The sequence below is a fragment of the Bulleidia extructa W1219 genome (assembly GCF_000177375.1).
Taxonomy (GTDB): domain Bacteria; phylum Bacillota_I; class Bacilli_A; order Erysipelotrichales; family Erysipelotrichaceae; genus Bulleidia; species Bulleidia extructa.
The window spans coordinates 1-57,671 of the sequence record NZ_ADFR01000008.1; the positions used below are offsets into that span (position 1 = coordinate 1).

Annotated in this window: 52 protein-coding genes and 1 other annotated feature (1 of these 53 running past the window's edge); of the genes, 46 read left to right on the plus strand and 6 right to left on the minus strand. The window is 36.8% G+C overall.

Translation table 11 applies throughout. From position 1 onward, the window contains the following. From HMPREF9013_RS04225 to HMPREF9013_RS04280, 12 genes are all read left to right on the plus strand, one after another. Nucleotides 1–621, plus strand: a 621-nt coding sequence (locus tag HMPREF9013_RS04225; RefSeq protein ID WP_006627141.1) for a C39 family peptidase, incomplete at its 5' end; no start/stop codon positions are given. A gap of 141 nt (nucleotides 622–762) precedes the next feature. Continuing rightward, on the plus strand, nucleotides 763–1,995 hold the full coding sequence (locus HMPREF9013_RS04230; RefSeq protein WP_006627142.1) for a DegT/DnrJ/EryC1/StrS family aminotransferase: 1,233 nt from the start codon (nucleotides 763–765) through the stop codon (nucleotides 1,993–1,995). A gap of 8 nt (nucleotides 1,996–2,003) precedes the next feature. After that, on the plus strand, nucleotides 2,004–2,696 hold the full coding sequence (locus HMPREF9013_RS04235; RefSeq protein WP_006627143.1) for a sugar transferase: 693 nt from the start codon (nucleotides 2,004–2,006) through the stop codon (nucleotides 2,694–2,696). A 92-nt stretch (nucleotides 2,697–2,788) separates the two neighbouring features. Continuing rightward, entirely contained in the window at nucleotides 2,789–4,621 is a 1,833-nt protein-coding gene (locus HMPREF9013_RS04240; RefSeq protein ID WP_006627144.1) for a polysaccharide biosynthesis protein, read from the plus strand. 52 nt (nucleotides 4,622–4,673) lie between these two features. After that, on the plus strand, nucleotides 4,674–5,552 hold the full coding sequence (locus HMPREF9013_RS04245) for a LicD family protein (RefSeq protein WP_006627145.1): 879 nt from the start codon (nucleotides 4,674–4,676) through the stop codon (nucleotides 5,550–5,552). Between the two features lies 1 nt (nucleotide 5,553). Further along, entirely contained in the window at nucleotides 5,554–6,516 is a 963-nt protein-coding gene (locus tag HMPREF9013_RS04250) for a LicD family protein (RefSeq protein ID WP_006627146.1), read from the plus strand. Beyond that, nucleotides 6,516–7,511: a stealth family protein gene (locus tag HMPREF9013_RS04255; RefSeq protein WP_006627147.1), complete on the plus strand. Its 996-nt coding sequence runs from the start codon at nucleotides 6,516–6,518 to the stop codon at nucleotides 7,509–7,511. The genes HMPREF9013_RS04250 and HMPREF9013_RS04255 overlap by 1 nt, the downstream gene beginning before the upstream one ends. A 3-nt stretch (nucleotides 7,512–7,514) precedes the next feature. Continuing rightward, a complete protein-coding gene (locus HMPREF9013_RS04260; RefSeq protein ID WP_006627148.1) occupies nucleotides 7,515–9,047 on the plus strand; it encodes a lipopolysaccharide biosynthesis protein in 1,533 nt (510 codons plus the stop codon). A 22-nt stretch (nucleotides 9,048–9,069) separates the two neighbouring features. Then, the gene (locus HMPREF9013_RS04265) at nucleotides 9,070–10,500 is read left to right on the plus strand and encodes an O-antigen ligase family protein (RefSeq protein WP_006627149.1); all 1,431 of its coding nucleotides are present in this window, start codon (nucleotides 9,070–9,072) and stop codon (nucleotides 10,498–10,500) included. A 200-nt stretch (nucleotides 10,501–10,700) separates the two neighbouring features. After that, nucleotides 10,701–11,774 (plus strand): pyridoxal-phosphate-dependent aminotransferase family protein, encoded by a 1,074-nt coding sequence (locus HMPREF9013_RS04270; RefSeq protein ID WP_006627150.1) that lies wholly within the window; start codon nucleotides 10,701–10,703, stop codon nucleotides 11,772–11,774. Between the two features lie 12 nt (nucleotides 11,775–11,786). Continuing rightward, nucleotides 11,787–13,112: a Gfo/Idh/MocA family oxidoreductase gene (locus HMPREF9013_RS04275; protein ID WP_006627151.1), complete on the plus strand. Its 1,326-nt coding sequence runs from the start codon at nucleotides 11,787–11,789 to the stop codon at nucleotides 13,110–13,112. Nucleotides 13,113–13,729: 617 nt separating this feature from the next. After that, complete coding sequence (locus HMPREF9013_RS04280; protein ID WP_006627152.1) at nucleotides 13,730–14,086, plus strand: hypothetical protein; 357 nt, start codon at nucleotides 13,730–13,732, stop codon at nucleotides 14,084–14,086. A 186-nt stretch (nucleotides 14,087–14,272) separates the two neighbouring features. Here the strand turns inward: HMPREF9013_RS04280 and HMPREF9013_RS04285 are convergent, their stop codons facing one another. Continuing rightward, entirely contained in the window at nucleotides 14,273–15,796 is a 1,524-nt protein-coding gene (locus tag HMPREF9013_RS04285; protein ID WP_006627153.1) for an LCP family protein, read from the minus strand. 149 nt (nucleotides 15,797–15,945) lie between these two features. Next, nucleotides 15,946–16,326, minus strand: a complete 381-nt coding sequence (locus HMPREF9013_RS04290; RefSeq protein ID WP_006627154.1) for a class Ib ribonucleoside-diphosphate reductase assembly flavoprotein NrdI — start codon at nucleotides 16,324–16,326, stop codon at nucleotides 15,946–15,948. A 190-nt stretch (nucleotides 16,327–16,516) separates the two neighbouring features. Here HMPREF9013_RS04290 and HMPREF9013_RS04295 point away from each other — a divergent pair, with 190 nt between their 5' ends. The 5 genes from HMPREF9013_RS04295 to HMPREF9013_RS04315 all read left to right on the plus strand — a co-directional run bounded on the left by HMPREF9013_RS04295 (nucleotide 16,517) and on the right by HMPREF9013_RS04315 (nucleotide 21,168). Further along, complete coding sequence (locus HMPREF9013_RS04295) at nucleotides 16,517–16,774, plus strand: SemiSWEET family transporter (protein WP_006627155.1); 258 nt, start codon at nucleotides 16,517–16,519, stop codon at nucleotides 16,772–16,774. An 86-nt stretch (nucleotides 16,775–16,860) separates the two neighbouring features. Next, complete coding sequence (locus tag HMPREF9013_RS04300; protein ID WP_006627156.1) at nucleotides 16,861–17,805, plus strand: hypothetical protein; 945 nt, start codon at nucleotides 16,861–16,863, stop codon at nucleotides 17,803–17,805. A 187-nt stretch (nucleotides 17,806–17,992) separates the two neighbouring features. After that, the gene (locus HMPREF9013_RS04305; protein WP_006627157.1) at nucleotides 17,993–19,156 is read left to right on the plus strand and encodes an iron-containing alcohol dehydrogenase; all 1,164 of its coding nucleotides are present in this window, start codon (nucleotides 17,993–17,995) and stop codon (nucleotides 19,154–19,156) included. A gap of 87 nt (nucleotides 19,157–19,243) precedes the next feature. Beyond that, nucleotides 19,244–19,816: a thymidine kinase gene (locus HMPREF9013_RS04310; protein ID WP_006627158.1), complete on the plus strand. Its 573-nt coding sequence runs from the start codon at nucleotides 19,244–19,246 to the stop codon at nucleotides 19,814–19,816. Next, nucleotides 19,816–21,168: an MATE family efflux transporter gene (locus HMPREF9013_RS04315; RefSeq protein WP_198002128.1), complete on the plus strand. Its 1,353-nt coding sequence runs from the start codon at nucleotides 19,816–19,818 to the stop codon at nucleotides 21,166–21,168. Before HMPREF9013_RS04310 ends, HMPREF9013_RS04315 begins: the two co-directional genes overlap by 1 nt. 8 nt (nucleotides 21,169–21,176) lie before the next feature. Here the strand turns inward: HMPREF9013_RS04315 and HMPREF9013_RS04320 are convergent, their stop codons facing one another. Continuing rightward, on the minus strand, nucleotides 21,177–22,664 hold the full coding sequence (locus HMPREF9013_RS04320; RefSeq protein WP_006627160.1) for a DUF1846 domain-containing protein: 1,488 nt from the start codon (nucleotides 22,662–22,664) through the stop codon (nucleotides 21,177–21,179). A 92-nt stretch (nucleotides 22,665–22,756) separates the two neighbouring features. On the opposite strand from HMPREF9013_RS04320, the gene pepF reads away from it, so the two are divergent. The 7 genes from pepF (at nucleotide 22,757) to HMPREF9013_RS04355 (ending at nucleotide 29,498) form a co-directional block, all read left to right on the plus strand. Continuing rightward, nucleotides 22,757–24,538, plus strand: a complete 1,782-nt coding sequence (gene pepF / locus HMPREF9013_RS04325; RefSeq protein WP_006627161.1) for an oligoendopeptidase F — start codon at nucleotides 22,757–22,759, stop codon at nucleotides 24,536–24,538. A 39-nt stretch (nucleotides 24,539–24,577) separates the two neighbouring features. After that, the gene (locus HMPREF9013_RS04330; protein ID WP_006627162.1) at nucleotides 24,578–24,982 is read left to right on the plus strand and encodes a hypothetical protein; all 405 of its coding nucleotides are present in this window, start codon (nucleotides 24,578–24,580) and stop codon (nucleotides 24,980–24,982) included. Between the two features lie 173 nt (nucleotides 24,983–25,155). After that, a complete protein-coding gene (locus tag HMPREF9013_RS04335) occupies nucleotides 25,156–26,646 on the plus strand; it encodes an aldehyde dehydrogenase family protein (RefSeq protein ID WP_006627163.1) in 1,491 nt (496 codons plus the stop codon). A gap of 171 nt (nucleotides 26,647–26,817) precedes the next feature. Further along, nucleotides 26,818–27,915 carry an AI-2E family transporter gene (locus tag HMPREF9013_RS04340; RefSeq protein WP_006627164.1) on the plus strand — a complete coding sequence of 366 codons (1,098 nt, stop codon included), beginning with the start codon at nucleotides 26,818–26,820 and terminating at the stop codon, nucleotides 27,913–27,915. 4 nt (nucleotides 27,916–27,919) lie between these two features. After that, nucleotides 27,920–28,462 carry a glutathione peroxidase gene (locus tag HMPREF9013_RS04345; protein ID WP_006627165.1) on the plus strand — a complete coding sequence of 181 codons (543 nt, stop codon included), beginning with the start codon at nucleotides 27,920–27,922 and terminating at the stop codon, nucleotides 28,460–28,462. A gap of 36 nt (nucleotides 28,463–28,498) precedes the next feature. After that, on the plus strand, nucleotides 28,499–28,759 hold the full coding sequence (locus tag HMPREF9013_RS04350) for a ParB N-terminal domain-containing protein (RefSeq protein WP_006627166.1): 261 nt from the start codon (nucleotides 28,499–28,501) through the stop codon (nucleotides 28,757–28,759). 10 nt (nucleotides 28,760–28,769) lie between these two features. Continuing rightward, entirely contained in the window at nucleotides 28,770–29,498 is a 729-nt protein-coding gene (locus HMPREF9013_RS04355; RefSeq protein ID WP_006627167.1) for a pseudouridine synthase, read from the plus strand. Here the strand turns inward: HMPREF9013_RS04355 and HMPREF9013_RS07375 are convergent. Then, entirely contained in the window at nucleotides 29,473–29,859 is a 387-nt protein-coding gene (locus HMPREF9013_RS07375; RefSeq protein WP_083793765.1) for a DUF814 domain-containing protein, read from the minus strand. The two genes, HMPREF9013_RS04355 and HMPREF9013_RS07375, sit on opposite strands and share 26 nt — an antisense overlap. Next, nucleotides 29,756–31,111 carry an Rqc2 family fibronectin-binding protein gene (locus tag HMPREF9013_RS04360; protein ID WP_006627169.1) on the minus strand — a complete coding sequence of 452 codons (1,356 nt, stop codon included), beginning with the start codon at nucleotides 31,109–31,111 and terminating at the stop codon, nucleotides 29,756–29,758. The genes HMPREF9013_RS07375 and HMPREF9013_RS04360 overlap by 104 nt, the downstream gene beginning before the upstream one ends. A 116-nt stretch (nucleotides 31,112–31,227) precedes the next feature. Here HMPREF9013_RS04360 and HMPREF9013_RS04365 point away from each other — a divergent pair, with 116 nt between their 5' ends. From HMPREF9013_RS04365 to HMPREF9013_RS07665, 5 genes are all read left to right on the plus strand, one after another. After that, a complete protein-coding gene (locus tag HMPREF9013_RS04365; RefSeq protein ID WP_006627170.1) occupies nucleotides 31,228–34,614 on the plus strand; it encodes an ABC transporter ATP-binding protein/permease in 3,387 nt (1,128 codons plus the stop codon). Between the two features lie 80 nt (nucleotides 34,615–34,694). Then, nucleotides 34,695–35,255: a guanylate kinase gene (gmk, locus tag HMPREF9013_RS04370; protein ID WP_006627171.1), complete on the plus strand. Its 561-nt coding sequence runs from the start codon at nucleotides 34,695–34,697 to the stop codon at nucleotides 35,253–35,255. A 118-nt stretch (nucleotides 35,256–35,373) separates the two neighbouring features. Further along, nucleotides 35,374–36,624: an L-cysteine desulfidase family protein gene (locus HMPREF9013_RS04375; RefSeq protein WP_006627172.1), complete on the plus strand. Its 1,251-nt coding sequence runs from the start codon at nucleotides 35,374–35,376 to the stop codon at nucleotides 36,622–36,624. A gap of 107 nt (nucleotides 36,625–36,731) precedes the next feature. After that, nucleotides 36,732–36,926, plus strand: a complete 195-nt coding sequence (locus tag HMPREF9013_RS04380; RefSeq protein ID WP_006627173.1) for a helix-turn-helix domain-containing protein — start codon at nucleotides 36,732–36,734, stop codon at nucleotides 36,924–36,926. Between the two features lie 105 nt (nucleotides 36,927–37,031). After that, nucleotides 37,032–37,157, plus strand: coding sequence for a hypothetical protein (locus HMPREF9013_RS07665; protein ID WP_269479018.1), 126 nt, complete (start codon nucleotides 37,032–37,034; stop codon nucleotides 37,155–37,157). A gap of 5 nt (nucleotides 37,158–37,162) precedes the next feature. Here HMPREF9013_RS07665 and rpsD read toward each other — a convergent pair whose 3' ends face one another. Then, on the minus strand, nucleotides 37,163–37,765 hold the full coding sequence (gene rpsD, locus HMPREF9013_RS04385) for a 30S ribosomal protein S4 (RefSeq protein WP_006627174.1): 603 nt from the start codon (nucleotides 37,763–37,765) through the stop codon (nucleotides 37,163–37,165). 237 nt (nucleotides 37,766–38,002) lie between these two features. On the opposite strand from rpsD, the gene HMPREF9013_RS04390 reads away from it, so the two are divergent. The 17 genes from HMPREF9013_RS04390 to ppdK form a co-directional block, all read left to right on the plus strand. Beyond that, on the plus strand, nucleotides 38,003–39,733 hold the full coding sequence (locus tag HMPREF9013_RS04390; protein WP_006627175.1) for a septation ring formation regulator EzrA: 1,731 nt from the start codon (nucleotides 38,003–38,005) through the stop codon (nucleotides 39,731–39,733). Beyond that, the gene (locus HMPREF9013_RS04395; protein ID WP_006627176.1) at nucleotides 39,726–40,859 is read left to right on the plus strand and encodes a cysteine desulfurase family protein; all 1,134 of its coding nucleotides are present in this window, start codon (nucleotides 39,726–39,728) and stop codon (nucleotides 40,857–40,859) included. The genes HMPREF9013_RS04390 and HMPREF9013_RS04395 overlap by 8 nt, the downstream gene beginning before the upstream one ends. After that, nucleotides 40,846–42,264, plus strand: a complete 1,419-nt coding sequence (thiI, locus tag HMPREF9013_RS04400; protein WP_006627177.1) for a tRNA uracil 4-sulfurtransferase ThiI — start codon at nucleotides 40,846–40,848, stop codon at nucleotides 42,262–42,264. The genes HMPREF9013_RS04395 and thiI overlap by 14 nt, the downstream gene beginning before the upstream one ends. Before the next feature lie 77 nt (nucleotides 42,265–42,341). Continuing rightward, nucleotides 42,342–43,250: a thioredoxin-disulfide reductase gene (gene trxB / locus HMPREF9013_RS04405; RefSeq protein ID WP_006627178.1), complete on the plus strand. Its 909-nt coding sequence runs from the start codon at nucleotides 42,342–42,344 to the stop codon at nucleotides 43,248–43,250. 154 nt (nucleotides 43,251–43,404) lie between these two features. Next, nucleotides 43,405–44,193 (plus strand): hypothetical protein, encoded by a 789-nt coding sequence (locus HMPREF9013_RS04410; RefSeq protein ID WP_006627179.1) that lies wholly within the window; start codon nucleotides 43,405–43,407, stop codon nucleotides 44,191–44,193. A 275-nt stretch (nucleotides 44,194–44,468) separates the two neighbouring features. Then, nucleotides 44,469–45,089: a TetR/AcrR family transcriptional regulator gene (locus HMPREF9013_RS04415; protein WP_006627180.1), complete on the plus strand. Its 621-nt coding sequence runs from the start codon at nucleotides 44,469–44,471 to the stop codon at nucleotides 45,087–45,089. Between the two features lie 11 nt (nucleotides 45,090–45,100). After that, nucleotides 45,101–47,275: an ATP-binding cassette domain-containing protein gene (locus HMPREF9013_RS04420; protein ID WP_006627181.1), complete on the plus strand. Its 2,175-nt coding sequence runs from the start codon at nucleotides 45,101–45,103 to the stop codon at nucleotides 47,273–47,275. Between the two features lie 11 nt (nucleotides 47,276–47,286). After that, on the plus strand, nucleotides 47,287–47,880 hold the full coding sequence (locus HMPREF9013_RS04425; protein ID WP_006627182.1) for an MptD family putative ECF transporter S component: 594 nt from the start codon (nucleotides 47,287–47,289) through the stop codon (nucleotides 47,878–47,880). Nucleotides 47,881–48,171: 291 nt separating this feature from the next. Continuing rightward, nucleotides 48,172–48,483: a 50S ribosomal protein L21 gene (gene rplU, locus HMPREF9013_RS04430; protein WP_006627183.1), complete on the plus strand. Its 312-nt coding sequence runs from the start codon at nucleotides 48,172–48,174 to the stop codon at nucleotides 48,481–48,483. Further along, the gene (locus HMPREF9013_RS04435; protein ID WP_006627184.1) at nucleotides 48,483–48,797 is read left to right on the plus strand and encodes a ribosomal-processing cysteine protease Prp; all 315 of its coding nucleotides are present in this window, start codon (nucleotides 48,483–48,485) and stop codon (nucleotides 48,795–48,797) included. The genes rplU and HMPREF9013_RS04435 overlap by 1 nt, the downstream gene beginning before the upstream one ends. Beyond that, complete coding sequence (gene rpmA, locus HMPREF9013_RS04440; RefSeq protein ID WP_006627185.1) at nucleotides 48,794–49,087, plus strand: 50S ribosomal protein L27; 294 nt, start codon at nucleotides 48,794–48,796, stop codon at nucleotides 49,085–49,087. Before HMPREF9013_RS04435 ends, rpmA begins: the two co-directional genes overlap by 4 nt. 51 nt (nucleotides 49,088–49,138) lie before the next feature. Next, entirely contained in the window at nucleotides 49,139–50,413 is a 1,275-nt protein-coding gene (obgE, locus tag HMPREF9013_RS04445) for a GTPase ObgE (RefSeq protein ID WP_006627186.1), read from the plus strand. Nucleotides 50,414–50,471: 58 nt separating this feature from the next. Then, nucleotides 50,472–51,050 carry a Holliday junction branch migration protein RuvA gene (gene ruvA, locus HMPREF9013_RS04450; protein WP_006627187.1) on the plus strand — a complete coding sequence of 193 codons (579 nt, stop codon included), beginning with the start codon at nucleotides 50,472–50,474 and terminating at the stop codon, nucleotides 51,048–51,050. A gap of 13 nt (nucleotides 51,051–51,063) precedes the next feature. Next, nucleotides 51,064–52,077 (plus strand): Holliday junction branch migration DNA helicase RuvB, encoded by a 1,014-nt coding sequence (gene ruvB, locus HMPREF9013_RS04455; RefSeq protein ID WP_006627188.1) that lies wholly within the window; start codon nucleotides 51,064–51,066, stop codon nucleotides 52,075–52,077. Then, nucleotides 52,074–52,331, plus strand: a complete 258-nt coding sequence (locus HMPREF9013_RS04460) for a hypothetical protein (RefSeq protein ID WP_006627189.1) — start codon at nucleotides 52,074–52,076, stop codon at nucleotides 52,329–52,331. The genes ruvB and HMPREF9013_RS04460 overlap by 4 nt, the downstream gene beginning before the upstream one ends. A gap of 32 nt (nucleotides 52,332–52,363) precedes the next feature. Beyond that, nucleotides 52,364–52,555, plus strand: a binding site (T-box leader). A gap of 32 nt (nucleotides 52,556–52,587) precedes the next feature. Further along, the gene (locus HMPREF9013_RS04465) at nucleotides 52,588–55,203 is read left to right on the plus strand and encodes a valine--tRNA ligase (RefSeq protein ID WP_006627190.1); all 2,616 of its coding nucleotides are present in this window, start codon (nucleotides 52,588–52,590) and stop codon (nucleotides 55,201–55,203) included. 136 nt (nucleotides 55,204–55,339) lie between these two features. Further along, nucleotides 55,340–57,671, plus strand: the 5' portion of a protein-coding gene (gene ppdK / locus HMPREF9013_RS04470; RefSeq protein WP_006627191.1) for a pyruvate, phosphate dikinase. 311 nt of this gene lie beyond the right edge of the window; the window shows 2,332 of its 2,643 coding nt (coding positions 1–2,332); its start codon is at nucleotides 55,340–55,342; its stop codon lies beyond the right edge, outside the window.

Below are 57,671 nucleotides of genomic sequence, written 5' to 3' on the forward strand. Positions count from 1 at the left end.
CGGATTGGAGATATTATCTATCTCTTTTCGAAAGAGGGTGTTTTACAAAAAAATGTAACAGTTGGGGATTGGAGAGTGGACGAAGAAGGGTATCATTACAACTATCGTCCTGTTTATTACAATCAAACCGATAAGGCATGGTCTTATAAAGTGTTTGGTCAGTATGGAAGTTTTGGATTAACCGGTTGTTGTCCGACAACAATTGCTATGATCGTATCGGGAATTAAAAAGCGAACAATATCTCCGTTGGAAGTTGGAACTTGGGCGTATGAAAAGACCATCTATTTTAACCGAACAGAAGCTGGTGGCTTACCCGGTTTAATACCATTGGCAGCTCAAAAATATGGGGTTCATCACAAAGAAATTTTAACGTATCCAGATTTAGAAAAGGCTTTAAAAGAAGGGAAATTAGTGTATAGTTCACAAAACAGTAAAAGTCCTTTAAATTTGTCACATTCAGGGACACATGCGGTAGCGTTGTATGGATATCAAAATGGGAAAACGAATGCCTTTTCCAGTTCGTTTTATTCAACGAATGGCTCTTATTCATTGAAAAAATTATGGCATTATCAAGGTCATTTTGAGAAAGAAAGTGGGGTTTCTTTCTTTGCGTTTTGGTAATTGAACATCAGTTTAATTTGGAAGTGGGTTTACTTGATAAAAGGGTTTTGAAAATTTGGGGTGTTTGAAAAAGCGAGATAGATAGAAAAATATGAGAAAAAGTTTATAATGAAAAAGCAAAATTGAAAAACGGAGGTTCGTATGGAAAATAACCAAGTGATGAAACCAAGAAAGGTTCTCTTTAGTCCACCAGATATTACCGATCAAGAAATTAATGAAGTGATCGCTACTTTAAAATCCGGTTGGATTACAACCGGACCTCGGACAAAATTGTTAGAACAGAAAATTGCCGATTGGATTAAAGTGGAAAAAGCGGTTTGTTTAAACAGTCAAACGGCCTGTGCGGAAATGGCTTTGCGAGTCTTAGGTATTGGTGAAGGAGATGAAGTCATTACATGTGCTTATACGTATACCGCTTCTGCTTCCATCATTGATCACGTGGGAGCTAAGATTGTTTTGGTGGATTGCCAAAAAGATAGTAATTTAATAGATTATGATGCCTTAGAAGCAGCCATTACCGAGAAAACAAAGGCCATCATTCCGATTGATCTATGTGGAGTTCCTTGTGATTATGATCGCTTATTTGAAATTGTGGAAAAGAAGAAAGGCTTATTTCATGCGAATAATGACCTGCAAAAAGCCATTGGACGGGTGGCTATTTGTGCGGATGCAGCTCATGCTTTTGGATCCGTATATCATGGTAAGATGATCGGTTCAATAGCGGATTTTAGTTCTTTCTCATTTCATGCCGTTAAAAACTTTACTACTGCTGAAGGGGGCGCTTTAACTTGGAAGGATATTCCCGGTGTTTCAAATGAAGAAATTTATAAGAAGTTACAACTTCTTTCACTTCATGGACAAAATAAAGACGCTCTATCGAAGAGTAAACTGGGGGCTTGGGAATACGATATTATTGGGCCTTGGTATAAGTGTAATATGACCGATTTATTAGCGGCGGTCGGCTTGGCTCAGTTTGATCGTTATCCAGAGTTATTAAAGGAAAGAAGAGAAACCAATGAAAAATACGATGCGGCTTTTAAACCGCTAGGTATTCAAGTAGTGGAACATTATACAGAAAGCTATACATCCACCGGTCATTTGTATCTCATTCGTATACCTGGAATCAGTGATGAAATAAGAAGAGAAATCATTGAGCGTTTGGGTGAACAAGGAATTGCTTGCAATGTGCATTATAAGCCATTACCAATGATGACGGCCTATAAGAATATGGGCTTTAATATCCAAGATTATCCTAATGCTTATGATTACTACCACAACCTTATCACACTTCCAAATCACACCTTGATGAGAGAAGAAGATAAAGAGTATGTCATTTATTGGGTTAAGAAGATTGTGACTGATTATTTGAAGTAAGAGGAATTATGTTGGGACTTTTGAAAAAGTGGGATAACTTGCCGGTCGAATTTCAAAGAGCGGAAATAAAACCCTATTATGAACATTTACGTCATAAGCAATTTAGTTTGGTAGTAAAGCGATTGTTTGATATTCTTTTTTCACTTATGTTGTTAGTGTTGTTATCACCGCTTTTCTTGATTCTTTCTATTTGGATCAAATTGGATTCGAAAGGGCCGATCATGTTTCGACAAGAAAGAGTCACACAATATGGGCGCATCTTTCGTATTCATAAGTTTCGAACCATGGTCAGTGATGCGGATAAAGGCAACATTCAAGTGACTACTTTACACGATTCACGGATTACTAAAGTAGGCTTGAAATTAAGAGGGCTTCGCTTAGATGAAATGCCACAATTGATTGATATTTTCTTAGGGGATATGTCTTTTGTGGGTACTAGGCCGGAAGTCACTCGTTATGTTAAGCAGTATCAAACAGAAATGTTAGCTACTTTGTTATTACCGGCCGGGGTCACTAGTGAGGCCAGTATTACTTATAAAGATGAGGATACTTTATTAGCAAGTAGTACGGATGTTAATGAAACGTATGTCAACCGGATTTTACCGGAAAAAATGAAATACAATCTTCAGTATTTAAGAGAATTTAATGTGCTTAAAGATTTGAAATTAATGTTTAAAACAGTCTGGGCTGTGACAAAGTAAGGATGGTTTGCGACGGGTTTAGAAGTTGAATGGTTTGTCATAGTACTGATAAAATCTTATAATGATAAGAGCATATTAGAAGGAAGTGTTATATGAATAGAATCTCCAATTGGATTAAAAAATACAGAGAGGTGTCCTTAGTGACAATTGATACAGTTTTAGTCATTGTTGCGTATGGACTGGCTTATTTTATTCGTACGGATTTAGGCCGTTTAAGTTATTTTTCGGCTGTCGATTCTTTATTAGGATTGATGGTAATTCCGGTGGTTTTAAATCTTTTTTCCTTCTTTTTATTTCATTTAAATCGTTCTTTGTGGCAATATATTTCTTTGGATGAAGTCATTCATGTTGGTATGGCTTCTCTTTTAGGAAATATGACTTGGTTTTTGATTGTGATTACGGTCAATTTTAAGGATTATTTTCGTTCGCTTCCACTGATTGCCCTTGTTTTACAAATTCTTTTAATGGTAGGGGTTCGTATGGCGTATCGTTTATATCGCCGTACGGCTCGTCTTCAAAAAAGGAATCATCGTGCTTTGATTTTGGGAGCTGGTCAAGCGGGGGTGATGGCTTTGCGGGAAATCATGAGTTCAAATCGTTATGATTCTCGAATTGTTGGTTTTGTTGATCGCAATCCGCTTAAAAAGAAACAAATTTTAAATGGAATTTCAGTACTCGGAACGGATGATGATTTACCATCTATTGTTTCTAGCTACGAAGTTGATACGGCTTATATTGCAATTAAAAATATCACAAAATCCGATTTGAAAAATTTGATTGAAAAATGTCATCAATTGAAACTGAGAACTCGGATTGTTGGCTTTACTTTACAGGATGGAGCCAAAAAAGAAATGGCTTCAATCCGTAATATAAAGATGGATGATTTATTAGGTCGTGGAGAATTGGATTTAAATAGTGAAACGATTGGTACTTTTTTAACCGGAAAGACGGTTGTGGTGACAGGAGCCGGGGGATCCATTGGTTCGGAATTGGTTCGTCAGATCGTTACTTTTAATCCGAAACACATGGTTTTGATTGATATTTATGAGAACAATATGTATGATCTTCAGATGGAATTAAATATGAAGTATCATCCGGATAAATCAAAACTGACTTGTTTGATCGGATCAGTTCGTGATCGCAAGAGAATGGATGAAATTTTTCAAGAAGTTCATCCGGATGTTGTCTTCCACGCTGCTGCTCATAAGCATGTTCCGTTAGTGGAAGATTCTCCTTTAGAAGCGATTAAGAATAATGTTTTCGGCACAAAAAATGTTATTGAAGCTTCTATTCAATCCGGAGTCGATAAGTTTGTTCTGATATCAACGGATAAAGCAGTTCGTACAACCAATGTCATGGGAGCTACGAAGCGTATGTGTGAATTATTGGTGCAGGGTTATAAGGACAATGGAGTGACTAAATTGTGTGCTGTTCGGTTTGGAAATGTATTAGGATCAAATGGTTCTGTGATTCCTTTATTTGAGAAACAAATTGAAAGTGGCGGACCGGTGACGGTTACGGATCCTAATATCATTCGATATTTTATGACCATACCGGAAGCGGCTCAGTTGGTTTTACAGGCTGGAGCTTTTGCGAATACAGGTGAAATCTTCATTTTGGATATGGGAAAGCCGGTCAAAATATTGGATTTAGCGAAGAATTTAATTGAGTTGGCGGGGTACGTACCGGATAAAGATATTGAAATTGTATTTACCGGTTTACGCCCTGGAGAAAAGTTGTACGAAGAATTACTTTTGGATCCAAAGAAATGTACAAAAACAGAAAATAATTTAATTTTCATTACACAACCGGAAGATATATCGATGGATTTGGTCAAGGATAAACTTTCAAAATTAGGCAATTTGTTGGAAACAAATCACTTTACAAATCAAGAAATTATTGATTTGGTTACTATGTTAAAATAAAAGAAAGTTTAAGCTTATCGGCTTAAATTTCTTTTTTGAGGAGGAAATATCAGTGGATGTTAAAAATGAATATGGCATAAGAGATATACAAGAAAAATTGATCGGCATATTGATGTATTTTAAAGATTTTTGTCAGGAACATGATTTAAAATTTGTATTAGCCGGTGGTACTTTATTGGGAGCGGTTCGGCATCAGGGAATGATTCCTTGGGACGATGATGTGGATGTTTTTATGTTACGAGAAGATTATGAAAAACTGGAATCTTTATGGGAACAGTTTGCTGATAAAGAACGCTTTTCCTGTGTTCGTTCTAATGATAAAATGAACATTCACCATGCGGTCATTGAAATCAAGGATAATAACACTACTTTTATCAATTACCATAATGAAAACAATGATATTCATCAAGGTATTATGATCGATGTAATTCCTTTGGATGATGTAGCGGCTAATCCGGTGAAACGTTTTCTACAAATACCATACGCTATGATGTTTGCTTGTTTCAATTTTCAACGGTTACCAGCTCATAAAAGTCGGTTGATGTATTATTTGACGAAAATAGCTTTATCTACAGTTAAGTCTTTTAAAGCTCGCTATCGCATTTGGAAAAAATGTGAAAAAAGAATGTTGGCACTGGGGAAACATAGCAATGGTCAAGTGGCTTCCTTTGTCGAAGGATTAACCATCATTCGCCAGCGTTTTCCGAAAGAATGGTTTGAACATCCGGAATCTTTGTTATTTGAAGGAGTACCAATGCCGGTTCCAAAGAACTATGATCAGTGGTTAACGGTTTCTTATGGAGATTATAAAACACCGCCAAAAGAAGAGGATCGGATATTAAGACATCATATTAAATTCTATGATATGAAACATAGTTATAAAATGTACAAGGGTGTGCAATATTGTGTTCCAAAAGAAGAGGTGAAGTAATATGGGAATTAGAGGGGCTTTATCAACTAGAAAAGCGATGCAAAGTGCACCGCCGGTGAATATTGTTCATGAAGTAAATGATCAAGAGCTAAAACAGCTACAAAATTGTTTTTTGGAAATTTTGAAGGATGTTGATCGGGTCTGTGAAAAACACCATATTTGTTATATGGCGGCCGGGGGAACATGTCTTGGAGCTATCCGTCATAAAGGATTTATTCCATGGGATGATGATGTGGATATTTTGATGCCTCATGAAGATTTAAAACGATTTATTCAAATCTTTGATGAAGAACTGGGGGATAAATATGAGATGACCTCACCTAATTCTAAGTATTATTTAGAAAGTATGATATCCGCCATTTATAAGAAAAACACCTTAAAAGCTAGTTTTTTTGATTATAATACGCCATTTCCAAAAGGGGTCCATATTGATATTTTTCCAATTGAAGCGGTTCCTATGAATCGGTTAGTTCGTTTTTGGAAGGGTTTTTCCGCTATGGTCATTCAATACATTGCTGTGTCCGCTTTGTTTTATCACTATCGCAGTCCGGAAAAGAAACAATTTTTCTATCAAACAACCGGTGGGAAGATCAATTATCGTATTCGCTGTGTACTTGGTTTCTTGTTTTCCTTTCGATCATATGAAAAATGGGGGAATCTGTTTGACCGTTATGTACAATGGCATAAGGACTCAAATTTATGGGCTGTTCCAACGGATATGGGGCATTACTTCGGTCATATTATGCCCAAGGATGTCTATTATCCTCCTGTAAAAGCTGCTTTTGAGGATATGCAAATCAATATTCCTCACGATTATGACGCTTATTTAAAAAACCAATACGATGATTATATGACCATTCCACCTGAGATGGATCGTGAAAAACACTATTCGGTTGGTTTTAGTATGGATTTGAAGAAAGATTTGGAAGAACACAACGATATTTATTATCAAGGAGATTTATAATGAACCCGATTGATGTGGTGATTCCATGGGTGGATGGAAGTGATCCTACTTGGATAAAGGTACATGATCAATATACATCAGATCGTTTATCCGATAATCATGTGTCTCGCTATCGGGCTTGGGACACATTTCGCTATTGGTTTAGGGCTATTGAAGAAAACGCACCATGGGTTAGAAAAATTCATTTTTTAACCTTTGGGCATTATCCAAAATGGTTGAACATTCATCATGAGAAAATTCATCTGGTTCGACACGAGGATTTTATACCGAAAGAATATTTACCAACGTTTAGTTCTCATGTGATTGAATTGAATTTACATCGCATTCCCGATTTATCGGAACAATTCATCTATTTTAATGATGATGTTTATTTGAACTTACCTTCTCAACCGGATGATTTTTTTGAGAATGGATTACCAAAGGATGCGGCTGTTCTGGGAGTGATTAAAAATAATCTAAGAGAAAATTTCATGCCATACATTATGTTAAATATAATGGCATTGATTAATGAAAAATTTGATAAAAAAGAAGTGATTTCAAAACATTGGTCAAAGTGGATTAATGTCAAATATGGTCGTTTGGCTCTGAATAATCTGTATTTACTTCCGTTTGGTTGTTTTACAGGTTTTCGAAATTTTCATTCAGTTGTCTCTTATCATAAAAAGACATTCGAAGAAGTTTGGGAAGTCTATCCGGATGAATTGCGACAAACTTGTCAACATAAGTTTAGAAATAAAGCGGATGTGAATCAATATTTGTTCCGCTATTGGCAATTGGTGTCTGGTCGCTTTTCGGTGATGAAACCAAGTTCAGATTATTTTACGATTGGTCGGCAGGAGATCGATTCTATTCAATCCGCTATTATAAAGCCAACCAAGAGAGTGATTTGTATCAATGATGATCCGGGTCATTTTGATATGGAACTTCAACAGAAATGGATTGATGAAGCGTTTCAACAGCGCTATCCAAATCCATCTTCATTCGAAATAAGGTAAACTATGAAATTAAATAGAACAAAAAATACAGTGCGTAATGCTTCTTGGGGCATGATTTATCGACTTGTGACGATACTTGGATCTTTTATTGTAAAAACCGTTATTATTTATAAACTTGGTTCTGAATATAATGGTCTGGGAAGTTTGTTTACCTCTATTCTAAGTGTCTTGAATTTAGCGAATATGGGTTTTAGTTCTTCCTTGGTTTTTATGATGTATCGTGCGGTTGTAAACGATGATATGGACTCTTTTTGTGCTTTGCTGAACTATTTTAAGAAAGTGTATAAATACGTAGGTTTGATGATCTTATTTTCAGGATTATTATTACTGCCGTTTGTTAAAAATTTGGTGAGTGGAAACTATCCAGCCAGTATGAATCTGGAAATTTTATTCTTGATTTATTTATTAGAAACATCGCTTGGCTATTTGTTGTTTTCCTATAATACAGCTATTTTTTCTGCGTATCAAAGGGAAGATATTGTTTTAAAGATATCGGCCATCAAATCAATTGTCATGTATGTTTTACAAGTATTTTTCCTCTTTTTAGTGCCAAATTATTATATTTATATGATGATTTACTTGGCAATGGTGATTCCAAATAATATTGCCTTGGTTGTTAAGGCAAGGAAAGAATTTCCTGAAATCAGTTGTCGAGGAGAAGTGGATCAGGAAACGAAAAAAGTGATTCGAAATCGTGTTTTAACATTATTCGGTCACAAAGTAGGCAGTACAGTACTGGTCAGTATTGATAGTATTTTAATTTCTTCTTTTTTGGGTTTAGATATTTTGTCAAAATACAGTAATTATTATTATATTTTAACAGCTGTTAATGCTTTAATTGAAATTGTTACTAATGGCAGTATTGCTGGCATTGGGAATAAATTAATTACTGATAGTGAAGAATCAAATTACAAAACATTCATCACCTTGACTTATGGGTGGATTGGTATCGTTGGTGCTGCCGCAGCGTGTATGCTATGTATGTATCAATCGTTTATCGTTTTTTGGGTTGGAAAAGATTATCTTCTTAGAAATGATTTGATGATCCTGATTGTCGTGTATTTCTTTTCGTGGATGTTTAGAATTATGCAATTAACATACCGAGATGCGGCCGGTTTATGGACAAAGGATTGGTTAAAGCCTTATGTTGGACTGGTCATTAATTTAGTAGGAAGTATTCTTTGGATTTCAATGACGCGTGATATTTCCGGAGTCTTATGGCCAACCATCTTTGTGTTTATCTTTGTGTATTTTCCTTGGGAAGCGTGGGCTTTATTTGGCTTCCAATTCAGTTTCGGCTTGAAAAGGTATTTAGAAAAGATAGGGCTTTATGTTCTATGGGCGATTATCGGTTGCTTTGCGGCTTATATGGTGTCAGATCTTTTTATCAAAGAGTATGGAGCAATGGCTGTTTTATTACGATTTGGTATTGCCACTATGGTTTATGGTATCATTTGGGTTGGGATTAGTTTCAGAACGGTTGAATTCAAACATTTATGGGGTATTGTGAAGAGAACTTTGCATAGAAGAAAATAAATCTTAAAAAAAGGGGGTTAATATGGTAAAAAAAGAATGGATTGATAAAATGATTCTGCATTATATTTGGATGACGATCGTCATTTTTACATTGATGATGATCTCCCCAGTGCTATCTTTTTTAACAAAAACTCCGTTTTATCATATACAAACGTATTTGGGGTTATTCGGCATAGTTCTTTTGGGAATAGATGTGTTGACGCAAAGAAAGAGTTTTAAATCAAAATATGTTTTCTTGTTGTACGGTATCGCTTTAGTTGCTTTGATGGCGGCGATTAAAACGAGGGAATTTGGGTTGAAAGATAATCTATTTTCAATCACTTGGGCCATCTTGAATTTCTCTCTTTTTTATTCTGTATCGACTAGAATAGCGAAAGAAAAATGGATCAAGACAATGGATTTTTATTTGAATGTATTGTTTTTGATATGGGGAATCGCTTGTTTGGTTTCGATTGCTCAGTTTTTCATGAATATTGGATACACCTATGTCATTAATCCTTTATCTAAAGATGTTTCTGTAGCAAGGCAAGGATTTTTACAGAATCGATTATTCGGTATTTTTGATCCCATTAACCATGCGGCTTATATTTCTCTGATGTTGTTTATTTTATCTATTTTTGAATTTAGAAAGAAGACCAAGTTTAGATGGGTATATCCGATTTCTTCCGTTGTTTTTTTCATGCACATCGTTCTATGCGGTTCCAGAAGCGCTGGAATTTCATTGGTGGTTTGTTCATTTATTGCTTTCTTTCTGTTTTATCGGAATCGGTTAGAAAATATTAATTTCAAAAAAAATGTCATGGCATTAGCTTTAAGCGTTTGTTTTATGTTGGTCGTCAATTATTCTCTAAAACTGTCTTCAACAGGTCTTTCCTATCTTTCTTCGACATTAAATTTAGGAAGTGAAACTCATTTAGAAAAGAATCCGGATATATTGAATCGAGAGGATGATTTGAAAGGTAATTTTTCTAATAATCGTTTGGATATTTGGAAAGATTATTTAAACATTCATCAAGAATTTGGGGCGATAGGTCTATCTCCTGGGAACTATATGAAATATATAGCCAAACATCATCCTAATTTGTACATTGTAGAGTATATAAAAACAAATTTTCCAAAAAAATTTGCGGCAGGCTCTATTTATCATACACATAACGGTTATTTGAAAGTATTTGTTAGTACAGGATATGTCGGAATTCTGACTCTGGTTGCCTTTTTGATATTATGTCTAAAAGATAGTTTTATATATATGAAAAAGAATCTTCGTTTAAGTGATTTATATGTGTTTTCTTTTTTGATTGTAGTGTCCGGTTTAATTTCTGCTATTTTTGATCAAGGAATTTTCTTCATGGAAAATACACCGTCCTTTCTTTTCTGGCTATTTGCAGGGATGGTGATGAATAGTTGTATTTCTGAAGGTTCTCCTTTGGAAAAAATGGTAGTCAGTGAATGAATATTAAAGTGATGCTTTATGGTAAGAGATAGGGGGTTATATCCATATCTCTTTATTTTATAGACTGATTTGAAAAACGTAAGAAAGATGGGCGGTTTAAGTGATATTGGAGATGTGGTATAATTTCAGCGTTAATAACAAACAATACTAAATATTTTTAATCTTTGCTATTAATTCAATAAAAAAGAAATGGAGATATTATGTTAAATTTTACAGTTGGTCCTGTTCAATCCAGTGAAGGTGTTCGTGCTATTGGAGCGCAACATGTTCCTTATTTCAGAACACCTGAATTTTCTAAAATTATGTTGGAAAATGAAGAATTATTTAAGGAATTTGCAGGTTCTGGGGATAAATCTAGAGTTTTATTTTTGACCGGTTCTGGTACAGCTTCTATGGAAGCTTCTGTGATGAATTTATTGACGGAGAAAGATAAAGTTTTAGTGGTTAATGGTGGTAGTTTCGGTCAACGTTTTGTGGATATTTGTAAGATTCATGACATTCCTTATACCGAAATTGTTCCAACAGAATGGGTAGGCTTGAAAAAGAAGGATTTAGATCCGTTTGAGGGGAAAGATTATACAGCATTTCTTGTGAATATTGATGAAACATCAACCGGCGTTTTGTATGATATTCAATTGATCTCCGATTTTTGTCGAAGAAATCATTTATTCTTACTGGTAGATTCCATTAGTTCCTTTTTATGTGATCCATTGAATATGCAAGAGTGCGGTGTGGATTGTTTGATAACCGGCTCCCAAAAAGCACTGGCTTGTCCACCGGGTATTTCAGTCATGGTTTGTTCTGAAAGAGCCGTTCAAAAGATTGAAACCAATCAGGTCAAGAGTTTGTATTTTGATTTAAAATTGGCGTTATCAAATGGAAAACGTGGTCAAACACCATTTACGCCAGCTGTTGGTACTCTATTACAAATTAACCAACGCTTAAAAGAAATCAAGGAAGCGGGTGGGGTAGAGTCTGAAATTGCTCGTATTCATGAATTGGCTACGGATTTTAGAAAAAAAATTAAGGACTTTCCATTTGAAATTATTTCAAAATCATTGCCGAATGCCGTAACAGCTTTAAGGCCGACAACGGCTAACGCCAGAGATATTTTTAGAATTTTGAAGGATGAATATCAAATATGGGTTTGCCCGAATGGTGGACCTTTAGGGGATATAGTGTTCCGTGTTGGTCATATCGGGGCTTTGACAAAAGAAGATAATACAACCTTGATCAATGCGTTATCCGATATGAAAAGTCGTCACTTAATTTAAATGGAGAAAGCTATGAAAAAAGTAATCACTTATGGAACCTACGATCTATTGCATTTTGGTCATATTCGTCTTTTGGAAAGAGCCAAAGCTTTAGGAGACTATTTGGTTGTTGGAGTTACTTCAGATGGTTTTGATAAAATTCGTGGAAAAATCAATGTTCAACAGTCTTTGATGGAAAGAATAGAAGCTGTAAAGGCAACAGGGATTGCGGATGAAATTATTGTTGAAGAATATGAAGGTCAAAAAATTGATGATATTCGTCGCTTAGGAATTGATATATTCACGGTTGGATCAGATTGGGTCGGCTACTTTGATTATTTGAAAGAATATTGTGAAGTGGTTTATTTGGATCGAACCAAGGGTATTTCCAGCACAGAAATTCGACAAAAGGATAGAAATGTCCGGCTTGGTTTTGTTGGTGGAAGTGCTCATAATATTTTAAATAAATATTATATGGAAAGCTTAGTGGTTAATGGTGCTGAAGTGGCCGGTATTTATAATATGGGTCAATCTTTAGAAACATTGAAAGATAAAAAGGTTCAATTGTTTGAAAGCTACGATACTTTGTTGGATCATTGTGATGCGTTGTATATTGTCTCCAAACCCGAGTTGCATTATGAACACGTGAAGAAAGCTTTATTGGCAGGGAAACATGTTTTATGTGAAGCTCCGATGGCTTTGCATGTTGAAGAAATTGAAGAGCTTGAAAAATTGGCTGGTGAAAAACAACTGATTTTGATGGATGCGATTAAAACAGCTTATGCGACGGCCTATAATCGTCTTTTATTGATTGTGAAGTCAGGGAGAATTGGAGATATTGTGTCGGTTGATGCCACTTGTACAAGTCTATCTAATTTTGAAGATAAGGAAAAGTATGTTTCGGAAAATTGGAATAGTATTTGTGCTTGGGGTCCAACAGCACTATTACCGGTTTTTCAATTGTTAGGCACAAAATACCAAAAAATGCATATGAAATCCTTATATTTGGATCAACATAAGAAATTCGATTCATTTACAAGAATGAGTTTTGACTATCCGACGGCGGTGGCTAATATTAAAGTTGGTGTTGGTGCTAAATCTGAAGGAGAACTTGTTGTTTCCGGTACGAAGGGGTACATTTATGTACCGGCACCATGGTGGAAGACGGATTATTTTGAGATTCGCTATGAGGATCAAGAAAAAAACAAACGATATTTTTACCAATTAGATGGGGAAGGTATTCGGTATGAGCTTTCAGCTTTCATCAAGGCTATTTCCTCAAGAACACAAAATAGATTTGTTGATTTTAATGTTAGTAAAGAAATTGTGAAAATGATGGATTATTTCTATCGCCAATAAGGATAGAATGACTATCTTGATAAGAATGAAAATCAAATGAAAGGCTAGAATGTTGTAGTTTAAATGTTCTAGTTTTTTATAACTGAAAATAAAGAAATAAAACAGATTTGAATTATTTTTTAGAGAATAGAAACTAATGATTAAAAAATGGTAGACTTGGTCGATGTGTTAGAAGAAGGATGATAGATCATGCGGAAATCCTATTTTTGTCATAGGATTTCATAAACAAATTGAATGGAAAATTGTCTTATAAGAAGAAAAATTAGGAATAGATGAGAAAAGTCTGTAAGTAGTTATATTATAGTGCGAGGAAATTTTATTGGAATAGTGGAAATAAAACCTACAACGATTGTTTTGCAAAAAATGTTGAAAATACAGTATTCAAATGATTTTGGAGACAGAAAAACAATCTTTCTGCGATACTGGTCTGACACTCAAAACTTCCTAAAGCAAGTTCAAACAGTAGTTGTTGTATGGAGCGAGGCTGTGACTTACAATGATTGAATGAAAACAAATAAGGTGATAGACTGATTGCAGAGACTTCCATTATTGTGGCGAATGGCTTTTGTAGAAATAATAAGTCAATTTTATAATACTGATGAGGAGGAAGATTATCAATGAGTTACACAATTTGTCTGTTCACTGTGGGTACAAAGCAGAAAGAACAACAGTTAGGACAACCCGATTTTTTTGAAAAGGATGAAAATCTGGAAAAATTCACACCGGAGCAACGATTAGAATTGGAAAACCGTTTGTTAAAATATCAATATCAACCAGCAGGAAATCACAGTGACGGTAAACTGTTTGAACATCCTGATTTTGGAGAAGCGTTTTTGACAGACAGTGCATTGTATTTTTCAACTTCAAACGACTTTGATTGTATCTTTGAAGTAGGAATGACAGCATCTGAATTTACAGATACCGGTGAGTTTGCAAAATATGATGTGCAAGAAGGAGGCTGGGAAGAAGTATAGAACTGTTCCACGTCTATGGAGTTGAAATATATTTGTTTAACCGGTTGTGGAATTTTAGAAACAAGAGAACATAAAGGTTATTTAAATTCTTTTACTCTGCCTAGGATGAGAGATACTGAAGGTGTAAGACAAAGTCTTTCCTATATTTTAAGAAAAAGCACATATGATAGAATGTGCTTTTTAAAGTTATTGTTTGGTAGATGTTTTTTTAGAAGGATCTTTAATGATTTTATCATTTTCCATATCTTGGATCATTTGTTTCAATTTAGAAACTTGATTTGAATCCGGGAAGACGCAAGATAATGGTGTGCCCGGCAAAGAGGCTGTTCTAAACAGACCGGTAGTACCGGTTAGGCGGTAATTAATGATTTCCCATGATTTATCAGTTGCTAAAGTTTCTGTTCCTAATTGATAGAAATAGTTAATGTCAGTATCGGTTAGTAAAGATCCGGACAATGATTTCATAATGGCCGGGAATTTTGTGATGGAAGAAGGAGAAGTCACTTTTCTGATAATAGCGTTAAGAACCAAGGTTTGGTGCATACCTCTACCAAAGTCGCCATCTTTTAGAGAATACCGTTCCCGAACATAGCCTAAGGCTTCATTACCGTTTAGATGAATCACACCTTTTGGATAAGTATAGCCACCGGCATTCGTTGCTACAAACCGATATGGATTATTTACATCAATTCCTCCTAAAGCATTAATAATATTGGAGAAAGTAACGAAATTAACAATCGCATAGTTGTCAATTTTCATATTTAACCAGTTGTTCAAAGACTTCATTGTATTATTGACTCCTTGAACGCCTAAGTGTGTTAGTTTGTCTTTACCACCACCTAAAGCAAGATTAGGAATCAAAGTATCACGAGGAATGGAAGTAATTAAAACCTGATGAGTTTTGGGATTCACTGTAACAATCATATTGACATCAAAACGATCTTTTAAAGACAGCTTACCACTTCGAGTATCACTACCTGCTATATAAACAGAGAAGGTACCGTCTTCTAAAGTGCGACGTTTAATTTCAGGGAGTTTTTCCGTCTTCTTAAAGCTATAGACAACTTTTGTGTCTTTTAGGAATGATTTATATTTATCGTTTGTGGCTAGTAACTTCGCTACATCTTCAGGAAGCACCAGTGCTTGTCCTTGATTAGTATAAAGAGCACTAGCGGCTTCTTCGGCAGAAGTTTTTTCAATCAGTTTTATTTCTCCAATTTGAGATTTAATGGCTTCTAAGCCGGATTTTGTGTCTTCTAAAGAAGTGTTTGTCTGATCCAAAAAAGTCTTATCTTTATAATTCAGTAAGTTATCGTAAAAGGTAGTATCTTTGAAAATATCTTTATGGGCGGACTTATATTCACTGGTTAAAGCATAGACATTAATGATGGTACTTTGTTCGGTCACTCGTTTAAAAATTCCTTGAATGTTACTTTGTAAATAAGGCAAAAAACAAGATACCAAAATCATACAAATAGAAAAGAACACATTGAAAAATACGGTTATCTTAGAAAACCAATAACGCTTTTTAGTGGTGGATAATAATAATCGATACAATAAGATAGCTGAAACAACTAACACAGAGAAAACCCACCATCGAAAGGGGATGAAAGGGAAAAACTTTAATACTATAAGAGCTACAATGGAACATAGCAGTAATAAAATCCAAGTTACTCTTCGAAAATCAATACGATTTTTCTTTTTAGCCATACAAAACTCCTTTTTTTATCTCTCTAATACTACCATAGAAGAGAAATTGCTGGAATTTAAATTTTCAGGAATAGGATTCTCATTTTCCAGAGTAATACTAAAAACTTTTAAAATCAGCAAATTAAAAAGAGAAATGTGTATTTCTCTTTTTACAATTGATTCAATTTAGCTTCTAACGCAGAAATCATTTCTTTGATTTTCGTTTCATCCGCATTACTTCCGCTACCATTGATGATCGCTAAAATAGGGACGTGGTATTCTTGTGAAATTTTAACACCGGCATAACCGTATGTTTTATAGTGACGTTCAATAGAACCGGTTGCGACAACCGCCTTTAAGTATTCCTGATTTTTTTGTAAGAATTTTTCAACCATTTCAGGTATTTCTCCAACTTTATCAGAATAAGTCACCAGTACAAACGGTTCACTGACTTGTTCAGAACCGTCCACGATCTTAAGAGTGGATTCATATCCTAATGCATTCACTAAAGCTTCTGTTTTGCCTTGACGGCTTGCATAGACAACCAACATATTTTTTTCTCCTTTATTCTTTATGTGACTCCATTATAAGAAAGAAAAATCATACAAACAAAAGATATGCCCAACATGAATGACTCAATGGAGAAGGATGGTTTTGAGGTCAATTTTTTAGTGGTGATTAGGAATATCAGTCATAGAATGTTTTATAATAAAATATATCAGAATAGAAAAAGGAGAAATGATGAAACCAAAGACACTGAAAATGATGGGATGGATAGCAACGGGTACGGCTATGCTTATGTACATCTCTTATTTACCTCAAATCATTCATAATATACATGGGGTTAAAAGTGGGTTCTTACAACCTATGGTTGCGGCAATCAATTGTGTTTTATGGGTTAGTTATGGCTTTTTTCAAGAGAAAAAAGATTGGCCTATTGTGATTGCCAATTTGCCGGGTGTGATACTTGGCACTATCGCTGCGATGACTGCTTTATAAGCGGAAACAAGAAATATATGATACTTCAAATCTTTAGTGATGTGTTCGCTTGAAACTGAAAGAAGTAAATAATGGAGAATCAGGACATGGAAAAAATATTTTTTGAATATGGTGAGAACAGTATTACATTATATGAAGCATTGAAAAAGGCTGATCCGCCAAGTAATATAGTTGAAATTTTTAACCGACTTCAAAAACAGCTATATTCATATACAGATTTTGAAATAAAAAATTTTACAAAATTACAAAAATTTTCCACCAATAAACAATTGGTCAATTTTTTATGTGACTTATTAAAAAGAGTTTGTCCTCATCATGAAAATAAAGAGTTTTATTATCTTTTGGTAGTATTGAGTTATTCCCAAGAGCCAAAAGCAATTGAATATTTGGGACGGCTAACAGAATTTGTGATTGCTAATCAGCTGAATCTTTGTCATGTTTTACTGATTGTTTTTAATGAAATCAGTGCTTCACAGTTATTGTTCCATAAAGGAAAATTAGAGCAATATTTTTCAGAACTTTATGAGCAAAGTGATTATTTTGAGTTGGTGAAACAAATAGGAATTGATATTTCAAAAATGGAGTTTAAGAAAATAGGAGGGGAAGGATATTTTAGATTTGACTTGACTAATATGGAAGGAGTTAAATATGAATTTCAGTTGGATAATGACATAGATAAAAGAAATTTTTGCAAACTGAATATTTCTATTTTTACTCCCAAGGGGATGAAAACCTGTTTTGATGTGTCATTATCAAGCGAACAATTCTTGCTCTATCACCATCATAAAGATTATTATGTGTCTTCTAAAGAAGAGATGAAACTGTTTAATAAAGAAACGAAGAAGGAATTTTATATAGAAAACAGCATGAATGCATTAGAACTTAAGAATATAGTAAGGCAGATTGAGGATGTTTTACAGACAAAATTTGTTTCAAAAATAGCGGATTCTTATTTTTCAAAGCCTTTAAAGGGGAAGAAAGAATTACAAAAATGGTGGGAAGATAACACCACAGTCACAGGAGAAAATTAATCATTTTTAAAGAGAGATACAAAAAGCTGATCAAACCATAGTGAAAGAAGAATTTCATTAGCTTGATGAGGATTGGAAATCATTATTAAGAGATTTCCTACTTAAAAATACCTAATCAAAAATAAGAGATATAGGATACTGAGAATCTTTAGTGATGTGTTAAAATGAAGCTAAAAGAGGTGAAACTATGGAAAACTTTGTGCATCATATTCCAACAAAACTGTATTTTGGGAAAGGAACGATTTCGCATTTAGAAGAATCACTACGACCATTGGGACAAAAAGTTCTATTGACATATGGAGGAGGCTCAATTAAGAAATCGGGATTATATGATGAAGTCATCGCCATATTACAGAAGGGCGGTTTTGAAGTATTTGAATGTGCCGGAATTGAACCGAATCCTCGTGTAGAATCAATCGCTAAAGGAGCAGAACTATGCAAGAAAGAAAAAGTGGAGGTTATTTTATCCGTTGGTGGTGGAAGTACCCTAGATTGTTCAAAAGCGATAGCGGTCGGTGCTTATTATGTGGGGAATGATTATTGGCAAATGGTTCTTGAATCGAATGAACAAAAGAAAGCTTTACCCATTGTGGCTGTTATGACAATGGCTGCCACCGGTTCTGAGTTGGACAGTTGTGGAGTGATCAGTAATATGACTTTACATAAAAAGATTGGTCGTAATTTTACCTTTCCGACCGTTTCCATTTGTGATCCATGTTATACGTTCACACTTCCAGCTAAACAAAGTGCTGCCGGAGGAGCGGATATGATGTCGCATATTATGGAAGGCTATTTCTCACGGACAATGGATTCTGATTTATCTGAAGCCATTGAAGAGGGAATTTTAAAGTCGGTCATTCATCATCTACCCATTGTTTTACAAGATCCAAAGAATTATGAGGCTAGAGCTAATCTGTTTTGGAATTCTTCAATTGCCTGTTCTGGAATGCCAGAGTATGGAAAATTGAAAACAGGATGGCCGTGTCACGCGATGGAACATGAATTATCAGCTTTTTATGATATTACCCATGGTGTTGGGTTGGCTATTTTAACACCTCGCTGGTTGCGTTTTATTTTGAAAAAAGATCCGAGTATTACACCAAGATTGGTCAAGTTTGCGAAAAATGTGTGGGGCTTGGAAAATCAAGATGACACCGAGTTAGCGAAAGCAGGGATTCAAGCGCTATTTGATTTCTTTGTTTCAGTAGGAATTCCAATGAATTTAAAAGATCTGGGTATTGATGAAACGCATTTTGAAGAAATGGCTGAATCTTGTACTCGTCCATCATTTTCCGGTTTTGTAGATTTAAGCAAAGAAGATATTGTGCATATTTTTAAAATGTGTCTTTGATCAGAAAGAAGGGATTTCCTTCTTTTTTTTCCGGCTGAAAACCAGTACAATAAAACTATCTTTTTGATGGGTAGAAAGTAGGTTTTTATGGCAAAATTATATTTTTATTATGGAGCGATGGGCTCTTCTAAAACAGCGAATGCATTAATGGCGGAATACAATTATCATGAACGTGGTCAAAAGGCATTGTTAGTAAAAACCAATACCGATACCCGTGATGGTCAACATGTGATTCGAAGTCGTATGGGTTTGGAAAAGGAATGTGTTTTATTAACAGAAGTTTGTCAGATGAAAGAAGAGGAATTAAAAGCTTATGATGCTGTTATTGTGGATGAAATTCAGTTTGCGACAGTATCTGAAATTGATTTCTTAGCTCATGTGGTGGATGATTTGAAAGTGCCGGTTTTATGTTATGGACTTCGTACGGATTTTCAGCTCAATTTGTTTGAAGGTAGTGCTCGTTTGATGGCGATTGCGGATACCATTGCGGAAGTTAAAACGGTTTGTTGGTGTGGGCATAAAGCCATTTGTAATGCCCGTTACAACCAACAAGGGATTGTGCGTGAAGGATCACAAGTTTTATTAGGAGCTAATGATGATTATATTGCTCTTTGTCGTAAACATTTCTTAGAAGGCAAATTGCGTAAAGAGGAAGAATGATGCGCTCTCATAATATGCTAAAAGGGCCCATTTGGAAGGAAATCTTGATTTTCTTTTTTCCGATTCTATTGGGTTATTTATTTCAACAACTTTACAATACCGTTGATGCGATGGTGGTCGGTAACTTCGTTGGAACAATTGCCTTAGGAGCGGTTGGTGGTTCAACCTCTATCATCATCAATTTAATTATCGGTTTTGTGGTTGGTTTAAGTGCTGGTGCCACTGTGATTATTGCTCAATTTATAGGAGCTAATGAAAATCAAAAAGTTCATTTAACCGTTTCTACAACCATGATCATGAATATTGTTTTAGGGATGATTCTTATGGTGATAGGGCTTATTTTTTCAAAGGATATGTTAAAACTATTATCAGTACCTGATGAGATGATGAAAGATGCCTTGGTGTATCTTCGTCTTTATTTGTTGGGGCTTGTCCCAACTATGATTTATAATGCGGGAGCGGGAATTTTAAGAGCGGTTGGAGATTCAAAAAGACCGTTGTATTTCTTAATAGCGGCTTCCATCACGAATATTGTTTTAGATATTCTTTTGGTGGTATATGGGCATATGGGCGTTGCCGGAGCGGCGATGGCGACCATAGCTTCACAAGTGGTCACTTGTGTATTAACGTTGTATGTTTTCCAAGATAAAGATGAAATCTACTACTTGGATCTAAAACACATGAATTTTGACTATGCTCTATTCAAGCGAATTATTGGAATCGGCTTACCAACAGCCATTCAGGGTTCTGTGTATTCTTTTGCGAATTTGTTTATTCAAGCCAGCGTGAATAGTTACGGAACCATTTCGGTCGCTTCTTTTACGGCTTTTGGAAAAATCGATATGTTTTTTTGGAATTTTTCAGGAGCGATGGGGGCTTCTTGCCTGACTTTTGTTGGGCAAAATTTCGGAGCCAAACAATTTGAACGTGTCAAAAAAGGCATTCGTATAGCACTGGTCATGTTCTTGATCGGCTCCATTGGAATCACGATTTTATCCATTTCATTTGGGGAACATTTTTATCGTTTATTTACTCAAGATCCGGAAGTTTTGAAGGTAGGTATGCAGATATTATGGTTGGTTGGACCGTTTTGGAATGTGATTTCTTTTTTGGAAATTTATTCCGCTTCTCTAAGAGCGATGAACGTCATTTTAGCTCCTATGTTGATGTCTTTATTTGGTGTGGGTGTGATTCGTATTTTTTGGGTTCTTTTTTATCCGGGAAAGTCCATTTTAGATACTTTATTGGTGTACCCACTATCGTGGTGTTTAACGTCTTTCTTTTTCATAGTATTTTATAATAGTGGTCTTTGGAAGAAGAAAAGAAAGTCATCTCAAAAAAAGGAGCGATGAGCTCCTTTTCATTTTCCATGGTATAACTTCTTTTGTGTGTATTGAGGATCAAAAGTCACATCTACGCCTAATTTTCTAAAGACATTCCCATCTTCTTCCGGTAGGATGACAGTACTATGAGCTTGACATCCCTTTAATTGACTTAATTGTTCAAGAGCCTTAGTGATGGTTTGGTTGTCTTTGGAAATAATGACCAAAGCCATCAAAAGTTCATCCGAATGGAGACGGGGATTATGATTTCCCAGATATTCGGTTTTTAATTTTTGAATCGGTTTGATGAATTCAGGTTGGATTAATAAAGTTTTTTCATCAATATTCGCCAATGATTTTAAAGCATTGATGATTAAAGCGGCACTTGGTCCGAATAAAGAAGAAGTCTTACCTAAAACAATACGACCATCATTCAATTCCAAAGCCATGGCGGGAGCTTTTGTTTCGTCGGCTTTTATTCTGGCCTTACTAACAACTGTCCGATCTTCTGGCCTGGCTTCGATATGATTGAGCAATAATTCCAACTTACTGACCGCATTGGAAGAGACTTTTCCTTGTGCCTTCGCCACTAGTGTTTGAAAATAGCGACGAAGAATTTCTTGTTTCGCAGCCTCTGTGGCGGCTTCATGGTCGGTAATACAAAAGCCAACCATATTGACCCCCATATCAGTAGGAGAATGATAAGGACAAGAGCCTTGAATTTTAACAAATAGTTGCTTTAAAACAGGGAAAATTTCAATATCTCGGTTATAGTTTACAGCTTGCTCACCATAGGCTTCTAAATGATAAGGATCTAACATATTGACATCGTCTAAATCAGCCGTAGCCGCTTCATATGCTCGATTAACGGCATGAATTAAAGGTAAATTCCAGACTGGGAAAGTCTCAAATTTCGCATAACCGGATTTAATGTGATGTAAATGATCATGGTATAACTGTGAAATACAAGTGGCCATCTTACCCGATCCGGGTCCGGGAGCAGTGACGACGATTAAATTACGGCTAGTTTGAATATAATCGTTTTTTCCTAACCCTTCTTTAGAAACGATTTTTTCCACTTCTACAGGGTAGCCTTCAATAGGGTAGTGTAAATAAGAAGGAATACCATGTCGTGTGAGTGATTGACGAAAGGCATCAGCAGCCGGTTGATTCTGATAGCGGGTGATCACGACAGAACCTAAGTACAAATTCAAGGAACGGAAAGCATCAATCAAGCGAAAGACTTCTTGATCATAAGGAATACCCAGATCCTGCCTTTCCTTACTATTAGCAATATTATCTGCGTTAACAGCAATAATAATTTCCACTTGGTCTTTTAATTCTGTTAATAAATGGATCTTGTTATTTGGATCATAGCCCGGTAAAACACGGGCGGCGTGGAAATCTTCAAACAGTTTACCTCCGAATTCCAAATATAATTTTCCATCAAAAGTGGAAATACGTTCTAAAATTTTATCCTTTTGTTTCTGTAAGTACTTTTGTGAGTCAAATGCCTTTTTAAACATAAAAAATCCTCCATTGTCTATCATAGCACCTTGGTTTATAAAATTAAGGAAAAAATGTTAAAATAAACAATAAATGAAAGGATTATCAAAGAATGGATCGGAAAGAAATTGCTTTAGAAGATAAATGGGATTTAAAGACACTTTTTAAGAGTGATCAAGATTTTGAAATAGCGCTAAAAGATGTACAGGAAGAGATGAAACATCTAGGCAAGTATGTTGGTCAATTAAAGGATGCTATTTGTTTAAAAGAGTACTTGGATTTGTATTATGAAGTAGAAGGAAAGTTAGATAATGTTTTTACCTATGCGGCTTTAAGAGAAAGTGAAGATACCCGACAATCTATAGCCAGTGATATGTATGCTCGAGCGTATGGAGCTTATGTGGAATTAATGAGTTTGATTTCTTATGTTCAACCGGAATTGTTGTCATTAAGTATTCAAGAATTGGAACTCTTGATGAATCGAGAAATCTTAAAGAAATATCGCTTTGTTTTGGAGAAGATGGTTCGGGAAAAAGCCCATACCTTAAGTGAGAAGGAAGAAAATATCTTAGCTTCTTTGCAAGAAGTATTGGGAGCTTCTTCGCAAATCAGTTCGAAATTAATGGATGCGGATATGTCCTTTGATTCTATTTTGGATCAAGAAGGGAACCGACATGAATTGAATGCGACGAATTACATTCTTTACCAAACCAGTCAAGATCGTGTGTTAAGAGAAAACGCCTTCCGTTCTTTCTATAAATCTTATAAGCAATTTAATCATACGTTAGCTCAAACATATAGCACTTGTGTGAGTGCCGCTACTAAAGAGGCGAAGTTGCGTCATTTTGACAGTTCTTTAAAGGCTTCTTTATATAGCGATGCAATTCCTCAAACCGTCTATGATCAATTGATTGAAACGATTCATGAATATATGCCGGTGATGTATCGTTATGTCGCATTGCGAAAGAAAATTTTAGGGGTGGATGAACTTCATTATTACGATTTATACACGCCATTAAGCGATTTAGAAATGAAATATGATTTGCAACAAGCCAAAGAAATGGTGATTGAAGCTGTGAAACCAATGGGAAATGATTATCAAGACATTGTTCGCCAAGCTTTTAAGGATCGTTGGATGGATGCTTATCCAAATGATGGCAAGCATTCCGGGGCTTTCTCTAGTGGTACTAGAACATCGAATCCTTTTATTCTAACCAATTTTACAGGGACTTTGGATGCGGTTAGTACTATTGCTCATGAAATGGGTCATTCGATGCATACTTATTTCACCAGCCATCATCAAGAACAACCATATGCGAACTATTCTTTATTTATTGCGGAAGTGGCTTCGACGGTTAATGAAAATCTATTGATTGAACAATTGTTGGAAAAAGAAACAGACCCTAAGAAACGTCTTCATCTGTTAAATCAATACTTAGAAGGTTTTAAGGGGACAATTTATCGTCAAACTATGTTTGCGGAATTTGAAAAAGAAGTGCATGCTCATCGGGAACAAGGTCAATCCTTGACGACGGAATACCTAAATGGTTTGTATGAAAAACTGGTGAAGGAATACTTTGGAGACGGGTTAGTTATGGATCCTGAGGTTCAGTATGAATGGTCACGTATTCCTCATTTCTATCGTCCTTTCTATGTCTATGTGTATGCGACCGGTTATAGTTCAGCGGTAGCGATTTCAGAAAAGCTCCGCTTAGGCAGTCAACAGGATAAGGACAATTATCGCCGTTTCTTAAGTGTCGGTTCTTCTGTTTATCCGCTTGAAGCATTAAAGATTGGTGGGGTGGATCTGACCAGTCGAGAACCAATTCGTTTGGCGTTAGAAAAGTTTAAACAAATTGTGGAAGAAGCCGAAAAAATAGTGGATAAACTTTAAAACCAATTGAAAAAATGGCTTGGCTTAGAAGGAGGTTCTATGAAGAATAACGATATGTTTTTCCATGTTTATGTGCCTTTAATCATGATTCTTTTGTTGGTTATGATCTTTTTCCATAGATTCCATCGTCTTAGGTATTTATATTTAACCACTTTCTTTGTTTGGTTTGTGACATTAATCGCTTATTTCATTTTTAGTAAACAACCTGTCGGATACAAAGATCCTAGACCATGGATGCACGTCATACCATTTATTTGTGTCTTTGGATCTTTTGGTGGTAGTGCTCTTTCTATTTGGTCAGTTTCTAAGTTTGTGCTTGAATTTTCACAAAGAGAACTATGGGCGAAAGGGCTGGTAGCGGTGGCTTGTGTGGCCATGATGCTATGGTATGTCTGGCTAATTCATTGGATTGTAATAGGCATTTTGTCATTGAAGAGCGGATAATCGTTTACCAAATCGGGGAAAATAATAAAAAGATGGTAAAAACCTTAGCTGAAAAAGCTGAGGTTTTTAGTATTGAGAAGATAGGTGTTTCGTCTTAGGCATATTCATTGTTGCCTATAAAGGATTTTGATAGTATGAAGCTATCAAAAGATATATTCAAAGGAGGAAATCATATGAATAGACCTGAAATTAAGATTCAAGATACTTATGGATTATATATTGGTGGACAATGGCTACCTGCTTCGGATGGAAAAACGTTTAAAACATATTCTCCAGCGGATTCCAGCTTTTTAGCTAATGTGGCTGAGGCAACGAAAGAAGATGTGGATCAAGCCGTTAAAGCAGCTTGGGAAGGGTTTGAAGTCTGGAAGAAAACCACTCCTGCTCAAAGAGCGAAAGCCCTTAATCAGATTGCGGACATCATTGAAGAGCATGCGGACTTTTTAGCTTTGTTGGAAACGTTAGATAATGGGAAACCCATTCGAGAAACCAAAGCACTGGATATTCCGTTTGCGGCAGAACATTTCCGTTATTTTGCAGGAGTGATTCGAGCCGATGAAGGATCGGCGGTCATGTTAAATGAAACTACGATGAGTTTAGTTCTGCATGAGCCAATTGGGGTTGTCGGTCAAATTATTCCTTGGAATTTCCCGTTTTTAATGGCGGCTTGGAAGTTAGCACCGGTGATTGCGACCGGTAATGCGACGGTTTTAAAACCATCCAGTTCAACTTCGTTAAGTGTTCTTGAGTTGACTAGAATGATTGATGAAGCCGGCATCCTTCCGAAAGGGGTATTAAACGTTATCACAGGTGCCGGTAGTCGATCAGGACAGTATATCTTGGATCACAAAGGATTTAGTAAATTCTCATTCACCGGTTCTACCGAAGTGGGATATAACGTGGCTAAAGCCGCTGCTGAAAAGATGATCCCAGCGACATTGGAGCTTGGTGGAAAATCAGCGAATATCATTTTCCCGGATGCGAAGATGGATATGGCTGTTGAGGGGGTTTTGACAGGGATTCTATTTAACCAAGGACAAGTATGCTGTGCCGGATCAAGATTATTTATCCACGAGGATATTTATGACGAGTTCTTAAAAAAACTGGCTGAAAAATTTGAAACGGTCAAGGTAGGTATGCCTTGGGATCCGGAAACTCAAATGGGAGCACAAGTGAATGAAGGACAATTAAAGAAAGTTCTAAGATATGTGGAACTTGGTGTCAAAGAAGGAGCAGTGATTACAGCAGGTGGTGAAAGAATCACAGGCGGTGTGATGGATCGAGGCTTCTTTACCAAACCAACCATTTTATCCAATGTGACCAACGATATGACGATTGCTCAGGAGGAAATCTTCGGACCGGTTGTGGTAGCGATTAAGTTTAAAAACGAAGAAGATGTGATTCAGATGGCAAATGATAGTGAATATGGTTTAGGTGGTGCTGTTTGGACAAGAGATATCAATACCGCTATGCGTGTTTCCAGAGGAATTCAGACGGGGCGTATGTGGGTGAATACGTATAACCAAATCCCGGAAGGAGCACCGTTTGGTGGATATAAGAAATCCGGTATTGGTAGAGAAAATCACAAGATGATGATTGCTCATTATACCCAAGTTAAGAACATTATGATTAACTTGAGTGAAGAGTTGAACGGTTTGTATTAAAAATCAAAAGGATTGGACACGATACAATCCTTTTTTATGATATTCATTTGGTGGTTTTTCGACTAATTCTAATTCGAAATCATATAAAGAAAGAAAAAGAATCAAGAAGTAAAGAAAAGTTGACTTTCTGCTTATTTCAGTCTATTTTTTAAGAAAAAGAAAGAAGAAGATATGAAATTTAAAAACAATCCAATCAATCAAAGTATTTTCTTGGTTTTTATATTAGTGATGATTGTGTTGAAAATCGACTGGATTTTCTGGTTTATTCAACATTTTTTATCAGCTTTTCATTCCCTATTGCTTGGTGCAATATTGGCCTATTTAGTCAATATTACCTATGTTTTTTTAGAAAAGAAGAAAGTTCAAAAAATAGTTGCGTTGGTATTGGCTTATTTCTTAATTGTATTAGTGCTGGTGACTCTTCTGTTTGTGATCATTCCGGAAGTATCCAATTCGATTGGATCTTTAGTGAAGAATCTACCGGCAACCATTCAATCTTTGGGTGAAAATGATCATCTGAAAAAGTATGCCCCAATGGTGGTCGAACAGATCCAAAAAGTAAACTGGCAAAGTTATGTAGAAAGTATGGTTCACTTTGTAAGGACTAATGTTTTTAACTTAGCCAGTGGTACGTTGAATGTAGTGAATTCGTTTGTCGGCCTTTTATCCAATGGTTTAATTGCTGTGATTTTCTCTATTTATCTGTTGGCCAATAAATCTTATTTGAAGAAAGAAATTTCTAAAATAGTTCATCATTTCTTAAAACCAACTTGGGTTTTAAAGATGAAATATGCTTATGGACTCTTGCATCAAAACTTTCATAATTTTATCGTTGGACAATTATTAGAAGCTTTTATTCTTTCTGGTTTGTGTATGATCGGTATGTTCATCTTCCGTTTTCCATATGCCTTATCCGTTGGTATTTTAGTGGGTTTTATCAATATCATTCCCATTATAGGGGCCTATATCGGAGGAGTGATTGGCGCTTTTATGGTTTTTACGGTACAACCGATTCTTTCTGTTTTCTTTATTCTTTATCTGGTCATTCTTCAACAGATTGAAAGTAATTTGATTTATCCAAAAGTAGTAGGGGCTAAAATTGGCTTACCGGCTATTTGGGTTTTTGTGACGGTAGTGATTATGGGGTCTTTATTTGGAATTGGTGGTATGTTAGTGGGAATTCCACTAGTGGCGACTTGCCATCAAGTTCTGCAAGAAGAATTGAAGAAAGATTCTATTATGACAATTAAAAAGGAAGAAGGGAGATAGTTTTATGAGTATTTATGATTATGTGATAGAAAATCGTCAAGGCGAATCGGTTTCTTTAAGTCGATATCAAGGAAAAGTGTTATTGGTGGTGAATACGGCGACCGCTTGTGGATTTACACCACAATATAAGGACTTACAAGAAATGTATCGTTCTTTTCATGAGAAAGGATTGGAAATCATTGATATTCCTTGCAATCAATTTGCTCATCAAACCCCCGGTAATGATGAGGAAATTCATGAATTTTGTACGTGGAAGTACCACACAAGTTTCGATCAATTTCATAAGTCAGATGTCAATGGAGAACAGGAATTGCCATTATTTACATTCTTAAAAAGTCAAAAGGGGTTTAAGGGGTTCGGTAAAGGTCCAAAGGCATTGGCCATGTCATTAATGTTAAAGAAGTTACACCCTGATTATCAAGAAACCTCGGATATTAAGTGGAATTTCACGAAATTCTTAGTGGATCGTCAAGGAAATGTGGTGGAACGTTTTGAACCGACGATTAGTATGAAAAAGGTATCAAAAGTGGTGGAAGCGTTACTTTAATCCTCAAAAGAGGATTTTTTCTTTTATACTTATAATATGATCACTAAGAAAGTCTTATTGAAAACGATTTTGTTTCAGAATAAACCGAATGAGATATTGAAACAATCCATCTTACAAAGAGGAATGGCTATTCCGGTTCGAGTGAATGAAGTGGAAGAGGGCTATGTTTGTTTGGATGGGCATCAACGGTTAACTTGTTTAAAGGAGTTAGGCAAGCAAGAAGCGATGGTTTGTATTGAAAATAATTTTAAGAAAGCAGGGAGTGGATTTTGGGGCCATACTCAGAATCACCACTAAAAGGAGGAATATGCAGCGGTTACAAAAAGTGATTGCGCAAGCAGGCATTGCGTCAAGAAGAAAAGCCGAGGAGCTGATTGCTCAGGGAAAAGTAAAAGTGAATGGAAAAGTCGTGAAGGAAATGGGAGTGCAGGTTTCTTTTGATGATGAAATTATGGTTAATGGACAGTCTATTCAAAAAGAAGAAAAGGTGTATTTCCTGTTGAATAAACCAAAGAAAATGATTAGCACGGTTCACGATGATTTGAAAAGAGCGACCATCATGGATTGTTTTCGAGATGTAAAACAACGGATATTTCCGGTAGGCCGTTTGGATTATGAAACCACGGGCTTATTATTGGTCACAAATGATGGTGAATTTGCGAATGCAATGATGCATCCAAGTCATCATATGGATAAAATTTATGAAGTCTATGTGAATGGATATTTAGAAGACCACATGTTAACAAAATTAAAGAAGGGGATTCCTTTGGAAGACGGGATGACGTTACCGGCAAGTGTAGAAGTGTTGGAAAGAAGTCGTAAAACAAATAAAACACGCATTCGCTTAACGATTCAAGAAGGAAAAAATCGAGAAGTTCGAAGAATGATGGCCTATTTTGGTTTTGAAGTGCATACCTTACAACGAATTGGATATTCTTTTTTGAATCTAGGTAATCTTAGACAAGGAGAATATCGGCGCTTAAAGAAATTTGAAGTAAAAAAGCTGCTCACTATTGCAGCAGCTGGTAAGCGTTAAGCTCTTCTTCATTGGGATCAATATAAATGGTTTTATAAGAACTTAATTGAACCATGCCCGGTTTTGAACCGGGTATTTTTTTGAGTTCTTTGATGAAACAATAAGTCACCGGAACGGAGGAAGAATAACGACCGGAAGAGAAGTAAGCAGCAATATTAGCGGCTAAACGAAGCGTTTCTTCATCCGGTTGATTTGATTCAATCACCACATGAGCCCCATGATAATCCTTTGCATGAAGCCAAGTGAATGATTTAGGGCTATGCCAAGTGACTTCTTCGTTTTGAAAACTGTTTTTCCCAAATCGAATTCCGATACCTGTTTTGGAAACAAGGGTATGGATCGGAATTTTTGAATCTTTTATTTTTTTTGGTTTTTTTGGTTTTACGCTTTAAATAACCTTGTTTGATTAATTGTTCTTGAATTTGCCGGGCAGATTCGACCGTCGCATAAGACAATTGTTCTTCAAGGGATCGAAAATAATCTCGTTCAATCATGGTTTTTTGAATTTGATCCTGCAAGTAACTTTGTCCTTTTTTACGTTTGTTGTACATTTGGAACATTTTTCGGGCGTTAGCCTTGCCATCCAGTTTTGGATCCAAAGGAATCGTTATGGGTTCATTAGTTTCATAGCTTTTTAAGGTAATGGTTGGTAGTCCTTTTGTGACTTGGGGAAAATAGGCATACAATAAATCTCCATAAATACGATACCGATCACAATCTAGAGCTTCTTGATACTCTTCTTGTAAACGAGGAAGTTTTCTTTCTTGGTGTTTTCTTTCTCTTTGAATGAATTTCATCACATCGTTGGTTAATTGTTTGATTCGATCTTGTTCTTCCAGATCTTTGTATAACTGATGGAGACCTTTTTCTAAAGGAAATTCTTGACTGGTTCCTAAATGATTTAAGGCGATGGTATGAAAATGATTGGGGTTATGATCGTTAGAAAAATAAAGAAATGTTGAAGCTTCTATTTCCTGCATAATAGAGGAAAAAGATTGACCATGATCCATCCGATATTCAATTTCGTGACTTAATAGAGGAGAAAAGCCGGAAAATTGGGCGGTTAAACTTCTTTCTGGATCCCACTTAAAATCTTGAAAAGGGTTCTTTTTTTTCTGAGTTTCAATGGGGATAAATGTCGCTCCTGGTTGAATGGTTCTAATTTGATTGGCAAAGGGAGGAATGCGTTTTAAAGCATCTAAGATTTTTTGATCGGGTGAAACCAGAATGCAGTTGGCGTATTTTCCCATAAGTTCGACAACCAATCGGTAATAAACGATATCTCCCAATTCATTACTGGCTTTAATGTTCATTTGTAGCCAACGATCCAATTCCATTTGTTCAATGCTTTCAATAATGCTTCCTTCCAGATATTTTCTAAGAAGCATCACAAAAGAAATCGGCTCTTCCGGGGTTGAAAACTTGTTGGTAGTCAATTGAATTCGATTGTATAGGGAATGGGTACTAATCAATAATTGTTTTTTACCATTTTTTCCATGAACTTGAAATAAAAGATCCGTCTTAGATACATTCCAAATTTTTTGGATTCGAAGAGGTAAATCTTCTTGAAGAAGGGGAATGATTTTGTGTAATAGAATGCCGTCAACTGCCATAAAAAGACCTCACTGGTTATTATTTTAACACAAGCTAATATGAATCATGACTTTTCAAAGCCCTATACTTTAAAGGTTTTGAACTCATAGTATAATAGTCAAAAAGGAGGGAGTTTATGTTACAAATACAGAATATATCCAAGCAATATAGGACAGGTAGCTTAATCCAAAAGGCGTTGGATCGTGTTTATTTAAATCTAAGAGATAACGAATTTGTGGCGATTTTAGGCCCTTCCGGTTCGGGAAAAACGACACTTTTGAATATTATCGGTGGGTTAGATAGTTATGATTCTGGTGATTTGATGATTAACGGTATTTCAACAAAACAATACAAAGATCGTGACTGGGATAGTTATCGTAACCATACCATCGGTTTTGTGTTCCAATCCTATCATTTGATTCCTCATCAGTCTATTTTATCCAACGTTGAAATTGCATTGACTATATCCGGTATTTCTGGAACGGAGCGTAAACAAAGAGCAATAAAAGCCTTGAAGAAAGTAGGCTTGGAATCGCAAATGCACAAAAAACCAAACCAAATGTCAGGCGGTCAGATGCAAAGAGTGGCCATTGCCCGTGCGTTGGTGAACGATCCGGCTATTTTATTGGCGGATGAACCAACAGGGGCTTTAGATTCAGAAACGTCGGTTCAGGTGATGGATTTATTAAAAGAAGTGGCGAAAGATCGTTTAGTGGTCATGGTAACGCACAATCCACAGTTGGCAGAACAATACGCCACTCGTATTGTGAATTTGAAAGATGGTCAGATTCTTTCTGATAGCCATCCCTATCAGGTAAGTTCGTTAGATCATTCAGTGGTTCATCAGAATATGGGAAAAGCTTCCATGTCTTTTTTGACTGCTTTATCCCTTAGCTTTCATAACTTATTAACCAAGAAAGCCAGAACTTTGTTGGTGGCCTTTGCGGGTTCTATCGGTATTATTGGGATTGCTTTAATTATGGCGATATCGAATGGAGTCAATCAGTATATCAAAGATACGGAAGAAAAAACCCTATCACAATACCCGATTGAAATTGTAAAACAAGGAATCGATTTATCTTCCTTAATCGGTGAAACGAACACTTCTTCATCCAACCAACCCAATTCAAAAGGGGTGAAGGAAAGAAAAATAGTATCAAACATGTTTTCAAAGATTTCTAGCAATGATTTAAAATCGTTTAAGAATCACTTAGAAAGTCAATCGAAGGAACTTGAGAAATATGCGAATGCGATCGAATATCGGTTTCATCTGGAACCTATGATTTATCAAATGAAAAACGATACCATTCATCAAGTAAATCCTTCTCAATTTTCAAATCGAAATGCGTATGCGAGTGCCTTAATGCCCTCGTCTATGTCTAATAGTGCTTTTCATCAAATGCCGGAAAATAAGAAATTGTATCAAGATGCGTATGAGTTGAAGGCGGGCAGATGGCCCAAACACTCCCATGAATTGGTGTTGGTGTTAAGTTCAAATGGAACGATGAGTGATTTGACAAGTTATGCTTTGGGATTAAGAAATTATGAAGAGTTAAAGGAGATGTTTAAAAAATTCAGTCAAGGAGAAGCAGTAACCTCTAAAGAAGAAACCGCAGTTTATTCATATGATCAGATTTTAAAGCAGAAATTAAAAGTATTACCGGCGTTTTCCCTATATAGCTATGATGAAACCTTAAAATCTTGGTCAAATCATTCTGATGATCCGACTTACTTGAAAAAAGTTTTAAATCAAGCACCGGATTTGAACATTGTAGGGATTGTTCAACCAAAAGGAAATCAAGAGACAACTATTTTATCGCCGGGCCTTAATTACCCGTCCAGTTTGACACGTGAGTTGATTCAAGAAGCTAAACATTCGAAGATTGTTCAAGCTCAATTGGCCGATAAGAAGACCAATATTTTCACGGGAAAAGCCTTTGGGGAAGATAAAAAACCTTCTTTTGATATGAAATCTTTATTTAAAATAAATCCAAAGAAGTTACAATCTGCTTTTCAAATCAATCCAAATGCCTTGAAATTGGATCTATCTAACTTGCAGGGAGTCAATATGAATCCAGCAAAGGTGAGTGCAAAGGATTTACAAGAAATTTTTTCACAAATACGGTGGGATTTCTCTAAGATTCAGTTCATTTCTTTATCTAAAAATTTAATTTCTGATTATTTAAAACAATATCCCGAAAGTCAAAGAGCTTTGAAGGATTTGGGGTCTTATCTTACCTCAAGCGAAGCCAGAAGGGTTGTTCAACAGTATCTGCAACAACAATACCAAAATCATCCTGCTTTGTCTCAAATACAAACGAAGATGACCAATTTGTACAACACGTTGATGCAAGAATACATAGCTTCTTTGCATGGTCATCTTCCGGCTAATCAAGCTGAAATGATGAAAGGGTTTGTGCAATATGTAAAAACCCATGGTCAAAATCGTGTGAATCACTTGCTTCAAGAATCGATGCGTTCTCTTGCATTATCGAAAACACAAATTCAAGGTTTACTAAAAGTTGTTGAAAACGATTATCAAAATTATATTCAAAATTATCATAAAAAAGAGATAGCTTTGATTCGTAAAAATTTGGCGGCTTACTTAAATAGTTCAAGGGGGCAAGCCAAGATCATGAGTGAACTTTCTAAACAAATGGATGTTAAAGATTGGCAAAATCAACTGTCCAAAGCCATCCTCAAGCAATTGGGGAAAAAAGGGTTAGGTAGTTCTAAAGTGATGGAACAACTATTTTCTCAAATAATGAGCCAAATGGCCACCCAAATGAAGACGGCTGTTCGATTTGATCCTGTTGTTTTTTCAAAAGCCATTCAAATGAACCTTGATCCGCAACAGTTAAAGAATGTGTTCGCTTCCATGTTGAATCAAAAGAATTCCAGCTATGAAGCCAACTTGAAGACGTTGGGTTATGTCGATGAAGAAGAGCCTAGTGAAATTGTGATTTATCCAAAGGATTTTGAGGCTAAAAATGAAATTAAAGCGATGATCCATCGCTATAACGTTGACCAAAGAGCGGCGAAACAAGAGGATAAGGTTATTAGGTATACTGATCTTGTGGGAACTTTGATGAGTTCAGTGACGAATATTGTGAATGTGATTTCTTATGTATTGATAGCGTTTGTGGCCATATCTTTAATGGTGTCCTCGATTATGATCGGTGTGATTACATTTATTTCTGTTCTGGAAAGGAACAAGGAAATCGGAATTTTACGGGCTATTGGAGCTTCAAAGCATAATATCTCACAAGTTTTTAATGCAGAAACTTTTATAACCGGTTTATTGGCTGGCTTGATAGGGGTTCTGGTGGCATTATTGTTGCAGATTCCAATCAATCAAGCAATTCATCACTTGGCAGGTAGAACGGATATCCATGCGTTTTTACCGGTGAAAACGATGATTGTCTTAGTGGCTTTATCGGTGTTCTTAACGATTTTAAGTGGTCTATTTCCAGCTAGAAAGGCAGCGAAATCCGATCCGGTATCGGCTCTTCGTTCAGAATAAAAACAATAGGTGGTTTCTTGTGAAATAGATTGCAGAAGGGCTTATTTTGTAATAAAGTATTTAAAAAGGGAGATGTATTTATGACCAAGGGTTTATTAATTGTTTTATCTGGTCCTTCTGGTGTTGGCAAGGGTACGGTATTAAAAGAATTCATTCATGATGCTGATTTAAATTTATCCTATTCGGTTTCTTTAACGACGCGGAAACAAAGACCCGGTGAAGTGGATGGAGTGAATTATTTCTTCGTATCAAAAGCGGAGTTTGAAAGAGCTCAGAAAGCGGGCGAATTGTTAGAGTCGGCTGAATTTGTCGGTAATTACTACGGAACTTCTTTGAAACAAGTTGAACAATTACGCAATCAAGGTAAGAATGTGATCTTGGAAATTGAAGTGCAGGGTTGTCAACAGGTTCAAAAGAAGGTGGAGGATGCGTTGACTATTTTCATTGTGCCACCTAGCATGGAAGATCTTGAAAAGCGAATTCGAGGTCGCAATACAGAACCGGAAGAAATTGTTCAAGAACGCTTGGCAAAGGCAGCTCGGGAAATGGATTTGATTGGGATGTATAAGTATGTGGTTTGTAATGATGATCCACAATTGGCTGCCGATATTATTCGTATGATTATTAAAAGACACATGTAAAAAGAGGAGAAATCCTCTTTTTGATAGGTCAAATCATACAACATTGAAATCTAAATTTGTTTAGAAGGATTTCAAGATGTTTGTTAGAGTAAACTGGGATAGAAACGATAGGTGAAGTATGAATCCGTTGACGCAATTATTAAAAAAAGAATTGGTTTGTGCTTTGGGGTGTACAGAACCCATTGCGATTGCTTTAGCTAGTGCGAAGGCAAGGGAAATTTTGGGTGGTTTACCAAAAGAAACGATCGTTCGTTGTTCAGGAAATATCATTAAAAATGTTAAAGGAGTGACCGTTCCAAATACCCATGGTTTAAAAGGGGTTAAAGCGGCAACCGCTATTGGTTTGATAGCAGGAGAGGCCCATAAGGGATTGGAAGTTTTATCTAAAGTGAACGACTATGATATTGCTTGTGCAAAAGAAATGTTGAAAGAAAACCAAATCAAGGTAGAGCTTAAAGAGGGAGTGGAAAACCTAGATATTGAAATATGGGTTCGTGATGATCGGGGTAATGATTGTTTAGTTGAAATTCAAAATAAACACACCAATTTTTTTCGTATGATAAAAAATGGAAAATTCATTTATCAAGGGAAATTGGTAGAAGATCAACAAGATCAATATTTAGAACAATTATCCATTCATTCTATTATTCAATACGCTCAAACGGTTCCACTAGAAGAAGTGGAAGAAATGATTCATCAACAAATTGAACTGAATCAAGCCATCGCCAAAGAGGGTTTAAAAGGAAATTGGGGAGCGGAAGTAGGAAAACTTCTATTATCAGAAGAAGAAAGTCTTCGGTCAAAAGTGAAAGCGTATGCGGCGGCGGGTTCAGATGCTCGAATGAGCGGTTGTCCTTTACCGGTGGTGATTAATGCCGGTTCTGGTAATCAGGGCATCACTTGTTCGTTACCGGTCATTATTTATGCTAAAGAAAAGAAAAAATCACACGAACGATTGATTCGAGCTTTATTGGTATCCAATTTAGTAGCTCTTCATATTAAACGATATATTGGACGCTTATCCGCTTTTTGTGGAGTGACTTCGGCTGGAGTGGCGGCTGGTGCAGCGTTAGCTTATTTAGAAAATCCGGATGAACAACTGGTTTGTGATACGATATCCAATTCTTTGATGATTGTATCGGGCATGGTTTGTGATGGAGCGAAACCCTCTTGTGCTGCCAAGATTGCTTCGGCAGTCGATGCGGGTTATACAGGCTTCCAAATGGCTCTTCATCAGCGTACTTTCCAAGTGGGGGAAGGTCTTATGAAAAAGGATGTGGAACAAACCATTCAAGCGATTGGTCATCTAGGAAAAGTGGGCATGAAACAAACAGATCTGGAGATCTTGAAAATGATGTTGGAGTCATAGTGATAGACCTTTTATTTGTCATGATGGGAAGATATCGATTTCAAGAGAGGTTTTGGATATATGGAAAAGATTAAGATCAAAAAGGATACCGTTCAGGTATACTTTTTATGAGTAAATATTCGTATGAAGAAAGACTAGAAGCTGTTTTAAGAGTGGTTGAAGAAGGCATGAGTTACGAAGCTAGTTCAAAAGTCCTGAAAACTGTTCAAGGTCAGGTGCAAAGATGGGTTAACCGTTATGAAAAATATGGTCCTGAGGGATTGCTATTGCACGATGACACATATACTGGCGAGTATAGGTGATCAGGTAATGAAAATGGCCATTAATAGAATGGACTTTGAATGAGAAGGGGAAGAAGGCTTTCTTTCGACAACAATGAAGAAAATTAGAAACATTAGATTTAGGGTATGAAGCAACAAACTGAAAAGAATTGTTGCTTTTTATATAGAGTTAAGAAAATTGAAAAAGATCATCAGAAATGGGAGAAAGAATGTCCAAAAATAAAAGAAGCCATTGAAATGGCTTCTGAATAAACGGATTAACGGTTGTAGTATTCGACAACTAATGCTTCATTGATTTCTTGGTTTAATTCATTACGATCCGGAAGACGAATGAATTTACCTTTTTTGTTGTCTTTATCAACTTCCACAAAAGCAGCAGTACTGATTTGAGATTCAAGAGACTCTTTAACAATAGCTAAGTTTAAGCTCTTTTCCTTCAAAGAAATCTCTTGCCCAGGTTTGATTAAAGCAGAAGGGATATTCACTTTCTTACCATCCACTAAAATATGACCATGGTTGACCAATTGACGAGCCGCTTTACGAGTGCGAGCAAATCCCATGCGGTAAACAATATTGTCTAAACGGCTTTCCAGTAATACTAAGAAGTTTACACCAGCCATACCATCCATCTTAGATGCCTTGACAAATAAGTTATGGAATTGACGTTCGTTTAACCCATACATGTTTCTGATTCTTTGTTTTTCACGTAATTGAGTTCCGTAACCGGATAACTTGATACGCTTAGTAGGACCATGTTGTCCTGGAGCATAAGTTCTCTTTTTTAATTCTTCACCTGTTTCTAAAATGGAAAAGCTTAATCGTCTAGCTTTCTTCCAGACAGGTCCTGTGTAACGTGCCATACTATTTTTCCTCCTATTGGCTAAAAACTCGCTATAGGGATAGATCAATTCTAGGGGTGTTTGAATAAGCCTTTTCACACAAGCAGCTGGCTACTAAGGGAATCACGACTCCAAACGCACACTAAAAAACTCTATCTGCTGCAAAGTTTTCCTAGAGAATAGTACCACTCAAAGTCCATCTCGTCAATTAAAGAAATTATGGTAAAATAAAATGGCAGTAGAAGGGTGGCCCTTTATATGAGTGAATTTTTAAGTTTTATTTCGGATATCCGATTTATTATAGCTGTTGCCGTTTTAGTCGTGATGGCCTGTATTTGGTTGATTTGGACGGCTATTCGTGGTCGGCATTTTCAAAGAGAATTAAATGAGTTAAGAGTGCGTTTTGAATCGGTTCGGATGATCCCGATTTCTTTAAAGATGAATAAAGTCATTAATGTGGCGAATGCCAATGAAGACATCAAGCCACAAGTGGATGAGGCTCATGAACGCTATGATCAAGTCATTTCAACTATGAATGGCTTTGAGGATAGTTTAAAAGAGATGGAAGAAAATATTCAAACCAATCATTTAAGAGGGATGAAAAAGTCCATTTCGACTTTACGTGATGAAGTTCAAAAGTTGGAAGTTGACACAAAAGAAGTGGAACATGGCTTAGATGGTTTTTTGGCGAAAGAAACAGCTCAACGGCAAGAAGTGACTGCTCTTAAGAATCGTTTTAGAGCCATGAAAGCCCAAACTATGGAAATGGCGAATCGTTTATCGTTTGCTTGGCCAATGATCGAACAGAAATTATCGGATACTGAAAAGATGTTTAGTACGTTTGAAGAATGGATGTTTAATGCGGACTTTGATAAAGCCAATAAAGAATTGTTCCGGATTAAGCTAAGTATACAAGATTTGGATCGTGCTTTAGAACAAATGCCCGGTTTGGTTCATGATGGTCAAGGCACCATTCCAAAATTAGCGGAAACTCTTCAAAAAGATTATGTTCACCAACGAAATCGGGGTGTTTATCTAAAACATTTGGAAGTAGAAACCAATTTAAAAATCATGACAGAGTCTTTAAAAGAAGACTTGCGTTTATTAAAAAGCGGATCGGTGGATGGGGTTCGGGAACATTTAGATGATATGATGGCACGTATTAAACAAATGGATACCGCTGTCAAAAAGGAAGGAAAAGCTTTTGAAGAAGTTCATCTATTGACGAAGGATTCTTTATCTTTACGGGATGAAACGGAAAAAACATCTGCTTTTGTGATTGATCAATACGAAAAAGTGTCGGATCGTTTTGGTATGGAAGAAATGAAGTCTAAAATGGATGCTGAAAAGGAACGATTTGCGAAATTAGTGGAAGTGATGCCATCGGTCATTGATACGGTAAAAAATCAACAGACACCTGCTACAGAAGTTTTGATTGGCTTGCGAAAATTAATCGACGATTTGAACGAGTCATATTCTTCTTTTAAAGCGATGAAAGAAGAGTTGGAAGTGGCAACGGGTGAAGAAACAAGGGCTAGAGAGCAACTTGTCAAGTTGCAAGTCACCATGTCCATTGTGCAATTGAAGCTGCGAAAAGCGAAATTACCGGTGATTTCCGTAAAATATGAAGAAGATGTTAATCGTGCGTATGATTATTTTTATCGTATGAATGGTTTGTTAGAAGAAAAACCATTGAAGATGACTTTAATCAATTCAACCATTCAAGAAGCGGTTCCGTTTGTCTATCGACTATTTAGAGAATTAAGCAATGTTTTAGGAACGGCACAAATGGTGGAAGATACGATTGTCTATGGGAATCGTTATCGTTCTACGTATGCGGATATTGATTCGGATCTTAGTCGTGAAGAATTGGATTATCGAAATGGAGAATATACAGCCGCACTGCATAAAGCTATCTCAACGATGGAAAAAATTGTGCCGGGAAGTTATGAATCCATGATGAAGAAGAGTCGTGCTTTAGATGCGTAGAGTGGATTTTGATAGTGCCAGTACTACCAATGTTCAGGCACAGGTATTAAAGACCTATATTGATTTATTACAAAAAGAGTATGCAAATAGTGAATCTCTTTATGATGAAGGAGTAGCGATGCACTTGAAGCTTGAAAAAGCAAGGGCGGCCATCGCTTCTTTATTGCAAGTACAAGCACAAGAAATTATTTTTACGTCCGGAGCTTCAGAATCCAATAGTGCTGCCATCAAAGGGGTTTGTTTTGCCCAAAGAGATAAAAAACACATTTTGACGACATCGATAGAACACTCTTCCGTTCGTTATGCAGTGGCACAAATGGCTGAGATTTTTAACTATGAGGTCACCTATTTATCAGTGAGTGAAAAAGGGGTTATTTCTTTGGAAGAAATGAAAAAATCCTTGAGAGAAGATACGGCTATTGTTTCAATCATGGCTGTCAATAATGAAGTGGGTTCGATACAACCCATTCAAGAAGTGGGTGAATATGTCAAGAAACATTCCCATGCCTATTTCCATGTGGATTTAACGCAAGCCATTGGAAAAGTGGAGTTAGATATGAAATACATAGATTTAGCTTCCATGTCCGCGCATAAGATGAACGGGTTGAAAGGATCGGGTATTTTAGTAAAAAAGAACCACGTTCCCTTTGTTCCATTGATCAATGGGGGTGAACAGGAATTCGGGTTAAGAGGAGGGACGGCGAATGCGTTGGTGGATTTAGTATTAGCTAAAACGCTTCGTTTGTATTTGGAAGAACAAAAGAAAAAACGTCCCCATATCCAGGCTTTGAAAGAAAGACTGGTGACCGGTCTAAGAAAATTAGAAGGAGTATGGATCAATAGCCCATCTGAAGGAATTGCCAACATTGTGAATTTCTCATATCCGAAAATTCCTAGTGAAGTGATGCAAAATGCGTTGAACAAGAAAGGATTTATGGTTTCTGCCAAGAGTACCTGTGATTCGAAATCGAGTGAACCATCGGAGGTATTAATGGCGATGGGCTTGGGAAGAGATAGAAGTTTATCGTCCATTCGTGTTTCTTTTCATGAGGAAAATACTTTGGAAGAAGTGGATTCCTTTTTAAAAGCTTATAGGGAGGTGATTCAACAGTATGGTTCATTATGATACAGTGTTGATTCGTTTTGGGGAGTTGACGACGAAGGGAAAAAACCGGAAGAATTTTATTCATCGTCTATACCAAAATATTTTGTATGCTTTACGGAAAGTACCGCAATTGGAATATCGCACCACTTATGATCGCATTTATATTACTTTAAATGGAGCGGATCATGAGTATGTGAAAACTCAATTAAAAAAAGTGTTTGGAATTTCCTCTTTTTCCTTTACGGAAGCGGTTGTTTCAACCATGGAAGAAATTCAAAAAACTTGTCTTAGAATTGCGAAAGAAAGCCATAAAAAAACGTTTAAAATGATCACGAAGCGGCATGATAAAAAATTTCCGGTGCATTCCGATACAGTGAATCGTGAAGTGGCTTCACATATCTTGGAAGAAACGGATTTAAAAGTGGATGTCCATCATCCTGAATTGGCCATTCAAGTGGAAATTCATGAGGAAAAGACGTATATCACCTATGATAAAATTGCCGGTATTGGCGGTTATCCTGCCGGTATTAATGGAAAAGTGATGATGTTATTATCCGGCGGTATTGATTCACCAGTAGCGACGTACCAATTGATTAAACGTGGTTTGAAGGTTGAGGCCGTTCATTTTGCGGCACCTCCTTATACTTCCGAGGCAGCTAAAAATAAGGTTTTGAAATTGGCTTCAATGATTTCGGACTATCAAGGCGGTATGAAAGTTCATGTGGTTCCTTTTACAGAGTTACAATTGGATATTTATCGAGTGGCTAAAGATCCATATGCGATTACTTTGATGAGAAGAATGATGTTTCGGATTGCCGAGAAATTAGCGATAAACAATCGTTGTTTGGCCATCGGTACAGGGGAAAGCTTAGGGCAAGTAGCCAGCCAGACTTTGGAATCCATGGTTACCATCAATGATGTTGTGCATATCCCTGTTTTAAGACCACTAGTGTCTATGGATAAGGTGGAAATTATTCAATTAGCTCGTGAAATAGGCACCTATGAAACTTCTATTTTGCCATATGAGGATTGCTGTACTATTTTTGATCCGAAAAATCCGGTTACCAAACCGACTATTCAGAAGTCCGTTTTCTTTGAAAGTAAATTCCCATGGCAAGAGTTATTAGAGAAGGCGGTGCAAGAGACTTCTAGTTCAATCGTGTATCCAGAAGAAGAGGAGGATTTTTTTATGAGTCATAAAACACAAGATATCAAAGAGGAATTCAGAGTTAATTTAGAAGGATGTAAAGAGTTTACGGTAGAAAAACTTTTAGAGGAAATCAATAAAACCACGATTCGAGTGGAAAAATGCGATTTTTATTCGATTAATTTGAAATTGAAAATTTATGCCGGATTGAGCTTGTTAAGTAATTGTGAGCCAAATACACGGATGAGAAATTATAAGAAAATTCTAAGGTTACTATGATCTTAGATTTTTTTGAGCATCTGAGTGGTTGAACTTAAAAAACGATGATACATTTTGATGGAAAAGAGGAATGAAATATGAAAGATATGATTATAGTAGGAGCTGGTACAGCCGGTTTATCAGCTGCCATTTATGCCCAAAGATCCGGGTTGAAGGCTTTGGTATTAGAAGGAAATGCTTATGGTGGTCAAATTGTGAATACACCGGATATTGAAAACTACCCCGGCATTGCTCATATCAGTGGCTTTGATTTTGCTACGAATTTGTATCAACAGGCTTTAGATTTAGGAGCTAAGGTGCAATATGAAAAAGTAGTGGAAGTGATTGATGATGGAGAAATTAAAACGGTGAAAACAACAAAGAATGAGTATCAAACCAAGGCTCTTATTTTAGCAACGGGACTGGTTCGTCGTCATATTGGTCTTCCGAATGAGGATCGGTTTATGGGAAAAGGAGTCAGTTATTGTGCCACTTGTGATGGGGCTTTCTTTAAAAATAAAGTAGTGGCTGTCAATGGTGGTGGTAATGTGGCTTTGGAAGATGCGCAGTATTTAGCAGATTTGTGTGAGAAAGTATATATTATTCATCGCCGTGATGCTTTTCGGGCTGAACAGGCTGAAATCAATCGTATTTTGGAAAAGAAAAACATTGAATGTGTGTATGATTCAACAGTGACTAAGCTAAATGGTAATGATCATCTAGAGTCAATTGAAGTGAGGGATAAAGAAGGAAATACGCGTCAATTGGATGTGGCGGCTTTATTTGTGGCTATTGGTCAAATTCCTTTAAATGAAGCTTTTAAGAATATTGTTGATTTGGATGAAAGTGGTTATATCAAGGCAGATGAATTGGGATATACCAACCATCCTGGTATTTTTGCGGCTGGAGATTGTCGTGTGAAGAGTCTTCGCCAATTAGCAACGGCTGCTAGTGATGGAGCTAATGCAGCGACAAGCGCTTATCATTATTTATTGACTTTAAAATAACGTAAAAAAGGACGATATATATTGGCTAGAAATCAGCGGATTTATTCATCCATTTCTTTGATTTTTATGATGATTTATAGTGTTTGAAAAAAGGTGTGAAGAGATTATAATTGGATTATGGATCATCATATAAAGTGCAGAAAGGAAGATGAAAATGAAGAGAGTTTTTGAAAACGCAGCGTTTAACTGTGATAGTCAAGGGAAATATCGGTTACAGGTGGATAGTGAGGGAGTCACGTATGCCTCAGCCGATGGGAAAAAGTCGGTGGATATCAAATTTACAGAAGTTGGATCCATTCTTCCCCTTACTTATTGCAATTCAAATCAGCATTATTTAGTGACTTTTCGTGATTTGGATTGGAAGAATATGGAAGAAATTGATACGGATGTGTCGGTAAGGCCAGAACGGACGATTCAAGGGAATAATATTGTAGAAACCAAATCCATTCTGATTGCGTTTGCTGAGAATAAATTAACCGAAGCATTTCCAAACAATTTAGATAGTCTTGATTTAGAAGTTGCTTTTTCCCTGAAAGAAAAGAAAATCAGGCTTAAAGAAGGGGCGCTGATCGGAGCTAAGCATCAGGTGAAACTGTCGGATATCCGTAGGGTTCAATGTGCTTCTAATGGAACTTTAAGTTATCTTTTGGTTTATACGAAGGAAAAAGGCGGATTTTGGGATATGCCTGATATGAAAGTTCCGGTCAATGAACTCACATTGCCGATTTTGGAAGCGGTGATGGCTAAAAATACCGGTAGAGGGATTGACTTTAGTAAAGGAAATGGGTTTGACCAAAAAACTAGTGAATATATCCTGGAACGATATATGAATTCTACGTTTTTTATGAACAAAGATGGAAGTGTGAGTGATGATTGGCATAAAGTGGCTTTTGAACATATTGCTTTTTATCAAGCGGATTTGCTTATGCCTGAGGAATCATAAATACCACCTATAGTTGAATATTTTCATATAAATTAAAACAATCAGTGCCTTAGTGGACACTGATTGTTATTTTTTGTGGATAGAAAATCTCAATCATCTAGGAGCTTGATAGCGGTCACTTACCATTTTTCTGATCCAGATTTTCTAAAAGAATTTGCAGGAAAAATGAATCATAGGTACTTTTAAATGGTGTCATATAAAAGGAATTAGTGTATAATCAATAATAACATTATCAATAACGTGATTATTGATATAACCATTACGGAGAAGTAGGTATGGCAAATAAAAATCATGAATTAGATCATCCAATCATTGAAGCGGCTAAACAGGAATTTTTACAAAATGGGTTCCAATCAACTTCAATTCATCAGATAGCTAAAAGAGCGAAAGTAACCACCGGAGCTATATATACAAGATATCAAGGAAAAGATGAACTTTTTTGTAGTTTGATAGAAGGTTTTTTACAAGCTTTGGAGAAAGAAAGAAAAGATAATAAAAAAGCATATATCCGTTATTGTGTGGATAAAAATTTTGATCGTTTTTTGAAGGATATAGAGAAAGAAATTGCCGGATATATTGATATTTTATTTGCACATTATGATGAATGTAGACTGTTGTTGTGTTGTAGTAAAGGTAGTTCGGTTGAAATGATGCTTCATGAAATGATGGAGAACAAAGTGTCTGAAACAAAAAAATTTATCAAGCAAAATATGGTTTCAGATATTAGTGAGATAAAACTAGATTTAGTGGAATTATTAATAAAACAACAATTTAATGTATATACCTTAGTGATAGAAAAAGGGTATAGCAAAGATGAAACTGTTGAATATATCAGAATGTTAGGGGAATTCATTGAAGCCGGTTGGGAAAAAACATTCAAAGATTTTATGAAATAAGGATGAATTCTATGGATAAGGTAAATGAAATAGGTGAACCCGTTTTAGATTTTAAAATTGATTTTTCATATGAATTAAAGAAAGAAAAAGCTTTGAGTCATGTGAAGGGCAGTATATCAAAAGGAAGATGCGTGGTTCTTTGTGGTGGAAGTGGATCAGGAAAATCGACATTGCTCAGATGTCTAAATCATTTGATTCCTGAATTTTATGAGGGTATCTTTAATGGGTATATATTAGTCAATGATAAGAATATAAGTCATAAAAATATGGGTGAAGTTGGTGAACTGATTTCATCTGTTTTCCAGGATCCAAGAAGTCAATTTTTCACAATGGAAAGTGATACAGAAGTTTCCTTTGGTTTGGAAAATAAAGGGTTGTCTTTTGAAAAAATAAGAGAAAGAACAAAAGAAGCCTTTTCGAAATTCAACTTGGAATATTTAGAAAATCGAGAAGTTTTTAAATTGTCGAGTGGAGAACGGCAACTAATAGCCATTATGGCTGCTTGGGCAATGGATACCGATATAATTTTATTCGATGAACCGACCGCAAATTTAGATTATTTGGCCATCGAAAAGTTGAAAGAAATTTTGTTACTACTTAAGAAAGAAGGGAAAACACTCCTAATAAGTGAACATAGACTCTATTATTTACAAGGCCTAGCAGATGAATTTTGGCTCATGAAAAATGGTTCTATATATGAAAAATATGAGCAGAATCAATTGCTGGCATTTTCGCCAAGCGAATTGAATGATTTGGGTTTAAGAGTGACTGATTTGAAACAGATACAAATACAAAGCGGACAATCAGATATAGGAAGTGACAAATTGGAAGTCAGAAATTTATCTTTCAGCTATCAGAAACAAAAAATTTTAAAGGATATATCTTTGACGACATCTTCAGGAGAAATTACTTGTCTTATTGGAAAGAATGGCTGTGGGAAAACAACTTTAGGAAAATGTATATCCGGATTACTTAGGTCTCCAAGTGGAAGTATATTTCTAAATGGGGAAGAAATGTCTTCTAAAAAATTAGTACAAGAAAGTTTATTTATTATGCAGGAAGCCGAATTTCAGTTTTTTACAAATTCCGTATTGCTTGAACTGAAATATGGTTTGAATCCATCCAGATATGTGGAAATAGAACCCTTGCTTAAAAAATTTGATATGTGGGAGTATAGGAATAGACATCCTTTTTCTCTTTCCGGCGGTCAGATGCAAAAATTAACTTTAATGATGGCCTATCTTTCAGATAAGAGGATGATTGTGTTAGATGAGCCGACCTCGGGTCTGGATAAAAAAAGTCTAGATACGATAATAGAGCTGATCAAAGAAATGAAGAAACAAAAGATAGTGGTGGTAATCAGTCATGATTTAGAATTGATTGCTGCGGTTTCGAATAAGTGCTTAGAGATTCATGATGGTGTTATACAACGGATTTGTGAAATCAACAGTCATGAAAGCATTAAAAATATGATTGAAATTTTTGAAACAAATGATTTTGAAAATAGGAGTTCCCCTAAAAAAAGAAAGAAATGGTTGGATCCGAGAACTAATTTATTGTTTTTATTTTTTTGTATGATAGCGGTGGGAATTGATCATAAGCAGCTGATTTTTGAATACAATCTGTTAGCACTTCTGTTTTCGATCGTCAATAGAAGATACAAGAGTTTTATAGTCACTGCAAGCATAATAAGTACTATCTATGGCTTTGAGAGGATGTTTCCTTGTGAAATGACATGGTTTATGGCAAATCTGTTACCGAGGTTTATTCTTTTATTTTCTCTGTTTCCTATTCTTTTAGGAGGGCGTGGAGCCACTTATATGCTTGCAGGATTACGAAAAATAGGAGTACCTGAGAGAATATTATTGATTTTGTCTGTTTCATTTAGATTTTTTCCAGTACTTCAAAATGACTTTAATTTATCGAGGCAGGTTTTAAAAATGAGAGGAAGTGGTACATGTAAAAACATCATTCAAAAAAAACTGGCGTATTTGGAAGCACTTGTTATTTCCTTAGTTTTCCGAGTGATCAGAATAGGAGAAACATTATCAGCTTCCGCCGAAACTAGAGGAATAGGCTTAAAACACAAGAAAGGTTCCTATATCTCTTTGCGATTTAACTTATTTGATTATTTGTTGATGATTGGTATGACATTCATTTTAATAATCAATATATTTGAAAAATAGGAGGATGAAAGATGAATAAAAATAGTTTGAAAGTGAAAGACATAGTTACGGTTACATTATTATCGTTATGTAATATTTTGATTTTTTCGTTAGGGACATTTATGTATGCGACACCGATGACCATACTACTGACTCCGGTGATGTATTCATTATTGCAAGGGGTAGTTTTTTTCGTGATTGGAGTAAAAGTGAGAAAGAAGGGAGCATTTCTGATCTATTCTTTTATTCAAGGAGTGATAGCGTTTTATCCGCCATATATCTTAATGTTTATGATTTCAGGTTTAATAGCTGAGTTGTTATTATACAAACATGGATATGGAAATTTGACATCAATTGGTATTAGCTATGTGATTCAGCAAACTTTGGCTTCTATAGGAAGTGTGATTTATCCCTATACCGTTGCTTTAAATAAAACGTTAGGAAGTATCAAGGGAAAAGAATTGGTTTCAAATATCACAAAAGCCGGTGAAATGATTGCTTCTTGGGGATCGCTGATACTACTTGTTTTGGTGATAGTAGCTGCTACTATAGGTGCTTATATAGGAAATAAAGTGGTCAAGAAACATATTTTGGAAAAAGAAGTGAATACACAGGAATTGTTATAAAAAAGAGAACGGATAGTCAATATGTGACAAAAAATTCATTTGGTCAAATAAGTTTAACTACAAACAAAAATGATCAGGAAGAGGTTTTCTGTGAAAATGGGTATAACAGAAGAAATTAAAATGGGCATCCAGTTGAAGAATAAGCCATTTAAAATTGACTAAAAGTATATTTTTCTGTATCATATTTACGTTATCGCCTCTTGAGTCGGTAACCGCACAGAAAAGGGTTTGAAATAAATGCGTAAGCTCCCTTAATGGCGCGTCTTAAGATAAGAAATGGAGGTATGTAAATTGTACGCAATTATCGAAACAGGCGGAAAGCAAATCAAGGCTGAAGTTGGTCAATCTATCTTTGTTGAAAAGTTAGCTGGGGAAGCCGGGGACAAGGTTGTCTTAGACAAGGTTGTGTTGGTTTCTGATGCTGAAACAAAGATTGGGGCTCCTTATGTTGATGGGGCTAAGGTTTCTTGTGTTATTGAAAAACAAGGAAAAGAAAAGAAGATTATGATCTTCAAATACAAGGCCAAGAAGGGCTCCACTCGTCGTAAACAAGGTCACCGTCAACCATACACCAAGTTATTAGTTGAATCCATTGAAGCCTAATGATTCAAATTCGGATTCGAGAAGTGGATGGTCATTTCATCGGCTTGCACTTTTCCGGTCATGCGGGTAGTGATGAACCGGGAAGGGATCTTATCTGTGCCGCTATCAGTAGTATTGCTTTTGGGACGTTGAATGCGTTAGAAACCATGAAACCTCAACAAAAGTTATCGGTGGAAGAAAATGAAATTGATATTGAGGTTTTAAATCCTGATCAGGTAACGGATACGATATTACGAACGGCTTATATTCAATGTGAGACGGTTCGTGATCAAAATCAAGAATTTATTCAAATTAAGAAGGAGAAAGTCAAATGAAACTTAAGTTTACATTAGATATTCAGTTCTTTGCTAGTAAGAAAGGGGTATCTTCCACAAAGAATGGTCGTGACTCAGCCGGTCGTCGCTTGGGCGCTAAGAAGGCGGATGGGCAATTCGCTACTGCCGGTTCAATCATTTATCGTCAACGTGGTACCAGAATTTATCCAGGCAAGAATGTCATGCGTGGTGGGGATGATACTTTATTCGCGACATGCGCCGGTATTGTGAAATACGAACGTTTAGGTCGTGATAAGAAACAAGTCTCTGTGTATCCACAAGCGGCTTAATGAAACGAATGCTCCTGGAAACAGGAGCTTTTTTAAAGAAAGGAGTCTGGCATGATTGATGTTGTGAAAATAGCTTTAAAAGCAGGTGATGGCGGTAAAGGGGCTGTTGCATGGCGACATGAGAAATTTTATCCAAATGGTGGTCCGTTTGGTGGCGATGGGGGTAAGGGAGGAGATATTTATTTCCAAGTAGATACCAACGAAACAACTTTAACCAAACTTCGCTTTACCAAATCGATCAAAGCGGGCAACGGGATGCCGGGCTTAACTAAAAAAATGCACGGAAAAAGTGCGGATGATGTCATTGTTTCAGTTCCCTTAGGAACCATGATTCGTCATGCAATCAGCCACGATTTATTGGCTGATTTAACAGAACCGGGTCAAAAAGTATTGATCGCTAAAGGTGGAAAAGGCGGGCTAGGTAATCAGCACTTTGCGACGGCTCGTAATGATGCCCCAGAATTTGCTCAACCGGGGGAAATCGGGGAAAGTTTGACCGTTGTGGTGGAACTTCGTTTGTTGGCGGATGCCGGTTTGATTGGCTATCCGTCCGTTGGTAAGAGTACCTTTTTAAGTGTGGTGACCAATGCTCGACCAGATATCGCCGAATATCCTTTTACAACCCTTGAACCGAATATAGGAGTGGTTTCTTTACCGGATGGAAGGGGTTTTGTGTTAGCCGATATGCCGGGATTGATTGAAGGGGCGAAAGAAGGTAAGGGTTTGGGGCATGAATTCTTACGTCATATTCAGCGTTGTCGGGTGCTGATTCATGTCATTGATATGTCAGGAGAATGGCGTAATCCGGTGGATGATTATCGCATTATCAATGAAGAATTGTTTCAATACGACGACTCTTTAAAAAAACGTCCACAAATTGTGGTCGCAAATAAAATGGACGATGAATACGCTGTTTTTCATTTGGAAGAATTTAAGAAAGCCTATCCTGATTTAAAGGTATATGAAGTATCCGCAATCACTCATAAAGGGCTAGATCCGGTTCTTTATGACACGATGAAGATGATTGAAGCCAGCAAACAGGAAGAAATCAAGGAAACCCCGACGGCTTTAGGCGAAGTGGTGTATCGCTTTGAACCTAAGAAACCGGATTTCAAGATCGTGAATATGGGCCATGGGAAATTCCGTGTCGATTCCGCAAAAGTGGATCATTTATGCGATGATGTGGATTTTGAAAAACCAGAAGAGGTCTATCAATTCGCTCTTACTTTACAAAAAATGGGAGTGGATAAGGCGTTAAAAGAAGCCGGTGCTCAGCCTGGTGATTCCGTCATTGTGGGAACGTATATTATGGAATATAGTGAATAGCACACATAGTGCTATTTTCTTTTTATGATATGATTAATAGGAAATTGTGAGGTAAACCATGATTGCTTTTATTCAAGGTGTGATTACAGAAATCGGGGATGATTACATTGTTATCAATCATCAGGGATTGGGATGGCTGGTGTATTATCCTCATAGCCTAGAAGTCCATGTAGGAGAAGAACTACAAGTGTTCACACACATGTCTGTTTCAGAAAATGATATGCGTTTATACGGCTTTTCTTCCTCTAAGGAAAAAACATTATTTTTAAATTTAATATCCGTTAAAGGACTAGGACCAAAAACAGCGATGACCATGCTACAAAAATCGGGTTATGCCTTGATTACAGAGGCTATTTCAAAAGGAGATGTGGCAGCTTTAAAGAAGTTACCGGGAATTGGGGCAAAGAGTGCCAGCCAGATTGTGCTTGATTTACAAGGGAAATTAGTGGCGGTTGAAGTTAGTTCTACGAAGATGATGAACTATCCATTAGAAATTCAAGAAGCACTAGAAGCTTTGAAAAATTTCGGATATAAAGGTGGAGATTTGAATGTGGTAGGGAATAAGATGTTGGAACAACCATCTATGAAAACGGAAGAATACATTCGTTTTGGATTGAAGTTCTTTGCGTCTCGTTAGAAAGGATGATGTGATGGAGGATCGTTTAGTAACAGCCGATCGTTTGGCCATGGAGCAGGAAGAAGAAAGTCTTCGTCCAATCAGTTTGCAAGAATATATTGGTCAAGATCGTTTAAAGGAAAATTTACGAATTTATATTCAAGCTGCTTTGGCCAGAGAAGAATCTTTAGATCATGTCCTTTTATATGGCCCACCGGGTTTGGGAAAGACAACCTTGGCGCATATTTTAGCAAATGAAATGAACTCTAAAATTAAAGTGACCAGTGGACCAAGTATCGCTAAGGCTGGTGATCTGGCTTCTATTTTATCCGTTCTAGAACCGGGTGATGTTTTGTTCATTGATGAAATTCATCGGCTACCGAAGGTGGTGGAAGAGGTATTATATCCGGCAATGGAGGACTTTGTGTTGGATGTGACCATTGGTGGAGATAGTGGTTCTGTTCGTAGTTTGCGACTGGATTTACCGCCATTTACTTTAGTGGGAGCTACGACACGAGCTGGTGATTTAAGTTCTCCTTTGCGAGATCGTTTTGGTATTACTTCTAAATTGGAATATTATACCCAAGAACAGTTGGCTAAAATTGTGGCACGAACGGCTAGAGTATTGGATACCCCGATTGAGGAGAAAGCCGTGATTGAGATAGCTAAGCGTTCCAGAGGAACCCCTCGTATTGCCAATCGATTATTGCGACGTATTCGTGATTTTGCTCAGGTGTTGAATCATGGCTATTTGAGCTATGAAATCGCAAGAGACGCTTTACAACGGTTGCATGTCGATGAATTAGGCTTAGATGAAGTGGATATTCGTTACTTAAAAGGAATTATCGAACGTTTTCATGGTGGTCCGGTCGGCTTGGATTCTTTGGCAAATGCCATCAGTGAGGAAACAACCACATTAGAAGATGTCTATGAACCGTATTTGATTCAAATCGGTTTTGTGAATCGAACGTCCAGAGGTAGAGTCGTGACAGAAAAAGCTTACGAACACTTACATATTCGTCAACAAGGAAGTTTATTTGATTTATGACACAAAAAGAAGAAAAATGGTATTTGTTGTCCATGAAACTGCGGTATTTCATGGCGAGTTTCTTTAGCTTTGTGCTGTTATTTTCCGGACTGGCTTTTTTCGTTTGGTTGTTGGAGTTATTTATCACCATAGGGCCATGGATGAATCTGACTTTGGCTATTTTGGGTTTATGTCTTAGCGCCTACTTTTGTCCAAGAATTTTAAGAATTCCAGTCATGAAGCATTGGCTGAGTTACGATTTAAGTCAAAGATGATTGAATTTATGAAGAAAGTTACCTATAATACTGTTAAAGCTGTGATGGGAAGTAAGTAAAGAAACTGGTGGTAGAGAGTCTTTGGTGGGTGAAAAAAGATACGAGTCTTTGCGTCGTCGTCCCGGAGTTATTTTTCTGAACTCAAGTAAGAAAAATCGGTGCAATCCGTTATCGAAGACAAGAAGTAAATAAGGTGGTACCACGTTTGTTTGAACGTCCTTTGTGAAAAGGACGTTTTTATTTGGAAAGGATTTGTATGAAACATCAACTAAACACAAAATATGACCATCATCAAGTAGAAGAGGGTTGCTACAATCAATGGTTAAAAAAGGGGTATTTTACAGCCGGAGATAAACACAAAGAGCCGTTTACTATCGTGATTCCCCCACCAAATGTCACGGGAATTTTACACATCGGCCATGCTTTTGATACTACGATTCAAGATATGATTGCTCGTTATAAACGCATGCAAGGATATGATGTGCTATACTTGCCCGGAATGGATCATGCCGGTATTGCCACACAAGCAAAAGTAGAGGCTAGACTCAAGAAACAAGGTTTGAATCGCTATGATCTTGGTCGTGAAAAATTTTTAGAACGCGCTTGGGCTTGGAAGGAAGAATACGCTGCAACGATTCGTTCGCAATGGGCTAAATTAGGTTTGTCATTAGACTATACAAGAGAAAGATTTACGATGGATGAAGGCTTAAATGAAGCTGTGCGTAAGGTTTTTGTACAACTGTATCATGAGGGCTTGATTTATCGTGGCAAAAGAATCATCAACTGGGATCCACAAGCTAAGACAGCTTTAAGTAATATTGAAGTGGTGTATCAAGATGATCCGGGAAAAATGTTCTATTTTTCGTATGATGTAAAAGATAGTCAAGACAGTTTTACGGTGGCGACCACTCGTCCGGAAACGATGTTTGGGGATGTTTGCGTGGTGGTGAATCCAAAAGATGAACGTTATCAGCATTTGATTGGTCAATATTGCATCAATCCGGCCAACGGGGATGTGATTCCTGTGATTGGAGATGAGTATGTGGATATTGAATTTGGAACGGGAGCTATGAAATGTACACCAGCACACGATCCGAATGACTTTGAAATTGGTAAACGGCACCAGTTAGAAGCGGTTTTGGTAATGAATCCGGATGGTACGATGAATGAAAAAGCCGGTTGTTATCAAGGAATGGATCGCTACGCTTGTCGAGAACAATTAGTGAAAGAAATTGAAAAAAATGGTCATCTTGTGAAGATCGAAGAATTCGTTCATTCAGTCGGTCACTCGGAAAGAACCAATGCGGTGGTGGAACCGTACTTAAGTGAACAATGGTTTGTGAAGATGAAGCCATTAGCTCAGGATGTTTTAAAGACTCAAGCTGATGAAAACGAAAAAATGACTTTCTATCCACCCCGCTTTGAAAAAACCTTTAACAATTGGTTAGAAAATATTGAAGATTGGTGTATTTCTCGTCAGTTATGGTGGGGACATCGTATTCCGGCTTGGTATCATAAAGACACAAAGGAGATATACGTTGGACAAGAAGCCCCTCAAGATATTGAAAATTGGAGACAAGATGAAGATGTTTTAGATACTTGGTTTTCCAGTGCTTTATGGCCGTTTAGTACCCTTGGTTGGCCTAAGGAAACGGAAGACTTCAAACGGTATTATCCAAACAGTATGATGGGTACCGGTTATGATATTATCTTCTTTTGGGTGGCTCGTATGGCTTTTCAAGCTCGTCATTTTACCGGTCAAGCTCCTTTTAAAGATGTCGTGCTTCATGGCTTAATTCGCGATGCTAAAGGAAGAAAGATGTCAAAATCATTAGGAAACGGGATTGATCCGATGGAAGTGATTGATCAATATGGAGTGGATGCTCTTCGCTATTTCTTAACGACTAATTCCACTCCTGGTCAAGATTTGCGGTATATTCCTGAAAAAGTAGAAGCCGCTTGGAATTTTATCAATAAAATTTGGAATGCGTCTCGCTTTGTGTTGATGAATTTAGAAGACACAACAGATTTTCGTTTAGAAAATAAATCATTAAACTCCATTGATAGGTGGATTTTGACCAAGCTTAACAAAACAATTGAACAGGTGACTTTGAATATGGATAAGTATGAATTTGGCTTGGCAGGCAGTGAATTATATGGTTTTGTTTGGGATGATTTTTGTTCGTGGTATCTTGAATTAGCTAAGTCAAATTTAAGAAGTGAACATCATGAAATACAAGCCGCTACTAAGGCAACATTAGCGTATGTTCTAAAGGCTGTTGTTTGCTTATTGCATCCCTATATGCCTTTTGTGACAGAAGAAATCTACTTAAATCTTCCGGAACATTTAGAATCCATTCAACAAGAATCTTGGCCAATTCCAATGGCAGTACCTGATTTTAATATGGAGTCCATGGAGCGAATCGTCAGTACGATTTCAAGATTGAGGGAAGTGAAATCCATTCACGACTTAAAACCCAATGTCGTTCTACATTTCTGTTTAAAAGATTTGGATGGAAACAAGGTTGAGAAACAAGCTGATTTTGCGTCAATGATTCAAACGATGACCAAGTGTGAATGGGTGGAAGAGATTTATGGTGAACCATCTATTGAAACTCTTCGTGAAGGAAGCTTGATGTTGGCCATGAAGGAATTAAGCGATCCGAAAGAAGAAAAAGTAAAACTGGAAAAAGAAAAAATTCGTTTAGAAGGAGAAATCAAGCGAAGTAAAGGTATGTTATCCAACCCTAACTTCATTCAAAAAGCTCCCAAAGAAAAAGTTGAGTTGGAACAACAGAAACAAGAAACCTATAGGAAACAATATGAAGTGGTGTTAACTCGTTTGAAAGAATTGAAAGATATAGAGGAATAAAGAGAGAAAAATCTTCTCTCTTTTTTTGGGAAAAAATCATTTATTTTTTTTGTAAATATCGAGATAGTGCAAGATAAATATTGTGAAATGAAAGCGGTTATACTAAAATTTCAGTAGTTAGTAGTGGAGGTCTTTTATGACAAATCAGAAATATGTCTATCAATTCCAAGAAGGAAATGGATCTATGCGTGCTTTATTAGGTGGTAAAGGGGCTAATTTGGCCGAAATGAGAAACCTCGGCATGCCAGTACCGGAAGGTTTTACAGTGACCACAGAAGCTTGTACAGCTTATTATGAAGATGGGAAGAGAATCAATGAATCCATCTTAGAGGAAATTAAGAAAAATGTTCTTTGGTTGGAAGAAACCACCGGAAAGAAATTAGGTAGTCGAGAAAACCCATTGTTGGTTTCCGTTCGTTCGGGTGCTCGAGCTTCAATGCCGGGGATGATGGATACCATCTTAAACTTAGGAATCAACGATGAAGTTGTTCAGGTGATTGAAGAAAAATCAAATAATACTCGTTTTGCGTATGATTCTTACCGTCGTTTTATTCAAATGTTCTCAGACGTTGTGATGGGCTTAGATAAATCTAAATTTGAAAAGATCATTGATGAAGTGAAAAAGCAACGTGGTGTTGAATTAGATATTGATTTGAATGGCGAAGACATGAAGGAATTAACGGCTCGTTTTAAGGCTTTCTACGAAGAAAACTTACATGAAACTTTTCCACAAGATCCTCATGTTCAATTGGAAAGATCGGTGGAAGCTGTGTTCCGTTCTTGGAATAATGAACGAGCAATTTTCTATCGCCGTATGAATGATATTCCGTCCAGTTGGGGAACGGCTGTGAATGTGATGGAAATGGTGTTTGGCAATATGGGTAACGATTGTGGAACAGGGGTTGCCTTTACGAGAAATCCGGCCACTGGCGAAAAGAAGCTGTTTGGGGAATTTTTAATGAATGCCCAAGGAGAAGATGTGGTAGCCGGTATCCGAACTCCTCAACCAATCGCTGAATTAGCGAAGACCATTCCAAACGCTTACCAAGAGTTTATTGAAATTTGCAATCGTTTAGAGAAACATTATCACGATATGCAAGATATGGAATTTACCATTGAGCATGGCAAGTTATTTATGTTACAAACCCGTAATGCCAAGCGGACGGCTACGGCGGCTTTAAAGGTTGCAGTGGATATGGAAATGGAAGGTCTTGTCACAAAAGAACAGGCTCTTTTGATGGTGGAACCAAAACAATTGGATGATTTATTACATCCTCAATTTGATCAAAAATCCTTGGCGGCGAAATCCGGTGACATTATTGCAAAAGGATTGGCGGCCTCTCCTGGGGCAGCGTGTGGGGAAGTGGTCTTTACGGCTGAAGATGCGAAAAATAAGGCTTCTTTAGGTCGCAAAGTCATCTTGGTTCGTTTAGAAACAAGCCCGGAAGATATCGAAGGGATGCACGTTTCACAAGGTATTTTAACTGTTCGTGGTGGTATGACATCACATGCGGCAGTGGTGGCGCGTGGGATGGGAACTTGTTGCGTATCAGGAGCCGGCATGATTCAAGTCGATGAAGAAGCTGAAACATTTACAGTAGGTCAGGAGACTTATAAGGTAGGAGATATCATCTCTCTAGATGGGTCAACCGGTAATGTGTATCGGGGACGTATTGAAACGGTTCCGGCTACGATTTCAGGCGACTTTAAGACCTTTATGACTTGGGCAGATGAAACCCGCACGATGAAAGTACGTACGAATGCCGATACGCCAGAAGATGCACGCAAAGCTCTTGAATTCGGTGCGGAAGGTGTCGGCTTGGTTCGTACAGAACATATGTTCTTTAACTCGCAAGAAAGAATCAATGCGATCCGCGAGTTGTGTATTTCCACGAATGATGAACAAAGAGAAAAAGCGTTAGCCTTATTGGAACCAATGCAGCAAGCGGACTTTGAAGGCATTTATGAAGCGATGGAAGGAAGAAGTGTGACGATTCGTTTATTAGATCCGCCTTTACATGAATTTTTACCTAAGACAGCTCAAGAAGCGGAGCAAGTGGCAAAAGATTTGGGCGTGACGGTTGATGAAATCATCATGGCTTCCGCAAACTTACATGAATTTAACCCGATGATGGGTCATCGTGGTTGTCGTTTGGATGTTACTTATCCGGAAATCGGTCGTATGCAGGCACGCGCCATTATGAAAGCAACCTTAGCCGTTAACAAACGTCATCCGGAGTATCACCTAGTGCCGGAAGTGATGATTCCTTTGGTTGGAGAAAAGAAGGAATTGGATTATGTGGCGGATGTGGTACGCAGTACGTTTGATGAAGTGATCCAAGAAGCTGGTGTTAAACAAGACTATCAAGTAGGTACGATGATAGAAATTCCTCGTGCCGCCTTAACAGCGGATCAATTGGCTGAAACAGCGGAATTCTTCTCCTTTGGAACCAATGACTTAACACAAA

Bases quoted from the DNA above. Each gene is read 5' to 3' on its own strand.
- HMPREF9013_RS04415 (WP_006627180.1), top strand. From the start codon at position 44,469: ATGGCAAATAAAAATCATGAATTAGATCATCCAATCATTGAAGCGGCT.
- HMPREF9013_RS04340 (WP_006627164.1), top strand. From the start codon at position 26,818: ATGAAATTTAAAAACAATCCAATCAATCAAAGTATTTTCTTGGTTTTT.
- HMPREF9013_RS04335 (WP_006627163.1), top strand. From the start codon at position 25,156: ATGAATAGACCTGAAATTAAGATTCAAGATACTTATGGATTATATATT.
- HMPREF9013_RS04285 (WP_006627153.1), bottom strand. From the start codon at position 15,796: ATGGCTAAAAAGAAAAATCGTATTGATTTTCGAAGAGTAACTTGGATT.
- HMPREF9013_RS04355 (WP_006627167.1), top strand. From the start codon at position 28,770: ATGCAGCGGTTACAAAAAGTGATTGCGCAAGCAGGCATTGCGTCAAGA.
- ruvB (WP_006627188.1), top strand. From the start codon at position 51,064: ATGGAGGATCGTTTAGTAACAGCCGATCGTTTGGCCATGGAGCAGGAA.
- HMPREF9013_RS04410 (WP_006627179.1), top strand. From the start codon at position 43,405: ATGAAGAGAGTTTTTGAAAACGCAGCGTTTAACTGTGATAGTCAAGGG.
- HMPREF9013_RS04250 (WP_006627146.1), top strand. From the start codon at position 5,554: ATGGGAATTAGAGGGGCTTTATCAACTAGAAAAGCGATGCAAAGTGCA.
- trxB (WP_006627178.1), top strand. From the start codon at position 42,342: ATGAAAGATATGATTATAGTAGGAGCTGGTACAGCCGGTTTATCAGCT.
- HMPREF9013_RS04375 (WP_006627172.1), top strand. From the start codon at position 35,374: ATGAATCCGTTGACGCAATTATTAAAAAAAGAATTGGTTTGTGCTTTG.
- HMPREF9013_RS04390 (WP_006627175.1), top strand. From the start codon at position 38,003: ATGAGTGAATTTTTAAGTTTTATTTCGGATATCCGATTTATTATAGCT.
- HMPREF9013_RS04300 (WP_006627156.1), top strand. From the start codon at position 16,861: ATGGAAAAAATATTTTTTGAATATGGTGAGAACAGTATTACATTATAT.
- HMPREF9013_RS04330 (WP_006627162.1), top strand. From the start codon at position 24,578: ATGAAGAATAACGATATGTTTTTCCATGTTTATGTGCCTTTAATCATG.
- HMPREF9013_RS04255 (WP_006627147.1), top strand. From the start codon at position 6,516: ATGAACCCGATTGATGTGGTGATTCCATGGGTGGATGGAAGTGATCCT.
- HMPREF9013_RS04290 (WP_006627154.1), bottom strand. From the start codon at position 16,326: ATGTTGGTTGTCTATGCAAGCCGTCAAGGCAAAACAGAAGCTTTAGTG.
- HMPREF9013_RS04345 (WP_006627165.1), top strand. From the start codon at position 27,920: ATGAGTATTTATGATTATGTGATAGAAAATCGTCAAGGCGAATCGGTT.
- HMPREF9013_RS04230 (WP_006627142.1), top strand. From the start codon at position 763: ATGGAAAATAACCAAGTGATGAAACCAAGAAAGGTTCTCTTTAGTCCA.
- gmk (WP_006627171.1), top strand. From the start codon at position 34,695: ATGACCAAGGGTTTATTAATTGTTTTATCTGGTCCTTCTGGTGTTGGC.
- HMPREF9013_RS04310 (WP_006627158.1), top strand. From the start codon at position 19,244: ATGGCAAAATTATATTTTTATTATGGAGCGATGGGCTCTTCTAAAACA.
- HMPREF9013_RS04365 (WP_006627170.1), top strand. From the start codon at position 31,228: ATGTTACAAATACAGAATATATCCAAGCAATATAGGACAGGTAGCTTA.
- HMPREF9013_RS04435 (WP_006627184.1), top strand. From the start codon at position 48,483: ATGATTCAAATTCGGATTCGAGAAGTGGATGGTCATTTCATCGGCTTG.
- HMPREF9013_RS04320 (WP_006627160.1), bottom strand. From the start codon at position 22,664: ATGTTTAAAAAGGCATTTGACTCACAAAAGTACTTACAGAAACAAAAG.
- HMPREF9013_RS04420 (WP_006627181.1), top strand. From the start codon at position 45,101: ATGGATAAGGTAAATGAAATAGGTGAACCCGTTTTAGATTTTAAAATT.
- HMPREF9013_RS04280 (WP_006627152.1), top strand. From the start codon at position 13,730: ATGAGTTACACAATTTGTCTGTTCACTGTGGGTACAAAGCAGAAAGAA.
- HMPREF9013_RS04350 (WP_006627166.1), top strand. From the start codon at position 28,499: ATGATCACTAAGAAAGTCTTATTGAAAACGATTTTGTTTCAGAATAAA.
- HMPREF9013_RS04465 (WP_006627190.1), top strand. From the start codon at position 52,588: ATGAAACATCAACTAAACACAAAATATGACCATCATCAAGTAGAAGAG.
- thiI (WP_006627177.1), top strand. From the start codon at position 40,846: ATGGTTCATTATGATACAGTGTTGATTCGTTTTGGGGAGTTGACGACG.
- HMPREF9013_RS04270 (WP_006627150.1), top strand. From the start codon at position 10,701: ATGTTAAATTTTACAGTTGGTCCTGTTCAATCCAGTGAAGGTGTTCGT.
- HMPREF9013_RS04295 (WP_006627155.1), top strand. From the start codon at position 16,517: ATGAAACCAAAGACACTGAAAATGATGGGATGGATAGCAACGGGTACG.
- HMPREF9013_RS04275 (WP_006627151.1), top strand. From the start codon at position 11,787: ATGAAAAAAGTAATCACTTATGGAACCTACGATCTATTGCATTTTGGT.
- HMPREF9013_RS04305 (WP_006627157.1), top strand. From the start codon at position 17,993: ATGGAAAACTTTGTGCATCATATTCCAACAAAACTGTATTTTGGGAAA.
- rpsD (WP_006627174.1), bottom strand. From the start codon at position 37,765: ATGGCACGTTACACAGGACCTGTCTGGAAGAAAGCTAGACGATTAAGC.
- HMPREF9013_RS04425 (WP_006627182.1), top strand. From the start codon at position 47,287: ATGAATAAAAATAGTTTGAAAGTGAAAGACATAGTTACGGTTACATTA.
- HMPREF9013_RS04240 (WP_006627144.1), top strand. From the start codon at position 2,789: ATGAATAGAATCTCCAATTGGATTAAAAAATACAGAGAGGTGTCCTTA.
- HMPREF9013_RS04360 (WP_006627169.1), bottom strand. From the start codon at position 31,111: ATGGCAGTTGACGGCATTCTATTACACAAAATCATTCCCCTTCTTCAA.
- obgE (WP_006627186.1), top strand. From the start codon at position 49,139: ATGATTGATGTTGTGAAAATAGCTTTAAAAGCAGGTGATGGCGGTAAA.
- HMPREF9013_RS04460 (WP_006627189.1), top strand. From the start codon at position 52,074: ATGACACAAAAAGAAGAAAAATGGTATTTGTTGTCCATGAAACTGCGG.
- ruvA (WP_006627187.1), top strand. From the start codon at position 50,472: ATGATTGCTTTTATTCAAGGTGTGATTACAGAAATCGGGGATGATTAC.
- HMPREF9013_RS04260 (WP_006627148.1), top strand. From the start codon at position 7,515: ATGAAATTAAATAGAACAAAAAATACAGTGCGTAATGCTTCTTGGGGC.
- HMPREF9013_RS07665 (WP_269479018.1), top strand. From the start codon at position 37,032: ATGAAGCAACAAACTGAAAAGAATTGTTGCTTTTTATATAGAGTTAAG.
- HMPREF9013_RS04395 (WP_006627176.1), top strand. From the start codon at position 39,726: ATGCGTAGAGTGGATTTTGATAGTGCCAGTACTACCAATGTTCAGGCA.
- HMPREF9013_RS04265 (WP_006627149.1), top strand. From the start codon at position 9,070: ATGGTAAAAAAAGAATGGATTGATAAAATGATTCTGCATTATATTTGG.
- rpmA (WP_006627185.1), top strand. From the start codon at position 48,794: ATGAAACTTAAGTTTACATTAGATATTCAGTTCTTTGCTAGTAAGAAA.
- HMPREF9013_RS04380 (WP_006627173.1), top strand. From the start codon at position 36,732: ATGAGTAAATATTCGTATGAAGAAAGACTAGAAGCTGTTTTAAGAGTG.
- HMPREF9013_RS04315 (WP_198002128.1), top strand. From the start codon at position 19,816: ATGCGCTCTCATAATATGCTAAAAGGGCCCATTTGGAAGGAAATCTTG.
- HMPREF9013_RS04235 (WP_006627143.1), top strand. From the start codon at position 2,004: ATGTTGGGACTTTTGAAAAAGTGGGATAACTTGCCGGTCGAATTTCAA.
- pepF (WP_006627161.1), top strand. From the start codon at position 22,757: ATGGATCGGAAAGAAATTGCTTTAGAAGATAAATGGGATTTAAAGACA.